Annotated in this window: 43 protein-coding genes and 1 tRNA gene; 14 read left to right on the plus strand and 30 right to left on the minus strand. The window is 68.4% G+C overall.

The features are described 5' to 3' along the window. A partial coding sequence (locus tag AB0367_RS35570; protein ID WP_366230914.1) for a hypothetical protein occupies window positions 1-186 on the minus strand: 186 nt, incomplete at its 3' end. A gap of 208 nt (window positions 187-394) precedes the next feature. On the opposite strand from AB0367_RS35570, the gene AB0367_RS35575 reads away from it, so the two are divergent. From AB0367_RS35575 to AB0367_RS35585, 3 genes are all read left to right on the plus strand, one after another. Then, window positions 395-931: a DUF4240 domain-containing protein gene (locus AB0367_RS35575; RefSeq protein ID WP_366230915.1), complete on the plus strand. Its 537-nt coding sequence runs from the start codon at window positions 395-397 to the stop codon at window positions 929-931. Between the two features lie 153 nt (window positions 932-1,084). Further along, a complete protein-coding gene (locus AB0367_RS35580; RefSeq protein ID WP_366230916.1) occupies window positions 1,085-2,023 on the plus strand; it encodes an AAA family ATPase in 939 nt (312 codons plus the stop codon). A 47-nt stretch (window positions 2,024-2,070) separates the two neighbouring features. After that, a complete protein-coding gene (locus tag AB0367_RS35585; protein ID WP_366230917.1) occupies window positions 2,071-2,358 on the plus strand; it encodes a YiaA/YiaB family inner membrane protein in 288 nt (95 codons plus the stop codon). 22 nt (window positions 2,359-2,380) lie between these two features. Here AB0367_RS35585 and AB0367_RS35590 read toward each other — a convergent pair whose 3' ends face one another. The 3 genes from AB0367_RS35590 to AB0367_RS35600 form a co-directional block, all read right to left on the minus strand. Beyond that, the gene (locus AB0367_RS35590) at window positions 2,381-3,139 is read right to left on the minus strand and encodes a VTT domain-containing protein (protein ID WP_366230918.1); all 759 of its coding nucleotides are present in this window, start codon (window positions 3,137-3,139) and stop codon (window positions 2,381-2,383) included. A 218-nt stretch (window positions 3,140-3,357) separates the two neighbouring features. Further along, complete coding sequence (locus tag AB0367_RS35595; protein WP_366230919.1) at window positions 3,358-3,615, minus strand: UBP-type zinc finger domain-containing protein; 258 nt, start codon at window positions 3,613-3,615, stop codon at window positions 3,358-3,360. Window positions 3,616-3,640: 25 nt separating this feature from the next. Then, the gene (locus AB0367_RS35600) at window positions 3,641-5,212 is read right to left on the minus strand and encodes a Na+/H+ antiporter (RefSeq protein WP_366230920.1); all 1,572 of its coding nucleotides are present in this window, start codon (window positions 5,210-5,212) and stop codon (window positions 3,641-3,643) included. 223 nt (window positions 5,213-5,435) lie between these two features. Here AB0367_RS35600 and AB0367_RS35605 point away from each other — a divergent pair, with 223 nt between their 5' ends. From AB0367_RS35605 to AB0367_RS35615, 3 genes are read left to right on the plus strand one after another with little or no spacing between them, the layout of a single operon-like run. Further along, window positions 5,436-6,656 carry a fused response regulator/phosphatase gene (locus AB0367_RS35605; protein WP_366230921.1) on the plus strand — a complete coding sequence of 407 codons (1,221 nt, stop codon included), beginning with the start codon at window positions 5,436-5,438 and terminating at the stop codon, window positions 6,654-6,656. Continuing rightward, window positions 6,653-8,230: an ATP-binding protein gene (locus AB0367_RS35610; RefSeq protein ID WP_366230922.1), complete on the plus strand. Its 1,578-nt coding sequence runs from the start codon at window positions 6,653-6,655 to the stop codon at window positions 8,228-8,230. The genes AB0367_RS35605 and AB0367_RS35610 overlap by 4 nt, the downstream gene beginning before the upstream one ends. Continuing rightward, window positions 8,227-8,679: a response regulator gene (locus AB0367_RS35615; protein WP_366230923.1), complete on the plus strand. Its 453-nt coding sequence runs from the start codon at window positions 8,227-8,229 to the stop codon at window positions 8,677-8,679. The genes AB0367_RS35610 and AB0367_RS35615 overlap by 4 nt, the downstream gene beginning before the upstream one ends. A 92-nt stretch (window positions 8,680-8,771) precedes the next feature. Here AB0367_RS35615 and AB0367_RS35620 read toward each other — a convergent pair whose 3' ends face one another. The 4 genes from AB0367_RS35620 to AB0367_RS35635 all read right to left on the minus strand — a co-directional run bounded on the left by AB0367_RS35620 (window position 8,772) and on the right by AB0367_RS35635 (window position 13,930). Beyond that, complete coding sequence (locus tag AB0367_RS35620) at window positions 8,772-10,127, minus strand: dipeptidase (RefSeq protein ID WP_366230924.1); 1,356 nt, start codon at window positions 10,125-10,127, stop codon at window positions 8,772-8,774. Between the two features lie 353 nt (window positions 10,128-10,480). After that, entirely contained in the window at window positions 10,481-11,557 is a 1,077-nt protein-coding gene (locus AB0367_RS35625; protein ID WP_366230925.1) for a M48 family metallopeptidase, read from the minus strand. Continuing rightward, on the minus strand, window positions 11,554-12,198 hold the full coding sequence (locus tag AB0367_RS35630) for a hypothetical protein (protein ID WP_366230926.1): 645 nt from the start codon (window positions 12,196-12,198) through the stop codon (window positions 11,554-11,556). Before AB0367_RS35630 ends, AB0367_RS35625 begins: the two co-directional genes overlap by 4 nt. A gap of 184 nt (window positions 12,199-12,382) precedes the next feature. Further along, window positions 12,383-13,930, minus strand: a complete 1,548-nt coding sequence (locus AB0367_RS35635; protein ID WP_366230927.1) for a cobyric acid synthase — start codon at window positions 13,928-13,930, stop codon at window positions 12,383-12,385. Window positions 13,931-14,051: 121 nt separating this feature from the next. Between AB0367_RS35635 and AB0367_RS35640 the strand changes: the two genes are divergently transcribed. Then, window positions 14,052-15,020 carry a cobalamin biosynthesis protein gene (locus tag AB0367_RS35640; RefSeq protein WP_366230928.1) on the plus strand — a complete coding sequence of 323 codons (969 nt, stop codon included), beginning with the start codon at window positions 14,052-14,054 and terminating at the stop codon, window positions 15,018-15,020. Window positions 15,021-15,245: 225 nt separating this feature from the next. Further along, window positions 15,246-15,794 (plus strand): hypothetical protein, encoded by a 549-nt coding sequence (locus AB0367_RS35645; RefSeq protein WP_366230929.1) that lies wholly within the window; start codon window positions 15,246-15,248, stop codon window positions 15,792-15,794. Between the two features lie 419 nt (window positions 15,795-16,213). Here the strand turns inward: AB0367_RS35645 and AB0367_RS35650 are convergent, their stop codons facing one another. Next, the gene (locus AB0367_RS35650; protein WP_366230930.1) at window positions 16,214-16,474 is read right to left on the minus strand and encodes a hypothetical protein; all 261 of its coding nucleotides are present in this window, start codon (window positions 16,472-16,474) and stop codon (window positions 16,214-16,216) included. Window positions 16,475-16,613: 139 nt separating this feature from the next. Here AB0367_RS35650 and AB0367_RS35655 point away from each other — a divergent pair, with 139 nt between their 5' ends. The 3 genes from AB0367_RS35655 (at window position 16,614) to AB0367_RS35665 (ending at window position 18,684) form a co-directional block, all read left to right on the plus strand. Beyond that, window positions 16,614-17,006, plus strand: coding sequence for a hypothetical protein (locus AB0367_RS35655; protein ID WP_366230931.1), 393 nt, complete (start codon window positions 16,614-16,616; stop codon window positions 17,004-17,006). A gap of 649 nt (window positions 17,007-17,655) precedes the next feature. Next, window positions 17,656-18,447, plus strand: coding sequence for a single-stranded DNA-binding protein (locus tag AB0367_RS35660; RefSeq protein ID WP_366230932.1), 792 nt, complete (start codon window positions 17,656-17,658; stop codon window positions 18,445-18,447). A gap of 161 nt (window positions 18,448-18,608) precedes the next feature. After that, window positions 18,609-18,684, plus strand: a tRNA-Arg gene (locus tag AB0367_RS35665). Between the two features lie 42 nt (window positions 18,685-18,726). On the opposite strand, the gene AB0367_RS35670 is transcribed toward AB0367_RS35665, so the two are convergent. The 3 genes from AB0367_RS35670 to AB0367_RS35680 are packed head-to-tail and all read right to left on the minus strand — an operon-like array spanning window position 18,727 to window position 21,760. After that, complete coding sequence (locus AB0367_RS35670) at window positions 18,727-19,866, minus strand: site-specific integrase (protein WP_366230933.1); 1,140 nt, start codon at window positions 19,864-19,866, stop codon at window positions 18,727-18,729. Then, entirely contained in the window at window positions 19,863-20,042 is a 180-nt protein-coding gene (locus tag AB0367_RS35675) for a helix-turn-helix domain-containing protein (protein ID WP_350554582.1), read from the minus strand. The genes AB0367_RS35670 and AB0367_RS35675 overlap by 4 nt, the downstream gene beginning before the upstream one ends. Then, a complete protein-coding gene (locus AB0367_RS35680; RefSeq protein ID WP_366230955.1) occupies window positions 20,042-21,760 on the minus strand; it encodes a replication initiator in 1,719 nt (572 codons plus the stop codon). The genes AB0367_RS35675 and AB0367_RS35680 overlap by 1 nt, the downstream gene beginning before the upstream one ends. Before the next feature lie 50 nt (window positions 21,761-21,810). Between AB0367_RS35680 and AB0367_RS35685 the strand changes: the two genes are divergently transcribed. After that, window positions 21,811-22,086, plus strand: coding sequence for a CPCC family cysteine-rich protein (locus tag AB0367_RS35685; RefSeq protein ID WP_366230934.1), 276 nt, complete (start codon window positions 21,811-21,813; stop codon window positions 22,084-22,086). Window positions 22,087-22,094: 8 nt separating this feature from the next. On the opposite strand, the gene AB0367_RS35690 is transcribed toward AB0367_RS35685, so the two are convergent. The 14 genes from AB0367_RS35690 to AB0367_RS35755 all read right to left on the minus strand — a co-directional run bounded on the left by AB0367_RS35690 (window position 22,095) and on the right by AB0367_RS35755 (window position 32,568). After that, window positions 22,095-22,622: a DUF2637 domain-containing protein gene (locus AB0367_RS35690; RefSeq protein WP_366230935.1), complete on the minus strand. Its 528-nt coding sequence runs from the start codon at window positions 22,620-22,622 to the stop codon at window positions 22,095-22,097. Continuing rightward, window positions 22,619-24,043 (minus strand): cell division protein FtsK, encoded by a 1,425-nt coding sequence (locus tag AB0367_RS35695; protein WP_366230936.1) that lies wholly within the window; start codon window positions 24,041-24,043, stop codon window positions 22,619-22,621. The genes AB0367_RS35690 and AB0367_RS35695 overlap by 4 nt, the downstream gene beginning before the upstream one ends. Next, the gene (locus tag AB0367_RS35700) at window positions 24,043-24,450 is read right to left on the minus strand and encodes a hypothetical protein (protein ID WP_366230937.1); all 408 of its coding nucleotides are present in this window, start codon (window positions 24,448-24,450) and stop codon (window positions 24,043-24,045) included. Before AB0367_RS35700 ends, AB0367_RS35695 begins: the two co-directional genes overlap by 1 nt. 250 nt (window positions 24,451-24,700) lie before the next feature. Beyond that, window positions 24,701-25,150 carry a hypothetical protein gene (locus AB0367_RS35705; RefSeq protein WP_366230938.1) on the minus strand — a complete coding sequence of 150 codons (450 nt, stop codon included), beginning with the start codon at window positions 25,148-25,150 and terminating at the stop codon, window positions 24,701-24,703. Window positions 25,151-25,325: 175 nt separating this feature from the next. Beyond that, window positions 25,326-25,490 carry a hypothetical protein gene (locus AB0367_RS35710; RefSeq protein ID WP_366230939.1) on the minus strand — a complete coding sequence of 55 codons (165 nt, stop codon included), beginning with the start codon at window positions 25,488-25,490 and terminating at the stop codon, window positions 25,326-25,328. A 49-nt stretch (window positions 25,491-25,539) separates the two neighbouring features. Beyond that, window positions 25,540-26,364 (minus strand): hypothetical protein, encoded by an 825-nt coding sequence (locus AB0367_RS35715; RefSeq protein WP_366230940.1) that lies wholly within the window; start codon window positions 26,362-26,364, stop codon window positions 25,540-25,542. A gap of 8 nt (window positions 26,365-26,372) precedes the next feature. Beyond that, the gene (locus AB0367_RS35720; protein ID WP_366230941.1) at window positions 26,373-28,487 is read right to left on the minus strand and encodes an AAA family ATPase; all 2,115 of its coding nucleotides are present in this window, start codon (window positions 28,485-28,487) and stop codon (window positions 26,373-26,375) included. Between the two features lie 156 nt (window positions 28,488-28,643). Continuing rightward, window positions 28,644-29,372, minus strand: coding sequence for a GntR family transcriptional regulator (locus tag AB0367_RS35725; RefSeq protein ID WP_366230942.1), 729 nt, complete (start codon window positions 29,370-29,372; stop codon window positions 28,644-28,646). Window positions 29,373-29,710: 338 nt separating this feature from the next. Then, on the minus strand, window positions 29,711-30,088 hold the full coding sequence (locus AB0367_RS35730; RefSeq protein ID WP_366230943.1) for a hypothetical protein: 378 nt from the start codon (window positions 30,086-30,088) through the stop codon (window positions 29,711-29,713). Further along, entirely contained in the window at window positions 30,085-30,405 is a 321-nt protein-coding gene (locus AB0367_RS35735) for a hypothetical protein (RefSeq protein ID WP_366230944.1), read from the minus strand. Before AB0367_RS35735 ends, AB0367_RS35730 begins: the two co-directional genes overlap by 4 nt. A gap of 16 nt (window positions 30,406-30,421) precedes the next feature. Beyond that, window positions 30,422-30,610: a hypothetical protein gene (locus AB0367_RS35740; protein WP_366230945.1), complete on the minus strand. Its 189-nt coding sequence runs from the start codon at window positions 30,608-30,610 to the stop codon at window positions 30,422-30,424. A gap of 190 nt (window positions 30,611-30,800) precedes the next feature. Continuing rightward, window positions 30,801-31,352, minus strand: coding sequence for a flavoprotein (locus tag AB0367_RS35745; RefSeq protein ID WP_366230946.1), 552 nt, complete (start codon window positions 31,350-31,352; stop codon window positions 30,801-30,803). Window positions 31,353-31,357: 5 nt separating this feature from the next. Then, window positions 31,358-31,567: a hypothetical protein gene (locus tag AB0367_RS35750; protein WP_366230947.1), complete on the minus strand. Its 210-nt coding sequence runs from the start codon at window positions 31,565-31,567 to the stop codon at window positions 31,358-31,360. A 17-nt stretch (window positions 31,568-31,584) separates the two neighbouring features. Continuing rightward, window positions 31,585-32,568: a helix-turn-helix transcriptional regulator gene (locus AB0367_RS35755; protein WP_366230948.1), complete on the minus strand. Its 984-nt coding sequence runs from the start codon at window positions 32,566-32,568 to the stop codon at window positions 31,585-31,587. Window positions 32,569-32,995: 427 nt separating this feature from the next. Between AB0367_RS35755 and AB0367_RS35760 the strand changes: the two genes are divergently transcribed. Continuing rightward, window positions 32,996-34,102 carry a YaaC family protein gene (locus tag AB0367_RS35760; RefSeq protein ID WP_366230949.1) on the plus strand — a complete coding sequence of 369 codons (1,107 nt, stop codon included), beginning with the start codon at window positions 32,996-32,998 and terminating at the stop codon, window positions 34,100-34,102. Between the two features lie 149 nt (window positions 34,103-34,251). Here the strand turns inward: AB0367_RS35760 and AB0367_RS35765 are convergent, their stop codons facing one another. The 4 genes from AB0367_RS35765 to AB0367_RS35780 all read right to left on the minus strand — a co-directional run bounded on the left by AB0367_RS35765 (window position 34,252) and on the right by AB0367_RS35780 (window position 39,259). After that, window positions 34,252-35,007 (minus strand): hypothetical protein, encoded by a 756-nt coding sequence (locus AB0367_RS35765; protein ID WP_366230950.1) that lies wholly within the window; start codon window positions 35,005-35,007, stop codon window positions 34,252-34,254. Then, window positions 35,000-36,982, minus strand: coding sequence for a hypothetical protein (locus tag AB0367_RS35770; RefSeq protein WP_366230951.1), 1,983 nt, complete (start codon window positions 36,980-36,982; stop codon window positions 35,000-35,002). The genes AB0367_RS35765 and AB0367_RS35770 overlap by 8 nt, the downstream gene beginning before the upstream one ends. Continuing rightward, entirely contained in the window at window positions 36,979-37,683 is a 705-nt protein-coding gene (locus tag AB0367_RS35775; protein WP_366230952.1) for a hypothetical protein, read from the minus strand. The genes AB0367_RS35770 and AB0367_RS35775 overlap by 4 nt, the downstream gene beginning before the upstream one ends. A 727-nt stretch (window positions 37,684-38,410) precedes the next feature. Continuing rightward, window positions 38,411-39,259 carry a hypothetical protein gene (locus tag AB0367_RS35780; protein WP_366230953.1) on the minus strand — a complete coding sequence of 283 codons (849 nt, stop codon included), beginning with the start codon at window positions 39,257-39,259 and terminating at the stop codon, window positions 38,411-38,413. Between the two features lie 379 nt (window positions 39,260-39,638). Here AB0367_RS35780 and AB0367_RS35785 point away from each other — a divergent pair, with 379 nt between their 5' ends. Beyond that, window positions 39,639-40,229 (plus strand): hypothetical protein, encoded by a 591-nt coding sequence (locus AB0367_RS35785; protein WP_366230954.1) that lies wholly within the window; start codon window positions 39,639-39,641, stop codon window positions 40,227-40,229. The last annotated feature ends 497 nt before the right edge of the window (window positions 40,230-40,726 follow it).

Here is a 40,726-nt window from a genome sequence, read left to right on the forward strand (position 1 = left end):
CGTCGAGAAGTCGGTCGACTCCGCCGCGTGGTGATCCTGCTCGTACACCCCGAACTGGCTGTTGTAGTCCGCCTCCGAACCCTGCGCCTGGTGCAACTGATCCAGCGCGCCGTGCTCCTGACCGGCCTCGTAGTGGCCGTAGTCCACGTCCTGGCCGCCGTCGTAGCCGGTGTCGATGTCGCTCATGGTGTGCTCCTTCTGGAAAGTGGCTGGTGTGGCCTTGCGATGCATAGAACGTTAGGGCCGCCCGCCTTCCGTCGAATCCCGGAAACGTGCCACCGGGCGGTGTTGCGTCAGGGCCGCCCGAGGACCGCCGGCCGGGGCCGCGCAACCGGTGGATCTCCAGGCGCGAGGGTTGACCGGACTGTGCGCCGGGATGACAGACTTCATTGCCGTGGACAGCGAAACTTTCTGGTCGGTCATCGACGGTGCCCGCTCCGCCGCCGGGGAGCGCGTCACGCCGGGCTTCGCCGAGCGGTTCACCGGCGCGCTGCGCGTGCGCCTGGCCGCCCTCGACAAGAGCGAGCTGCTGGACTTCGACGCCCGCCGCACCGAGTTGCAGGCGCGCGCCAACTCCTCGGCGATGTGGGCGACGGGGCGCGTGGCCGCCCGCTACGCCGACGCGTTCGTCGACGGCCTCATCGCCCGCGGCCGCGAGATCTACGATCGGGCCGTGGCCGACCCGGACGGGCTGGCCGACGACCCGGTGGTCCGGGCCGTGGCCGCGGGCCACCTCGCCGCGCACGAGCTCGCCCCTCGCGAGGTCGAGGACCTCGCCGAGGATCTCTACGGCGAGGTCGACGACTACCCGATGCTGCTGCGCTCCCGCACCGGCCAGGTCGCCCCGCTGGTCGAGGACGACTGGAACGACGAGGACGACGCGGCGGTGCGCGAGCACCTGCCGAGGATCGCCGCCCTCTTCCTGAAGTAGCCGGGGTCACCTCCACCCCGACGTTTCACCCCGATGACGTGCCCGCGCTGCCCATCCGGGTGAATTCCGCTTGTCCTGCCTGGGTAGCACGAGGAAAGGGGGTACAACGAGCGCGTGTTAGGCTCCGGACGCCCACTACCTGGAGAGTTGCGCATGAGCAATCACCGGTCCGTCGTCATCAACGGCGACCTCGGCAGCGGCAAGTCCACGGTCTCCGTCGAGCTCGCCAGCCGGCTCGGGCTGCGCCGGATCAGCGTCGGCGACATGTACCGGGAGATGGCCGAGCGCCGCGGCATGACCGCCCTGCAGCTCAACCTCCACGCGGAGCTCGACGACGCGATCGACAGCGCGGTGGACAACCTGCAGAGCGAGATCGCGAACTCCGGTGAGCAGTTGATCGTCGACAGCCGCCTCGCCTGGTTCTTCTTCAACGAGGCGTTCAAGGTCCACCTCATCACCGAGCCCAACGAGGCCGCCCGTCGGGTGCTGTCCCGCCCGCACAGCGACGTGGAGAACTACGCCTCGCTGGAGGAGGCGAAGCGCAACCTGCACAGCCGCAGCGAGAGCGAGCGGATGCGGTTCCTTACCCGCTACGGTGCGGACAAGTATCGGCTGCGCAACTACGACCTGGTCGCCGACAGCACCCGGGCCACGCCCGACGAGGTCGTGGCGGCGGTGCAGGCCGCGTTCGAGGGGCGGCTCGGCGCCGACGTCCTGCGCGAGCGGCCGCCGCTGCTGCTGCTCGACCCGATGCGGATCTACCCGACCCGCGAGATCGACTTCGCCGACGAGACCCTGGCCCAGGAGCTCGCGGACGCCAAGCCCGAGGACCTCGAGCCGCTCACGATCGGCCACTGCGGCCCCGACTACTATGTGATCGACGGCCACCGGCGGCTCAGCGCGGCCGTGCAGAACGGCCTGCACCTCGTCCCCGGCAGCCTGCTCGCGGAGAGCGAGGAGCCGGTCACCAACCGACTCAGCGCCAACGACTACTTCCGCGCGCACGTGACGCCCGAGGTGATCGAGGCGTGGGAGCGGGTCCACAAGATCGAGCTGCACAGCCCTTCTGAGGTGCGCGCCGGCAAGCAGTGAGTAGACGTACTCAGGCGGCCCGGTCGCGGCCGCCCGAGACTCTTCTCATGAGCGCGAACATCCCGAGGAAGACCACCCCGGCCTTCCTCATCCAGTCCGCCCTGTCGTTCGTCGTCTCGATCGTCGGCGTGAGGATCGGCATCGCCTACCTACCGGTCAACGCCTGGATGCGGGCGTTCCTGGGGCTGGGCCTGCTCTACACGGTCACGTCGGCGTTCACCCTGGCCAAGGTCATCCGCGACCAGCAGGAATCCGTGTCGGTCGTGCAGCGCGTCGACCAGGCCCGCCTCGACCGGATCCTGACCGAGCACGACCCGTTTCGCGCCGCGCCTTGACCTCGCGTCGCCGCCGACGTTACTAAGCGGCCGACTCCAGCCCGTTGACCTGGACCACCACGGACTCCGCAGCGGCGACGGCCTCGGCTGCGACGAGCACCTCGATGGCGGCCAGCGGCTCGGCGGCGGCGAGGGTCTCCATGGCCGTACGCCGGCGACGGATCCGCACCGGGTGCCGCTGCGCCCCGGTCTGCGCCGCCCGCCGGCGCATCTTGTTGACCATGCCCAGCAGCGGCGCCCCGGCCACGAAGAGCAGGGCCGCCGCGGCGACGAGCAGCAGCGGCAGCCAGGACGAGTCCTCGATCGCCTCGCCGCCGAAGTGGCCGAGCAGCGCGCCGTAGGAGGCCCACAGCGTCGCCGCGACCACATCGTAGGTGGCGAACCGGCGCGTCGAGACGCCGTTGCGCCCCGCGTATATCGCGGTGATCATCCGCCCGGCCGGCACGAACCGACAGAACAGCACGGCGAGGAAGATGTGCCGCTGCATGACCTCGTTGAGCCGGGCGGTGATGGCCTGGGCCCGGCGCGGCATCGCCCGGGCGGACCGCTTGCCGCGGCGCCCGAGGCGCCGCCCGACGAGGAAGGCCAGTAAATCTCCGGCCACGACGCCGACGACGCCGGAGAGGACCAGCAGCAGCAACTGGGCGTGCCCGGAGGCGGAGAGGATGCCCCCGCCGATCATGAGTGCCTGCGCGGGTACGACCGGGATGAAGGCGTCGACCGTGAGCAGGACGAGGATCGTGGCATACAGGACGCCCGGCGCGGGAACGAGGTCCAGCACCTCGCTCACCATCTCGGTCTCGCCATGGCCCGCCCCTTACCCCACCGAAGGCCGAACAGTTCCCCCCTTGACCATGGCAACACGGTCACGCCCGCCCCCATGCCCAACTCGTAACGATTGTGTCCCGCATCTCCTTTGAAATGCCTGAGAACACGCGTACTCGCAGGTGGGAACGCTCATCGTCGCGGGGTGAAACCGGCTGGACGAGGCGCGCGGGATCAGCCGACGATCTCGTGGATGAAGCACCAGCGCCAGGACTCGCCCGGTTCGATCGACTGCATTACCGGGTGGTGCACGACGAGGAAGTGCTGCGTGGCGTGGCGGCGCGGAGACGAGTCGCAGCAGGCCACATGGCCGCAGGCCAGGCACTGGCGCAGGTGCACCCAGTCGGTGAAGCCGCCCTCCAGGCACTCCGGGCAGCCATCCACCTCGGGCGGCTCGACCTTCTCGGCCGCTTCCAGATGTACGCAGGTCACGCGCCCTCCGCTCCGCTCCGGACCGTCACATGTTCCCCCGCTCGAGCAGTGACTCTTCCAGGTCCATGTCGCGCTGCGCCTGGCGCAGCGTCTCCTCCGGGATCCTCCCGCTGTCCCGCGCCTTGCGGAAAACCTCCCGCTCCGCGTTCAGCATCTCGCGGCGCAGCCGGGCGTACGCGGCGGACGGTGTTTCCCGATCCGCCCGGCCCAGCCGCTCCCACGCCAGGTTGGAGCGGCTCTGCGCCACCTGGTGCAGCCGCTCGACCACGCCGTCGGGGGCGTCGCCGGCCATCTCCTCCAGACGCGCCTTGCCGGCCCGGGACGCCTCGTGCTGCACCGAGGCCTCGGCCAGCGCGTCCTCCTTCTCGTCGTCCGCTGGGACCTTCAGCCAGCGGGCCACGGTGGGCAGGGTGGCGCCCTGCAACACCAATGTGGCGACGATGACGCCGAACGCCAGGATCACGAACAGGCCGCGCGGGTAGGAGGCGTCGCCGGCGAGCCGTTCCGGCAGCGAGAGCGCGGCGGCCAGGGTGACCGCGCCGCGCATGCCGGCCCACGAGATCACCGCCGGGGCGGCCAGCGGCGGGGCCGGATCGCGGCGGCGGACCCGCGGGATGAGCCGGGCCAGGTAGGTCGTGGGGAACAGCCACGCGATCCGCGTCACGATGACGACCCCGACCACGGCGGCGAGCGCGCCCATGGTGAAGACGAACGAGCGCTCCACGTGCGCCACGAGGCTGCGCAGTTGCAGCCCCACGAGCAGGAACACGGCGCCCTCGAGAAGGAACTTCACCATCCGCCAGAAGGCGTCCATCTGCAGGCGCGACGCGGCCGACATCAGGGTGGGCATCCGATGGCCCAGCGACAGGCCGCAGATCACGACCGCGACGACGCCGGAGGCGTGCACGGCCTCGGCCGGCAGGAACACCACCCAGGGCGTGAGCAGCGACACCGCGTTGTCGATGAGCGGGTTGCGCACCCGCTTGTGCACGAAGCCGATGGCGAGCCCGCCGGCCACACCAAACGCGATGCCGCCGAGCACCGCGACCGAGGCCTGCCCGGCGATCGACCAGCCGTCGACCGCCGTCCCGACCGCCGCCGCCACGGCGACACGCAGCGTGACGAGGGCGCTCGCGTCGTTGATGAGGCTTTCGCCCTCGAGCACGGTGACCACCCGCCGTGGCAGGCCGATGCGCCGGGCGACCGCCGTGGCCGCGACCGCGTCCGGCGGAGCGACGACCGCGCCCAGGGCGAGGCATGCGGCCAGCGGTACGTTCGGAAGCAACGTCTTCAGCGTGAACCCCACGGCCGCCGTGGTGAACAGCACCAGCCCGATGGCGAGCAGCAGGATCGGGCGGAGGTTGAACTTGAACGCCGGAACGGACGTCTCGAGCGCCGCCACGTAGAGGATCGGCGGCAGGATGCCGAGCAGCACGACCTCGGGATCGAGCTCGATCTCCAGTACCCCGGGGACATACGAGATGCCGATGCCGACGACCACCAACAGGATCGGTGACAGCACGCCGATCCGGCGGGCGAGCACCGAGGTGGCGACCACGACCGCGATCAGGAGGACGACGTTCTCGAGCCCGTGCACGCGCGAAGCTTATCCACGGCATGGATCGACAGGGTTACGAGTGACGCCCGCCACGTCCCCCGGGGTGGCCACCCGCCCGATGGCCGTGGGTGACCGGCGGGTGCGCGAGCGGCGCCGACCCTGAGACACTTCATCCGCACATGCAGCCAGCCGTCAGGTAGGGGAGGATCGTCCTCATGTGTGCCGCGCGGCAAACACCTGGGCCCGTCGGGCGGGTGTGAGCATGGCCGACCTCAGCGCGACCGTGGACCCGCGCAGCCGTCGGATCGGCCCCGCCACCGGCGAGCGGATCCGCGTGCTGCTGGTCGAGGACGATCCGGGCGACGCGTTCCTGGTCCGTGAGCTGCTCGCGGAGGCCGGCGCGCCGATCGACGTGGAGATCGCGCAGACCATGCGCGAGGCCCGGCCGCGGTTTCGCGACGTGCACTGCGTCCTGCTCGACCTCGGGCTGCCCGACGCGAGCGGGCTCGACGGGCTGCGCCAGGTGCTGCAGCACTCGGCCCGCGCCGCGGTCTGCGTGCTCACCGGGATGGAGGACGAGCACCTGGGCATCGCCGCGGTCGCCGAGGGCGCGCAGGACTACCTGGTCAAAGGCACCGTCGACGGCGCCGGGCTGTCCCGGGCGGTGCGCTACGCGGTCGAGCGCAAGCGCGCCGACGAGCAGGCCAGGCTGCTGCGCGAGTCGGAGCTGCGCCAGGCCGAGTCGGCCCGCCTCGAGCGTGGGCTGCTCCCCCAGCCCCTGATGCGCGACGTCCCCGCCGAACTGTTCTCCATCTACCGCCCCGGCCGCGACCGCGCGCTGCTGGGCGGCGACTTCTTCGACGCGATCGGCGTCGACGGCGGCAGCCGCCTGCACCTGCTCATCGGCGACGTCTGCGGCCACGGGGTGGACGAGGCGCCGCTGGGCGTGGCGCTACGGGTCGCCTGGCGAGCGCTGGTGCTGGCCGGCGTGCCGGAGGAACACATCCTCGACTCCCTGGAGCAGGTGCTGGTCAGCGAGCGGCGCACCGACGAACTGTTCGCGACCGTCGCGGTGGCCACCGTCGACCTGGTCGCGGGCAAGGCAAGGATCCGTCTCGCCGGACACCCGCCGCCGATCCTGCTGGGCGGCGGCCGAGCCGAGCCCTGCGATGTCGAGCCCGGCCTGGTGCTGGGCGTGATCCCGGGCGTGCCCCGGCCCGCCACCGAGGTCACGCTTGGCCCGGCGGACGGCTGGTCGCTACTGCTGTACACCGACGGGCTGATCGAGGGCGCCGCCGGGCCCGGCGCCCGGGTCGGCGAGCGCCTCGGCGTCGACGGGCTGTGCCGCGTGTTGCGGGGCCCGCACGGCACCGAGCCCCGCGAGCTGCCGGCCTGGCTGGCCCTGCAGGCCGAGACCCACAACGGTGGACCGGTGCCGGACGACATCGCGGTGCTCCTGCTGACCCCATCGAGGGCGTCATGACACCATCCTCCTGGTCGCTGTGGCGGCGCATCACCGCGCTGTGCGCGGTCGTCGCCGGACTCCTCGGCGTGATCGCGATCACCGCCACCGCGACCGCGGCCGCCAACCGGTCCGACACGACCCAGGTGATGGATCGGCTCACGCCCGCCCAGGCCAATGCCGAGCGGTTGTACTCCCAGTTGCTGCGCCAGCAGTCCAGCGCGCGCACGTTCGCGCTGACCGGCAAGGACTCCGACCTCGACGGCTACCGCGACGCCCAGGCGCAGGAGCGGCAGATCCTGGCGGAGACCGAGCGGCTCGTCGCCGGCGAGCCCGCCCTCGTCACCGCGGTGCACGACATCGCGACCGCGACCGCGACGTACCGCGGCCAGATCACCGAACCGCTGATCGCCCGCACGCGCGCCGAGGGCGTGACCCCGGACCTCGCCGCGCCGACGGAGCAGTCGCGGGCCGTGTACAACGCCGCCGCCGGCCGGATCGCGGCACTGTCGCAGCAGCTCGCCACCCGCCGGGACGAGGTCGCCCGGCAGGTGCGGGAGACCAGCACCCTGCTCATCCTCCTGCTGGTCTTCGCCGCGGTCGTCGTGGTCGTGGCCGGCGTCGCGCTCGCCCTGCTGCTGCGGCGTCTCGTCACGCGCCCGGTGACCGACCTCGCCGCCGAGGTGCGGCGCGTGGCCGGGGGCGACTACGAGTACGCCATCGGAAGTTCTGGACCGCCTGAGCTCACGGCGCTGGCCGGTGACGTCGACGCGATGCGCCGGCGGATCAACGCCGATCTCAACGACGTTCAGGAGGCCCGCCGGCTGGTCGAGGAGGCCAACCAAATGCTCGAACAGCAGGCCGCGGAGCTCACCCGCTCCAACCGGGACCTCGAGCAGTTCGCGTACGTGGCCAGCCACGACCTGCAGGAGCCGCTCCGTAAGGTGGCGAGCTTCTGTCAGCTCCTGCAGCGGCGGTACTCCGGGCAGCTCGACGAGCGCGCCGACCAGTACATCGGCTTCGCCGTCGACGGGGCGCAGCGGATGCAGCGGCTCATCAACGACCTGCTCGCCTTCTCCCGCATCGGCCGGCTGACCAGCGGCTTCAAAACCGTCGACCTCAACAAGGTGGTCGTCGACGCCGCCGCCCAGTTCGACGCGCAGCGCGAGGTCACCAAAACCGAGATCATCTTCACCGGCCTGCCCGTTGTGCGCGGCGAGGAGCCCCTGCTCGGCGCGCTCTTCAGCAACCTCATCGGCAACGCCATCAAGTTCCGCCGCCCCGACGTCCCGCCGCGCATCGTCGTCGGCAGCCGCCTGGCCGACGGCGAGTACGAGATCAGCGTCGAGGACAACGGCATCGGCATCGAGCCCGAATTCGCCGACAAGGTCTTCGTGATCTTCCAGCGCCTGCACGCCAAGGAGACGTACCCTGGCACGGGTATCGGCCTGGCGATCGCCAAGAAGATCGTGGAATATCACGGCGGGCGCATCTGGATCGACCCCGCGCACCGCGACGGTACGCTGATCCGGTTCACGCTCCCGGTGCCCGTCGCCGACCCCGCCCCAGCCCTGCCCGAGGAGTCCGCGTTATGACCGTGCCCATCGAAGCATCCCTGCCGATCGAGGTGTTGCTGGTCGAGGACGACCCGGGCGACGTGCTCATGACGCAGGAGGCGTTCGAGGAGCACAAGGTGCGCAACAAGCTCAACGTGGTGCCGGACGGCGAGGAGGCGCTGGCCTACCTACGGCGCGAGGGCCGTTACGCCGAGGCGACCCGCCCGGACCTGATCCTGCTCGACCTCAACCTGCCGCGCGTCGACGGCCGGGAGGTCCTGCAGGTCATCAAGCAGGACCAGGACCTGCGCCGCATCCCGGTGGTCGTGCTGACGACCTCGCAGGCCGACGAGGACATCCTGCGCAGCTACTCCCTGCACGCCAACGCATACGTCACGAAGCCGGTCGACTTCGACAGCTTCATCGCCGTGGTACGCCAGATCGACGAGTTCTTCGTCAGCGTGGTGAAGCTCCCGCCGCGCGGCTGACGGCTCCGCTTTGCGTCTCTTCCGGGTAAATCCGGACATCACCAGTGTCCGGATTTACCCGACTTATCATCATGTTCCGGGATGGTGCGTGATTACACGGTCAGGCGGGACACCTTCGACAGCAGCAGCGCCTCGGCGATGCAGACGCGCTCGAACTCGGCCAGGTGCAAGCTCTCGTTCGGCCCGTGCGCGCCCGTCTGCGGGTCCTCGACGCCGGTGACGAGGATCGCGGCCTTCGGGAACATCTCCTGGAACGTCGCAATGAAGGGGATCGAACCCCCTATTCCCATGTCGACCGGCTGTGCCCCGTCCCAGGCCGCCGCGAACGCCTCGCGCGCGGCGTCGTATGCCGGCCCGGCCGCGTCGATCACGCACGGCTCGCCGAGCTGCTCGAGCTCGACGGTCACCCGGGCACCCCATGGCGCGTGCGCGCGCAGGTGTTCCACGACGCTGTCGTACACCCGCTGGGCCGAGTCGCCCGGCGCGATCCGCACGCTGAACTTGGCTTTGGCCACGGGCACGAGCGCATTGGGCGCGCCCGACGTGGGCGGCGCGTCGATGCCCAGGATCGCGATCGCCGGGCGGGTCCAGAGGCGTTCGACGAGGCGCCCGGTACCGATGAATCGAACTCCCTCGATCATGCCGGCCTCCTCGCGGAGGCGCTCCTCGGGGTAGTCCAGCGGCGCCGAGGGCATGCGGAGCAGCCCCTCGACGGCGACGTCGCCGTTTTCGTCGTGCAGGCTGGCGATGAGCCGGGACAGCGTGATCAGCGCGTCGGGCACGGCCCCGCCGAACATGCCGCTGTGGACGGCCTTTTCCAGCGTCCGTACCTCGACGAAGCCGTTGACGATCCCGCGGAGCCCCGTGGTCAGCGCCGGCTGACCGACGTCCCAGTTGCCGGAGTCGGCGATGACGATGACGTCGGCGGCGATGTCCTCGCGGTACTCACGGAGCAGGTCTTCGAGCGACTCCGAGCCGTACTCCTCCTCGCCCTCGACGAACACGACCACCCCGACGGGCAGGTCGTCTCCGAACGCGCGCAGCGCCGCGATGTGCGCCATGACGCCGGCCTTGTCGTCGGCGACGCCCCGGCCATACAGCCGCCCGTCCCGCTCAACGGGCTCGAACGGGTCGCTGGCCCACTGCGCGAGATCCCCGACCGGCTGAACGTCGTGGTGCGCGTAGAGCAGCACCGTTGGCGCACCGGGAGGCGCGGGCCGACGCCCGATGACGGCGGGCTGCCCACCCTTGCGCACGATCCGCACATCGGGCACCCCGGCCCCGCGCAGCAGCTCCGCAACCGCGTCAGCCGACCGCTCCACGTGACCATGATCGAACCCGGCGAACGCGATGCCGGGAATCCGGACAAGGCGCTCCAGATCGGCGCGCACACCTGGCATCTCCCGCCGGATCGCGGCACGGAGTTCTTCCTCGGTTCGCACTGTCATACGCAGAACTTACTGTGCAAGTCTCCCGACCGTGCCGCCCGCCCCGTTTCCACCTCAGTGCCGCCTGAACCCCAGCGACCCCTGGTCACGGGGCCAGACCATGCCTTTGCTGCGCGGCCCGCGCTGACGCTGCCGCCGCGGCGGCCGACCAGTGAGCTGCCGCCGCGGCAGCGCCCGCTTACCGCGGCAGCACCCGCCTACTCCGACGGCGCCCGCTTCCCCGGCTACGCTGCGTTCCGTCCAGGGCCGGTCTCTGACCGTCGCCGCCGCAGCTACTGCGGCTGCCCGTTACGCCGTGAGTTCCGCTGCCAGCCGTGGGCTCCTCTGCTTCTCAGCTCCGGCGGCGGGCTACTCTAGCCCGCCGGTTGGCCGCTGTCCGTTCCGTTGCCGCGCATCCAGCCGCGCATGCGGCCCGCGCCGGCGCCGACCCAGCCGCCGACGTCCGCGGCGCCGTCGCCGAGCTTGCGCAGCAGCGCCACGAGCGGGTCCTGCGAGCGACTGAACGCCTGACGGTACGAGTCCGCAGCTGCCTTGATCTCCTCCGTCACCGACGCGTTGCCGTCGTCGTCGCGGCGCGGGTAGTCGCCGGACAGGATGCGCTGATACTCACCGCTGTCGATCCAGGCGCGCACCTCGGCCGCCCGCGCGACGGGCATCGGGTGCGAGCGCGCCGTCACCATGCGGATCTTGATCAGGCTGTCGCGCAGATCACCGGCCCGGTCGAACTCGGCCGCCTGCTCCAGGAACGCCGTGGTGTCGACCTCGGAAAGGTCGCCGCCACCGGCGAGCTTCATCGCCAGCCGCAGCGACGCCGCCGGGTCCTGACAGGCCAGCAGCCCGGCACGGTCCGCGGAGAGCTCCGCCTTGCGCCACCACTCCATCAGTGCCGCGACGATGGCACGCAGCACCATCGACCCGACCGGCAGCCAGGCCAGCCGCACAGCCCAGTCGGTGAGGATCATGACCATCGTCCGGTACACCGCATGCCCGCTGATCAGGTGCCCGAGCTCGTGCCCCAGCATGCAGCGCAGCTCTTCGTCGTCGAGCAGCTCGACGGCTCCCGAGTTCACCACGATGAACGGCTTCGACATGCCGATGCACATGCCGTTGATCGACCGGTCCTGCTGGACGAACAGCTCGGGCAGCTCGGCCACGTCAAGCGAGGCGGCAGCCTCGGCCAGCAGGCGGTGGACCCGCGGATACTGCCGGTGATCCACGCGGATCGCGTTGCCGAGGAACTGCAGCCGCCACGCCCGCTCGTTCCACAACGCGTGGAGCGACTTGAGGACGTCGTCGAACCCGCGCAGCTCCCGCAGCGCCACCAGGGCCCCTCGGTCGGCGGGATGCTCCCAGGCTCGCGAACTGATCCCGGTCAGCACCACCCTCCGCCGCGCCGGAGGATTCCCGCCCTGCGCCTCGTCGGTGCTCATCCGCTCTGCTCCTCCCCGTCCAGCCTGCTCTCTGGATCGTCCTCCAGTGTCGCTCCCGCCGTCCACCCGGTCGTGCCGATGATGTACTCAATTTCCGGATCATGCGCTGCATCCGGGGCCCCGTCCACCAGCACATCGACGGCCACAGACGTCGCGTCCTCGGCGAAGTGCGCATCCTCGCCCAGCATCCACCGCTCCCATTCCGGCCGCAGCGCCTCGCCGTCACGCTCGATCCCCCGCCGCAGCCGCAGCTCCCGCGGCGCGTCGACGAGCACGCTGAGCGTCAGATCGGGCCGCATCGCCGCTGAGGCACTCCCCACCCCCTCGACCACGAGCACCTCCGGCGGCTCAATGGGTGTCCATTCGTCGACAAGCCGCTCCAGCCCCCAGTCGTACCGCCGGTAGGCTCCAGCCTCACCCCTGCGAAACGGCTCGAAGACCCATTCGCGCAGCCGCGGCTGCCAGATCAGCATCTTCGACCACCCGTCGAGGAAGTCGTCGGTGTGCAGCACCGTCACCCGCCTGCTCTTCTGCAGCTCTCCCGCGAGCCGCCCCGCGAACGTGGTCTTGCCGGAGCCCGCCCGCCCGTCGACCGCGACCAGCCGCACCGCCCCGATCCGCGCCGGCCGCGCGAGCACCACCTCGGCAAGCTCGCGATATGTCCCCTTCACCGATCCTCGCTCTCCCGCCGCACCCGCCATACGCCTGCCGGGTGCCCAGCCTGATCCGCCCTACCCTCGCCGGTCCGCCGAGCGCATCCGCCGACGCCCCGTCCACGCGACCACCCGGCACCGCACCGGCGCGCGCCGGTCCGGCCGACCGCCCTCATCGCGTCCCCACCGTGATCATCGGCAGGCCCTTCGGCGCGCCGCCCTCGATCAGCCGCCACAGCGCTTCGGTATCGAGATGCTCCTCGACCAGGTCGCCCAGCACGTCCACCGTTCGCTCCCGCAGCGCCGCGAACGACACGTCCGGCGCGACTTCGAACCCGTGCCGCCCGGCCAGCCGCGCCACCTCGGTCAGAAACGCGCGGCGGAACTGGTCGGACTCGAACGCGCCGTGCCAGTGCGTCCCGAACACGTTGCCCGCGACCGCCCCCTCCCCGGTGCCGTCCGGCAGCCTGATGAGCGGCCGTTCCGCGCCGCGGCGCACCTGGCCGTGGTGGATCTCATACCCCCGAACAGGTATTCCGTCGAATGCCGTCCCGCTCGGCAGGGCCAGGGTCTTGCGCTGTGCGAACGCGATGTCGACCGGGAGCAGGCCCAGCCCGGCGACGGTGCCACGCCCGCTCTCCACCTCGTCGTCGATGCGCTCGGCGAGCATCTGAAACCCGCCGCAGATGCCGAGCAGCGGCCGCCCGGACTTGGCATGCCGGACGATCGCATCCGCCAGGCCCTGCTCGCGCAGCCAAGTGAGATCGTCCACAGTGGACTTGCTACCGGGCACCACCACGAGGTCGACATCGGCCAGGTCCGCCGGCTCGACCGTCAACCGCACCTGCACGCCGGGCTCGCACGCCAGTGCCTCCGCGTCCGTCGCATTGGACAGGCGTGGTAACCGGATCACGGCGACGCGCAGCCACTGCGATCCGCGAGCCGGTGCGGGCCGGCCGAGCACCCGCCCGTCATAGGCGAGCGAGTCCTCCGCATCCAGCCACAGGTCGTGGGACCACGGCACCACCCCGAACGTCGGCCGCCCGGTGAGCTGCGTCAGCGACTCCACCCCGGGCCGCAGCAGCCCGGCGTCACCCCGGAACTTATTGATGACGAACCCCGCGATCAGCGCCTGATCCTCGGCGTCGAGCAGCGCGACCGTGCCGAACAGCGCCGCGAAGACCCCACCTCGATCGATGTCGCCAACCACGATGACGGGCAGGTCAGCGGCCCGGGCGAGCCCCATGTTGGCCAGGTCCATGGCCCGTAGGTTGATCTCCGCCGGGCTGCCCGCGCCCTCGCAGATCACTACGTCGTGACGTTGCCGCAGGTCGTCGAGCGTCTCCAGCACCGTGGCCCGCAGCCGGTCCTTGATCTCGGCGTAGTTCGCGGCGCCGATGTGCCCCACCGCCTGTCCCAGCACGATGACCTGGCTACGCCGGTCGGAGCCGGGCTTGAGCAGCACCGGGTTGAACCGCACGCTGGGCGCCAGGCCACAGGCGACCGCTTGGAGCGCCTGCGCGCGCCCGATCTCGCCGCCGGTGCCGTCGGGCTCGATCGCCACGGCCGAGTTGTTGGACATGTTCTGCGCCTTGAACGGCGCGACGTTCACACCTTGCCTGTGCAACCACCGACAGATCCCCGCCGTCAGCAGACTCTTGCCCGCATCCGACGTGGTTCCCGCGACCAGCAGACCACCCTTGCCTTCCACGCCGCCCATTCTGACTCGGCGGTACGACAGGATTTTGACCCGACAACCCTCGGTGATTGAGCGAGTACGAACAGCGATCGCCTGGCGGCCGGTCGCCAAAACTGTCAGGGGGCACCGGTACGTTCGCGGCATGAAACTCTTGGCTGGCTCGCGAGCGGACGCCGCCGGAATCGTGCTGGGCGCGGTGCTCGACGCGGTCCTTGGCGACCCGCGCCGATGGCATCCGGTCGCCGGCTTCGGCCGGTTCGCCGGCACGCTCGAGAAGCACCTCTACGCCGACGACCGCTGGGCAGGGGCCCGATTCGCCGCCGTCGCCGTGGGCGTGCCGGTCGCGGCCGCGGCCGTCGGCGCGCGGCTCACCCGGCATCGGCCCCTGGCCCGTGCCGCGCTGATGGCCGCGGCGACCTGGTCCGCGCTCGGCGGCAGCAGCCTGGCACGCGAGGGCCGGGTCATGGCCGACCGACTCACCGCGGACGACCTGCCGGCCGCCCGCGAACAGCTACCCAACCTGTGCGGCCGCGATCCCGCCGCGCTGGACGCCCCGGAACTGGCCCGCGCGACCGTGGAATCGCTGGCCGAGAACACCTCCGACGCCGTGGTCGCACCGCTGTTCTGGGCCGCGGTGGCCGGCGTGCCCGGCATCGTCGGATACCGCGCCATCAACACGCTGGACGCGATGGTCGGGCACAAATCGCAGCGATACGCGCGATTCGGCACCGCCAGCGCCCGCCTCGACGACGCGGCGAACCTAGCCCCGTCCCGCCTCACGGCGGCGCTCACGGTCGCCGCGGCCCCGCTGGTCGGTGGCAGTCCGTCCCGAGCCCTGCGCGTCTGGCTCCGCGACGGCTCCCACCACCCGAGCCCAAACTCGGGCCAGTGCGAATCCGCCGCGGCCGGCGCACTGGGCGTGCGGCTCGGGGGCCGTAACGTCTACGGCTCGCGGGTCGAGGAGCGCCCGCACCTCGGCGACGGATCACCCCCGGCCCCGGCCGACGTCCGCCGAGCCGCCACCCTCACCGTCGCGGTGGGCACGGCGGCGGTCGCCCTGGCCGCGGCCGCGCGCCTGAGCTTCGCACACCGCCGCCGGCGAAAACCCTGAGCACGCCGCCCGGCCGCCATAGCCAGGGCTGACGACCGCATTCAGGCCGAACTCATCCATCCGGTGGACCGAGGAGGTGAAGGCATAGGCAGAGGCGCAGCCCATGTCTCACGCGGAGGCGGAGAGGCGCGGAAACGGAGGGCGCAGGCGGAGGCCGCATTAGCAAGTAGACGGCGCAAAAACAAGTGCTTGTCTCACATCCGTCACGGTCTTAGTTTCTCAGTCGTGCAGATCGCATTCCTCCCCGTTCTCGCACCGCTTCGTGACGTTCATCGCGATGATGTGCATTCGCCTGTGCTCGACGAGTTCATGGGTGGGCTGGGAGTCGGTTACAGCTACGGCCCACCGTTCGGCCAGCGGCTTGTGACGTGGGCCGACCTGCAACGCATGGAGCTTCCCCGCCGCATACTGCGTCGACAGGCCGCGCATAACCTCGATGCGCGACTCGGTGCCGTTGGCGTACATGGTCAGCCGCCGGCGCTCATGCTTAATTTCGAAGGTATTGCCTCCAGCCTATTGCTTGCGGAAGGTCTGTGGGCGAGCCTCGAACGGTCCGTGCCGGGAGAGCTCGTCGTCGGGGTGCCCGCGCGGGACGTCGTCATCGTCACCGGGTCGCACTCGTCGCCGGGGCTGGCCAAGGTTCGGCGGGCCGTGGATCGGGTGTTCTTCGCCGGGGATCGGCATCTGCTGTCGCGGAAACTGCTGGTTCGGCGGCGAGGAATCTGGGAACCGTTCGTGACCAACCAGGTGCGGGCACCACAGGCCGCTTACTGAGGCCGCCGGCAAGGGCGGAATCGGCCAGAGGAGCGGTGACCTCGGCGGGCGCCAGTGGTGCCAGTGATGGCGGCTGCGGGAGTCGGTGCTCGCGGCGGCGATCGCCACGGCAGTGTCGGTGGTCGCGGCGCCGCCGCGGATGACGGGGCACCTCGACCTGCTCACCGTCGGGCTGCTGCCGTAGGGGCCTGCTGGCTCGCGGCGCCCTGGCCGATCGGACCGGTCGTGCACATGTGGTGCCAGGCGCAGATCGAGAAACAGAAGGAGCTGAGCCGGCGGGCCCTGCCAGAGGAGCGGATCCGCGTGTCACGCGAGGTGCACGACGTGGCCAGGCATGGGTTCACGGTCGCGGCCACGCACGCCGGGGTGGCGCTCGCGTGCTCGACGAGCGGCCCGAGCAGGCGAGAACACCGTGCGCGTCATCGCGCTACGAGCTCGGCGGCGATGCGGCGCAGCACGTCGGCGGCCGGCTCGCCGGTGGACCGGACGTGGTCGAGCAGGATGAGGGCGGCCAGGTTGGTCATGCCGGTGAACGCGCGCCCGACATCGGCGATGGTGTCCTCGTCGCCGATGATCTGCTGCAGGTATCCGCTGCGTGTCTGCGTGTCCTGCGGCGCCTGGAACAGCAGCGTCAGCACGCCGATCGCGTTACGGGTGTCCTCGAGGCGCCGCTCGTCCATGAGCCAACCCTACGTGGCTGACAGCGATCGCCTAAACCGGAGAGAACGCTCTCGCAACCCGCCGATAGACTAATTGGTACATCTACATATCTGTCGGCGAGGCCGTCCAGCGCGCCTTCACTGCGGCGAGCAGCGCGACATGCACGGTTACTACGACCCCGCCGGCCTCGACGACGTCGTCGCGCGGGTGCGGGCGGAGCGCGCCGACCTGGAGTACGACATCGTCGTGAACGACCGGAGGGCCTTCACGGACGCCTGCGCCCCGGACCCGGAGCGGATCGCCGCCGCAGCCGCGCTGACCACGACCTGGTGGAATCGCAAGGTCGACACGCTCGACGCGATGCTGAACATCAGCGTCGACGCCGCGCCGGACGCGGTCAACGTGACGATCTGCGCCGACACGCTCCGTCTGGGCACGGCCGACATCGAGGCACTGGCCCGGGAGATGGAGGCGGTGACGGTCACGGCGGCGCTGGAAGACAGCCCGGCGCATCCTGTCGAAACCGAGGCAGCCAGTCCGACGCAGGGGTGAGGCAAGCCCTGGCGAGGGGGACCGGGATGCCGTTCCAGGCGTACCTCGACGCGATCGAGAACAAGACCGGCGAGACCCCGCGCGAACTGCTCGCGATCGCGGGCTGAAGGGTGAAGTCGGCCGCGGCTCGACGGCAAGGCGTCGCGCCCGAAGCCGAGCATGCAGTCCATTGTGGACAGCCGGAACGGGCATGCGGCGCGCACGGCCACTCGGGTCCCCTCATTGACGGGCGCTCTACGGCGCAGTAGCCCTGTTGCCAGTCGGGATGTCCCGGACCGCCAGACCCCGCAGGCACTCCCGTGGGCCCTCCCCAGGGGGCTGGAACGGCTGGCGATGATCTGACGGCCCAGGCGCTGCCCGGCCATCCAACAACCGGACCACCCCATGGTCACCCAATGAGTAACGGTCCGGACAACGACGGACATCGCGGTAGCTCGGAATTTTTTCGGTACCGCGGCCCGAATCTCCCGTTCAGGCGGTTTCGCGTCGCCGCAGGTGGGGCGGGGGTTCATAACAGATCACCGGCGCTGGCGCGACCCCGTCCACAAGCGGTCGGTTATCCACAGGTTCGGCCCACGCGCCCGGCGGGACAGCCCCGATTTCGCGCAAGCTGCCTCCGACAGAACCCAACAGGGGAAGGAGAGAGACCGTGTTCGAGACCATGGTCACCGTCGTTGGCAACGTTCTCAACGCACCGGACTGCCGGCGGCTCGTGGACAGCCAGTCGCTCGTGACGCACTTCAAGGTGGCCTCCACCTCGCGTCGGTTCGACCGTGCCGACGGGCGCTGGATCGACGGCGACAGCCTGCGGGTGCGGGTGAACTGCTGGCGCCAGCTGGCCGAAAACGTCGCCCGCAGCGTGCAGGTCGGCGATCCGGTGATCGTCACCGGGCGGCTGTACAGCCGGGACTGGGAAACGGAGGATCACGTGCGGCGGGTCAGTTACGAGCTGGACGCGCATTCGGTCGGCCACGACCTGTCCCGGGGCCGGGCGAAGTTCGCCCGGATCAAGGCGCACACGCTGACCAGCGCCATCGACGACGAACTCGCCGAGGCCCGCATCGGCGGTGCCCCGACCGACCCGGCGGACGAGATCAACGGCCTGCCGCGGCGGCGGGCGTATGACGAGAAGCTCGGCGGATTCGTGACGATCGTCGAGGAGCACGACCCGTTCGCCGAGGAGGTCCTGGCCTCCCTGGACTCGGACGAGGCCGCGGCACCCTTCGAGCGCTCGGACGAGGACCTCGCCGCCGAGCTGGAGGCACTGGCCGCCGGTGAGTCCGACGACTCCGACGAGTCGGCCGAGGACGAGATCGAGGAGGTCGAGGAGGAGACCGGGGACTCCTCGGACACCGCGGAGGAGGCCGGCGTCGCGACCGGGACCGGCGCCGCGCCGCGCGGCCGGAGGAGGCCGCGCACCCGCATACCCGCGGGCGTCTGAGGACCGGCGGCGGGCCGGCCGCGCGGATTTTCCCCGTCCGCCGGCCGCCCGCCGCCAACCCGGTTGCCCGCCGAGGGCACGGCGTGCTGTCCTTGAGCCACGGCAATCCGGCTCCCCGCAACCAATCCGGCCCGGGATGGCGGTAGCCTGTGCGACGACATGCGCTCGTAGCTCAGTGGATAGAGCAGGGGACTTCTAATCCCAAGGTCGTAGGTTCGAGTCCTACCGGGCGCACCACTTTCAGCACTGCTCAGGCGGCCGTACAGCCAGCCGTACAGCCTAAGCACCGAACAGGCGCTGGGCGGCGTCATCCACGGCCGTCCGCTCGATCTCGGGCAGGACGTGCGCGTACGTGTTCATGGTCAACCCGATCTGGCTGTGCCCGAGAACCTTCATCACCGTCCGAGGCGAGGCGCCGGACACCAGGAGGAACGTCGCGCAAGCGTGCCGTAGATCGTGCAGCCGGAGCCAGTCGAGGCCGGCCGCCGCCCGCAGCTGGTGCCAAGACCGGTCGAGGTTGTCCGGCTCCATCGGCGTCCCGAGGCGGGCCGGGAAGACCAGATCGTGATCCTGCCACCCCTCCCCCGCCACCTTCCGTGCCGCCCTCTGCGCCTTGCGGTGCTTCTTGAGCAGCTTCAGCGTGGGTGACGGTACCGGCACGGTACGTCGCGACCGGCCGGTCTTCGGCGCCGAGAACTCCAGCCGGCCGTTCGTCCGGAGCAGCGTTTGCCGAACAGTCAGCGTGCCGGCGTCGAAGTCAACATCCGCCCAGCGCAGCCCGAGCAGCTCCCCGCGCCGCAAGCCGACGGTCAGTGCGCAGACGTACAGCGCTTCGAGCCGATGCCCCTTCAGCACAGCCAGCAGGCGCTTCGCCTCCTCGACGGTCAGCGCCCGACGCTCCACCTGGTGCATCGAGGGCGGCCGGACGATCTTCGCCACGTTACGGTGCACCAGCTCCTCCCGCTCGGCGTCGCCGAGGGCGTTGCGGATCAGTCCGTGCACGTGCCGCACCGAGGTTGCCGAAAGACCGGCCTCGGTCTTGTCCGCGAGCAGCCGACGGATCAGCGTCGGCGTCAACTTGTCGAGCTTGACCTTGCCGAGCGCCGGCCGGACGTGGTTCTCGATGATCTTCCGGTACCCCTGAAGCGTCGTCGGCCGGGTGCCGTCGTGCTCCTTGAGCTGCATCCACTCGTCCAGCCAGTCACCGAACGCCTTCGGCCCGGCCGCCAGGTTCTCCCCGCGCTCGTGCCGCCGCCGCAGGTCGTTGAGCTTGCCCGCGACCTGGCGCTCGGTCTTGCCGTACACCCATTTGCGCGTGCGCTTCCCCTGCACCCAGCCGAGGTCGAGGATCGCCGCATACCCGTCGCGATACTTGAAGATCGACCCTTCGCCCTGCGAGCGCCGTCGCTTCTCGGTCATGCGGCTTCCTCTCCACTTGCCGAAAGGAGTTCCTCGATCGCGGCGAGCGGAATCAGCCTGGCGCGATCGAGCTTCACCGACCGCAGCCGACCGCTGCGCATCAGGACGTACACCGTGTCGCGGGAGACGCCGAGCAGTCGTGCCGCTTCGGCGGGCCGCACACTCTTGCGGATGATCAAGCCGCTTCCTTCCCCGTTGACTCGTTGCTGGTGGTTCGTCGTTCCTTCGCCGCGCTGAGTTGCGCGCGTTGCTGAATGCGCGCCGAGATGGCTCTCAGGAGCCGGTGTTGCAGCGGCGGTACGTCCGGGTCGTCGTTGCGGGCCATCTCCCACGCGAACGGCGCCGGCTGTCCCGGTCGGTCGTCGACGGCCGGGACCTGGTCGTGCGGTTCGGTGATGCCGAGCAGGGCCTTGACCCACGCGCGGTTGTCGTACTTGTGGTCGGCGAGGGTCTTGCCGGACCACTGGCGGGAGACGAGCACGCGCCGGCCGCCCATGCCGAGGGTGGTCCGTTGGTGGACCTTGGCCTTGCAGCGGCCGGCGGACTGGTTGGCGCGGGCGTTCTTCGGCTGGACGCCGTAGCGGAGCCAGTTGGCGCAGCGAGGTGAGCAGGGGGTGTACCGCAGTTCGGCCCAGAAGTGTTCGAAGTGCGCGGTCTGCCGGTCGGTGGTCAGTTGGTGGCAGGTGTCGACGGACTTGGTCAGGTACTTGGTGAGGTAGCCGATGAGCTTGTCCGCCTGTGGCGTGCCGCCGAGGACGCCTTCTGCATGGAGCTGCGGGCCGAACCGGGCGACGTGGACCGGTTCGGTGTCGGGATCGGCGTCGACCTGGTCCAGCGCCTCATCCCACGTCGGCAGCGGCTCGCGCGTCTGCGGGTCGAGGTACTGCTTGGTCTCCGGCTCCCAGATCGGCGCATTGTGGTCCGGGTAGCGGATGGCGTCGACCGGTGGCCACCAGACCTGGTGGTAGGTGGCCGCCGCGACCTTACGGAGGAGTTCGCGCGAGACCGTGCCGCGCATGGCGAAGTGGGCGTGCGGCGCCAGACGGCGCTGCGGTTCGACCGCGCCGAAGTACTGGATGTTGCGTCCGCAGGCGCGGCGGAGGTTCTGCCAGAACCGGTCGAGCAGGGCCGGGAAGTGGACGGCGTCCCAGGCGGCGCGGCGGTAGTCGTAGGTCGCCGGGTTGACCGGTGTGCCGTCCTCTCGCACCCGGCCGTAGCTGTCGAGGGTGAGCGTCAGGAAGGTCGAGGGCTGGAACACGCGCCCGTCGCGGCCCTCGAAGGTCCGGCCGACCGTTGTCGGGGCGACCTTGAGCCGGGGCAGGTCCGGAGCGTCCTGCCGGCGGCGGGTCGACCGTACGCGCCGCTTCGCCGGTTGCTCGTCGGCCTGGTCGCTGTCCGAGTTAGGGTTGCCGACCGGGGTGAGCCGGCCGCGCATGCCTGACTCGGTGATGGCCTGGTCGAGTTCGCCGATGGCCGTTTCGAGTTCGGCGACCTGGTCCCACTGGGCGAGCTGTTCGGCGCGGTTGCGTTCGAAGACGAAGTGCGCGCGGAGCTGGAGCATGGCGCGCTGTTCGTCGATGGGGTCGTCCGGGTCGGGCAGGGGTTCGTCGGTGCGGTGCCAGCCCTCCCGGCACTGTTGCTGGCGCAGTCGGCGGGCCCGCTTGGCGCAGGGCTTGCACTTATCTTCGCGGGTGGCGCCGCACGGGAGGTCGATGACTTCGGTCTGTCCGGTGGCGAGGTCGGTGCGGCGCAGCAGGACCGGGCGGGTACAGACGCCGTGTTCTTCGGCCATGGCCTTGAGGGCGTCGACGGCGCTCGGGGTGAGCAGCCGGGCGAGCCGACTGCCCGGCCGTGGCTCGGTCACGGTTGCGGGTTGCAGGTCGGGCGAAGCCATGGTCACCGGCGCGCCTCCCTGCGACGATTGCAGGCGTGGAGGGTCCATTCATGAACGCCGTCCGGAGCGGCGACGGCCCGTACGCGTGCCCGTGCTGCGGTTACCTCACGCTTGATGAGCGGGGCATGGACGAGACCTGCCCCGTGTGTTTCTGGGACGACGACGGGCAGGACACCCACGACGCCGATCGTGTCCGTGGTGGCCCGAACTACGGCCTGAGCCTCACCATGGCCCGCCGTAACTTTGTTGAGATCGGCGCGTCGGCCGCCCGCATGTTGCCGCATGTTCGGCCACCGCGTGATGAGGAGCATCCGTTGGCGCAGTGACACCAGGCTCACGCGCCACCCCCATTGATGGTCGGCCGGACGAGGCCATTCGGCGACAGGACCGGCAGGCGCACCGGCGGCGCGGGTCGCGGTGCGGCAGGCTCGCCCGGGGGCTCGACGTTGACGGGCTTGCCGTCCTCTGCGGCGGCGCGGATTCGGCCGCCCAGCTCTACGAGGCAGATCGAGGCGACCACGATGAGCCCGTCGACGGAGAACGGCAGCAGGTAGGGGCTGGCGCCGGTCTCGCCGTAGCGGGCCGCGACGCCGGCCATGTGCCAGTACGACACCCAGGCCGCGATGCCCGAGATGGCGATCGTGGCCGCCACGCGCAGGACGGCGAGGCTTTGCCGGTGGACCGGTACCCGGGAGACCAGCTCGACGGTGAGCAGCAGCGCCAGGGGTGGCCAGGCGGCGATGGTCTGGGAGATGGGGTTGCCGTTGGCGTGCAGGATGTTCGCGGCGACCGACGCGGCCACGCCGAGGAGGAGGGTGGCGCGGACGGCCCAGCGGATCCGGAGGAGTTGTGTCGTGGTCATGCCCACTCTCCGTCCACGACGCGTGCGCCGTTGAAGGCGTAGGTGTCTGCGAGGTCGGTGATGTCGTGGTCGGTGAGGTAGGAGAAGCGGACGCGGGCCGGGGTGGGGTCGCCGTCGAGGACGACGAAGCCGACGCCGGGTAGGGACATGGGGATGCGGTCGCAGAGGGCGCCGCGGTCGCGCATGCCGTCGCCGAGGACCAGGTCGACCTCGGGCTCTTCGGCGAGGCGCAGGCCGATCCGGGTCGGGAAGAGGTTTCGGAACGGCAGGACCTCTTTGCGGAGGTCCTGGAGGCAGCCGATGACGTGGACGCCGACCGCGCGGCCTTGCGTGAGCAGCAGCCCGAGCGCGGCCTTGATCCGGTCCTTGGTCTGGCGGTCGGTGACGTACGCGGTCAACGCGGCCAGCTCGTCGATGACGAGCACGATGAGCGGGTCGGTGATGCTGGCGACGTGTTGCCGGGTGTGCCACCGCGGCCGCGCGGCCCGGTCCTGTGCGGTCTTGAGGGCCAGTTCGAGAAGGTCGGCCATGGCCTTAAAGTCGGTGCAGGCGAACTTGGCGAACAGTCGCTCCCCTGCGCCCAGTTCCATGCCGCCCTTGGGGTCGAAGGCCCAGAGCTGGACGAGGCCGGCGGAGATGCCGCCGGCCAGGGCGCGGACGATGGACCAGACGACCGAGCCCTTGCCGGCGCCGGTCGCGCCGACGACGAGGATCTGCGTGCCGTACAGGCGCAGCTCGAAGACGCTGCCGTCCTCGCACAGGCCGATCGGCAGCGCGGTGAAGTCCGGGACGTGGGTGACGGGCAGCGGCTCGACCACTGCGGTCAGCGGGTCGCCACGCCGCATGGTGAGCACCACCAGGTCCGGGCGCGTGCCTGCCGTGACGCGGCAGTTGAGCGCGGCGAAGGTGTGGGTGAGGCGCTCGGAGACCTTGGCGAAGTCGTCCGGGATCTGGCCGGTCACCATGCGCACGGTAAGCACGTCGGTGCCGCCGTGGACGCGGACCTTCTTGAGCACAGGCAGGATCGTGTGGCTGTCGAAGGTGACCGACAGGCCAGCGGTGACCATGGCCGGTTGCCAGATGCGGCGGTACCGGAAGCGCCGCCACCGGGCCAGCGTCGGCCACCACGCCCACCGCTGGCAGGAGGGCCAGTCCAGCGCGGCCCAGAGCCCGACAGCGCCGGCGGGGATGCCGAGCGCGAGCACGGGACCCCACCAGCCGAACTGGAGGTAGAGCGCGGTCAGGGCGGTGAGCGGGAGCGTGACGTACCAGAAGCGGACGTAGAGCACGGCCAGGCGCCACAGGCCGCGGATCGTCCAGAGCGCCAGGACGAGCCAGAGCGGGACCTTGAGGTATGGGGTGCGGACGTTGAACGGGGCGGGCTCGATCCGCTCACCCCGGATCACGTTCACGAGCGGCATCAGCGCTCACCGCCGTCCGCAAACAGGGCCAGCTGCGCCGCAGCCTTAGCTTTGCGGCGAGCGATCCGCCGCTGGGTCGAGCGTGTCGGGGCGGTAGCCGGGACCAGGGCGACAAGGTCGACCGGACCGGCCGTGGGCGCGGGGACGTGGCGGACCATCGTCGGCAGCCACTGGCCGCGGCCGAGAACCGCACGCAGGTCGGTGCGGTCGGAGACGTGCGGGGCGATGAGGTCCGGATCGAGGTGACGCAGCTTGACGACGGTACGGGCGAGCGCGGCGGCAGCGGCCGAGATCTCGACCAGCGCGGCGACGCGGACGGTGTCGGAAGGAACGGTCTGGTACAGCTCTCGGGCGGCGTTGACGCCGGTGGCCGCGAGCGCGGCGACGGTACGGCGGTGCGTCCTCATCGCGCATCACCGCCGCCCGGGATGGTCGGGGCCGGACCAAGGCGGCAGGCGTCACAGCGCTCGACGGCCGGCGGGAGCGGGGTCAGGGTCTGGCAGGCGGAGCAGATACGCCACACCGCGCCGTCGGGCGACGTGAGGCGGGCGGCGTCGACTAGCTTGGGCATTCCAGCCTTCTCCTTGAGGGGTTTGGGAAGGCGGGGCGGGCAGGTCTCTTGCCGGAGGAAGGCCCGCCCCGCGCGCAAAGGCGCGGTCAGGCCGCCGAAGCGACCGGGGTGACGCCGAGTTCGGCCGGGGCGACCATGCCCGAGGCGCGGTAGGACCAGGCGAGCCGAGCGCGGCACCGGTGCGGCTGTCGCTCGCCCTTGCACGCCGAGCTGTCGGTGTAGGGCGTGACCGTGAGATCGGTGAACGCGACCGGCGTGATCGACATCCCGGCGACCTGGATCGGCTCCGGCGGAACGGGCTGGTGCGGCGCCGCGATCTTCACCTTGACCTGCGGGGTGCGCCCGAACTTGGACGCCTCCGGGTCCTGGTCCATCACGGTGACGACCCAGAGCCGGACGCCGTGCTCGTCGCGCGCCTGGTTGTCGTCCTCACGCAGCTTGTCGAAGTCGATCTGCTTGTCCACGCCGAGGAACAGCGCCCCGGCCGGGAAGGCGTAGTCGAACGGCATCGGGTACCGCATCGAGTTGGGAACCACGTCTCTGAACCTCCATCGCATCGTGCACTTGAGAGCAACAGTAAGAAAGCTTGTAAACACATGCCAATGAGTAATTCGAGACATGTACATGAGTCAAGTGACCACTTGAGACCTTGAACAGCACAAACAAGCGCCCGGGTCGACGAACCCGGGCGCAAGATTTCTTCGATGCCTGTCAGGACAGCGGGTACGTGTCTTCAATCTCGTGCCGGTTGCCCGGCAGGACGACGTCGACGGCGAGGACCAGGTCGCCGAGGGCGGTGTGTACGGCGATGGTCAGGGCGAGGACGGGCTCATCGGCCGCAAGATCGAAGCAGCTGGGTTCCGGCCGGGACCGCATCCCGATCGCCACCGCTCCCGGCCGCCTGGATCGCCTTGCCAGCCTGAGCTCAGCGACGCACGGCGTCGCGAAACCGGGCGCCCGAGTCGACTAGGACGTCAAGGACGTCGAGTAACGCCTGCCGGCCAGCGGCAGAGTATTCGGCTTGCGCGCCCGCGTGCTTCTCGTGGACGCGCTCCAGGGCTGCCTCCAGCGTCGCGTCGCCGTTGCCCGCCCTCAGGAACGCGAGCGCAACGTCTGTGCGGACCTGCTCCTGGATTCGGGCCCGGTCATCCATCAGGGCCGCCCGGTCCAACCGGCACACTGCAATGGTCTGGCGGCCCTTCGTGCTGCCGTCACGCGGGCCGACCGCCCCAGCCAGACCGAACAGCAGATGCTGCTCGGGATCGTCCGAGTAGGGGTGCAGCAGCAACGGCTGCTCCACGGCGTCGAGCTCGGCCATATCGTCGGGGTCCGCGAGCTCGGCGGGCGCAAGGACCCGCCGGCCAGCGATCGGGAACTGGTCCTGCTTGCCCTCGCCGCTGTTGCACTGGTCGCAGGCCGGCACGATGTTGCGCCAGTCGTACGCCAGCCACGCATAGCCCGGCTCTCGCCCGGCTGGCGTCATAACGCGGCTCTTCGGCCGGTAGTGCTCCGCGGCGCCGTATGACTGAGCGAGCATCCGACCCTCGCAGTAGGCGCACTTGCCATGGAATACATGCTCGAGCAGCCAGGCTTTAAGGCCCGCCCACACGGACTGGCGCCAGTTCGGCGGCTCGCCATCGCCGCGCGCCGTCGCGTCCCGCAGCGCGTCGGCGGCCTGTCGTGCGCGGCCCTGCCACCGCGAGAACCACGCGGCCCGCGACCCCTCCAGCGTGCCGGGATCGAAGTGCACCCGTCGCATCAGCCCTCGCCGCCGCGGACCCGGCGCAGGTACTTCGCCGCCTGCCGGACCAGCGCCGCGCGCCGTTCGTCGGGCAGTTCGGCCAGCCGCTCCCGCAGCCCGGCGTCGACGAGCTCAGCGGCCTCGCGCTCGATGGCTGTCTCGCCGGACCGTGGCAAATTGGCGACCCGCTCGAACAGCTCGGGGTTGACGGGCCGCTCACCCAGGGCCGTTTGGTACTCCTCTAGGTCGCGCTCGGTCTTCGCGTCCCGGCTGGTGTCGAGCCCGAATGCCGGACTGGTGAGGATCTGGTCCGCCCGCCAACCCCGGAACTCCTCCGCCTGTTCGACGCTGCCGTGCCCGGCGTGGTCGCGGTGTAGGGTCAGCACCTCGCCAGGTTCGAGCGCACCAACGATCAGCGGCGAGTGGGTGGTCGCGATGACCTGGACATTTGGTAGTGCCTCACGTAGTCGCGGCACGATGAGCCGCTGCCACTCGGGATGCAAGTGCGCATCGAGCTCGTCGACAATTACCAGTGCAGGCATAGCGGCGAGTTCGTCGGCGCCGCCTCGGTATCGGTCGACGAGCCGCCGCACAAGCGTTCCCACCCAAGAGACCGTCGACAACGCGCCCTGGCTGAATGTGCGCAGTGGAACCGTGGACCCGTTTAAGCTGACGAGCACTTCCCACCGATCGGTATTCAGGCCCGCGTACCGCATTTGCATGCCCGGCATTAGCCGCTCCCATAGTGCGAACACCGAGTCGATGCGCTCGCCAGCCCGATCGGCGTCGCCGAAGAGATCGTCGGCCCGGTGGACCACCGCCAGGTTGATGAGCCACTGTTGCAGTTCGTCGAGCCGGGTGTCGACGGCGCCGGTACGCAACGCCTCGAGGTCCGACGGGTGTCCGACGCCGAGGACGCGCTCCTCGCGGGGGCCGGTCGGCGCCTTCCGCGACACGCCTCGGAAGGCTGGGAATCCCAATGCGAGCATTTCGCCCGTTTCCACGGGCGTCGGCGCAGCAGTCTTAACGCGGACGCCGGTGCGCTCCCGCAGCAGCGACGTAACGTACCTGGTTTCACCGACCGTTACGTCGATGACGCCGCCCTTGCGGCCGGCCATCAGCAGGTGATCGGCCTCCCCGGGGAGCACGGAACCGCCGCAGAGTGCGAACGCCAGCGCGCGCAGCACGGTGGATTTGCCGGCGCCGTTGTCGCCGAGCAGCACGGTCCATTCGTCGGCAAAGCGGACATGTAGGTGCCGGAACGGGCCGATGTTTTCCAGCCGCAGCTCGTGGACCGGGTGGTCGATCCACTGCGGCGTCCGCCGGCGCGGCTGGGCGGCGACGCTGAGCGCGAGAGCTGGCACGAACTGTTCCGGTACGGGGATAGGAAGCCGGTGGACGTTGTGCCGGGCCCGTACAAGGCGGGCGTCGAGGGCTGAGTCGTCGTCCAGGACCGCGAAGTCTGGGTGTTCGCCCTGAGTGCCCGCCACTCCGGCGCTGGAGAGGAGTTCGTTGATCGTCCGCGCGTGGGTGCCGACGAACAGCACAGTGTTCGCCGCCAGAGTCGCGCCGAGCAGGCGCCCGAAGTCCGAGGAGGCACCATAGCGGCGGTTGAAATCGGCCAAAGACAGTAGCAGCGAGCCAGCGTTTCCGGTGTGGCCGAGTGGTTTGAGGATCCGCAGCCGGGCGCGATCGGCGTCGAGACGATCCGGGGGTGGTCGGCCCGGCAGGAGGATCTCCGGTCCGCGGGAGCGTACGAGTCGCTCAAACGAATCGTCCCAGTTCAGCGAGATGACCGCGGCGAAGGGTAACCGAGCCAGGATCTGGACCCACGGCGGCACAGGTAGGCGCGGCTGCTGCTTGAGTCGGTCACGGATGGCGAGCGAGATTCGTTTTGGCCCTAACTCTGCGGCCAGCAGTTCGCCCAGCACCTCGACATCGTCATCGCTCATAGCCAGGACCTGGTCGGATTGGAGCCCAGGGCCATCCAGTGTAGGCGCCAGGTCGGCGATGACCTCGCGCCACGTGGGTGCGCCCACGGCACGGGCCACGCCGGTGCCCACGACCAGAACGCAACGGCCGTTCTGGAGCTGCTCGACGAGGCGATCGGGCAATTCGGACGGCGTGGTCAAGGATGCTCCTGGCATGAGATATGGACGCCCGCCGAGGGTATCAGCCCTATTCTCCGCAGCCCCGACCCGACATTCGGGCATGTACAGGCCCGAGGATCGTGAAGATCGACAGAAGCAGGAGGATCGTCGCGCTGGCGAGGGGAGCGATGAACGAGCTCAGGACAGGGGGTAGGTGTCCTCGATCTCGTGCCGGTTACCCGGCAAGGCGACGTCGACGGCGAGGACCAGGTCGCCACGCGCGGTGTGCACCGCGATGGTCACCGCGAGAACGGGCTCATCGGCCGGGATGTCGAGCAGCTGCGCCTCGTCAGCGGTCGGTCGGCGCGCCGAGGTCCACTCGACGGCATAGTCTCCGCGCACGCCATTTCGCTGCGCCAGGTGGTCGAGCAAGCTCCCGGCGATTGGCTCTGGCTTCATCGCGTCGGAGCCGGCGGCCACGTCGATCGGCAGCCACACCGTGACCAGGTCGACGGCGCCCTCATCCGCGGTCGTCCGCCGTTTCCGCTGGTACACCGGGGTTCCCTCGGGCACGCCGAGGATCGACGCAATGCGCCGATCAGCGAGCACCGGCGCCACGACGAGGAGTTCGGTCTCAGCCGTCTCATCCAGATGCAGCGCCCCATGCGCGTGCGGCGGGACGGTCCGGCGCGCGGTCGGCTTGCCCCGCACGAAGTTGGCCTTGCCCTGCTGCGACTCGACCCAGCCGTCCTGTTTCAGGTAGGCCAGGGCCTTGAGCACGGTCGGCCGCGAGACGTCGAACTCCCCGGCGAGCTGGTTCTCCGAGGGCAGCGCCGCACCCGGCTTGTACGTCCCGTCTTCGATGCGCTGCCGCAACGTGTTGAGGACCCGGACGTACTTCGGAGTCCTCGGTTCGAGGTTCAGCACGCGGAACCGCCCCTCGCCTGATTACTACTTGTTAAGACAAGACCGTAATGAGTTAACGATGAGTGCACAAGTCGCCTCATCGGTCAGGGCCGCCTAGCCAAACCAGCCGGAACCGCTGGCAGGCCGTACTGACAGCCGCTCAGGTCTCGACGCACCGGGCCGGCGGCGCGGTAGCCGGCCGTAGCGCGACAACGTCAGGAGGGCCGCCCGCCGTTGCGGGCAAGGTCCCTCGGTACCGCAAGCGGTGCACACGCTCCCTTTGAGCGTCAGGGCATGGCGGTTGACTTCGTCCTGCGCCGCGTTGACCTGGTCACGCACGTTGGTGGAGAGGTAGACCGTCATGGCGCATCGCCGGCCATCAGCGCGCGGATGCCGTCGCACCGGTACAGCCGCGGGGGAACGCCGGGCAAGGCGACGTGCCGGTCGCTTCCACAGAGGCCGCAGACCAGGTTGCGATGGGTCCACACCGTGAACTGCCGGTAGAGCTTGTGCCCGGAGTGCTCGCCAACCTCGGTGTTCGCCACCCGCAGCTGTCCCGCCGTCGCGACCCGGACCAGGTCGTAGAAGTTCTTCATGCGGTGGCGGATGAGCAGCCGCGCGGTCAGGCATGGCCATGGTCGGCCGCACTGTATGCAGGTCCAGCCGGGCCGGCTTACCCGGTGCTGTTCGGCCTCGCGGTAGAAGCGTTCGGTGTAGAGCACCGGCTCGTCCATCATTCATTCGTCCCTTCCGTCGCGACCGGCCAGAGCCGGTCGGGCTCAACGAGGACGGAGACATCACCGGTCGGCCGGTACGCCGGATCGAGCTCGGCACCGCACAACCGCAGCCGGTCACCAAGGGCGGGATCGCTATCGACGCTGCGGACCCTGATCCGCGCGGCGCGACCGCCGGCGCCGTCTTCGAGCGGCGGGCGAATCCAGGCCCACACGATGTGGCCAGGCTCCGGCACGTACATCACCGGCATCCCGATCCGGTGGAACGGCACCGAGGCGGGCGGGCGCACAACGGCCCACGGGCAGGCCGGGTCCAGCACCCGCCCCGGTGCCAGCTCACGAGGACGCCCCGCCCAGATCGGCGCCCGGGTCACCGCAGACCCGGCACGCCCGCCGGCTACGCCCGGCCCGCGCTCCACGCTCCCCGCCGGTGGCGAGGGAGAGCTTGGCCGTGACGTACACCCACCCGAACCCGGCACACGCACCGCACCGGCCGGCCTGATCGACGCTCTCGGCGCTCCCCATGGGTCGCCGTCCTCCTCACGATCGTGTCCCTGCGCGCTGGGCGACCGACCCGCCGCGTGAGGGCTGCGGATCGAGGGATGCGCAAGGATCGCTGTTGGAAGACAGTGTGCAACCACACAGGGTGACGGCCCCGCACCACGAAACGACCCGCACTTTTGTGCGGGTTAGGGACCGAAGTAAGCGGCCTTGCTCAGCCGGCGGTGAGTGCGTCGAGCTGGGCAACGAGCCAAGCGGGGTCGAACCGCTCAATGACTTCGGCGCCCGTGCCGGACTTGGTCGGCACCTCGCCGAGTTGCCCAGTGTGGATGTCGACCAGGCGCACACCGGCCGTGCGTAGGACCGCCAGGCTGGACGGCCACGCCGGGTGGCCCCAGAGCTTGTCGTTCACCATCGGCACCACGAGCGTCGGCAGCCGCATCCCGATCGCTTCACAGATCTGCCCGAGCGCGTACGTGTCCATCGCCCCGGCCGCGGCCTTGTTGAGCGTGTTGAACGACGCGGGACACACCACGAGCGCGGCCGGCGGACCGCTGCGAGGATCCAACGTCGGTGCCCGGTAGTCGAACTGCGGAGACCGGCCGGTCAGCCGCTCGACGGCGTCAGCGTCCAGCCACTCCCGCGCCGAGGGCGTACCGACCACGCGCGGCTGCCAACCACCGCCTTGGAGGGCCGTCACCAGGTCAGCGGTGCGCAGCGTCAACGGGGCACCGCACACCACGAGCGTCACCGAGCGATCAGCCACGCCTGCTAGTCCAGCACACCCGCCCGAACCGCCAACCGGTGCAGGGCACTGGTCTTCGACTTCTTCTGACGAGCCAGCATCTCCCGAACCAGCTCACGAGCCATCACGTTGTACCGCACCATCTCCGGCGCCACCCGCTCGGCTTCCATCAGGTGCAGCAGCGCATCGGCGTCCCGCTTGCGCTGCACCTGCGCCCACGCCAGATCAAGGTGCACCTGCCCCCGCCGGCTGTTCAGCCCAACCGGCAGCCGATCCGGGTCGACGGCGTCCGCCGCCCGCAGCGCCTCACCCGGGTCGCCGAGCTCGGCCGCGACGGACACCCGGTGGATCGCCACGTTGTCGGCCCGAATGCCGTCCAGGCGAAGTTCCCATCGTGCCCGAGCATCGCCGCCAGGCCGTCAGCCTGATCCAGACGACGCCAGGCTTCAGCCCGATCGGTCCGCCGCCCGGCGATGACGGCGCCAATCAGCCACAGTGCGCCAGCCACCGAGATGACCGATGGCGCGTCCGGCCGGGCCTCGCGCCTTACGACTTCTGCCATGTGCACTGCCAGCTGTTCGGCGTCCTCGGCGCGGTCGGCCCGCAGTAGCGCGCATACCACCTGATAGGCCGCCATCCCACGCGCCTCAACGGAGTCCGCGTCGACCGCAGCGGAGGCCGCTCGGTCCGCCGACAACAGTGCCAGATCCGCAGCGCCCATCTTGGTCAGCAGCTTCGCGGCCATGGCATAGGCGTTCACGTAGCTGGCCAACGCCTCACGCCGGCCACCGCCGGACCCGAACGACCGCAGCGGATCGGCCGATGACAGCAACGCTGGCAACTCCTCCACGACACGCTCGTAGTCGGCGGCCTGATACGCCCGGTGCCCACCATCAACGCGCCGCCGGACGTCGGCGACGTCGACCTGGTCGCCAGCTTCGACGCCGAGGAGGTTGTCGTAGCGGGCGAAGAACCGCCGCACGCCGTCGAGGCCGCCAACGACCGGATTCCCGCTCGGCGCGTACTGCCACGGCTGCCCCGTCAGCGCCTCAACCTCGACGTGCAGGACCTTCGCCAGGTCCAGCAGTACCGACAGCCGATCGACGGAGCGAACACCCCGTTCCACCTGCGACAACCATGACTCTGACCGTCCAACCAGACCCGCCAATGCAGCCTGACTCAGCCCACGCCGACGCCGATACGCTGCGATTCGCTCCCCAACCGAACCCGACACCATCTACCAACTATCTCAGACATCGGTGGTCATCACCGGGCGAAATCGGGCTCCGCATGCTCTGACAGCGGTTAGCTACCAATGACGTTGCCAGACGAGTTTCTGTGCATCTTCAAGTGCGGCCCGAAACGGGCCGCACGCGCCGCCGCTTGGGCGCCTGGCCGCCAGCTCGCTCAGCCGCTCGCCAGCGACCAGACCAACGCCCATCGGCTGGCGCGGAGTGCGGGGTCGGGCCGCCGGCTTAAGGTCGCGACACGGTGGACGGAGCAGCGCGCAGTGTGCCGGGCCGTGGGCGCGGGCAGGCCGGTGGCCTGCCCTCATTAGTACGCGCGCCACTCCGCCCGCGTCGCATGCTTTAGCGAATCGACTGTCAAGACTGCATTGACATTGCACGTCGCCAGCGCCTTGACCGATATGAGACTATGCTTCAATGCAGCATTCCCGCCCGATCCAGCGCTACACCATTGCCCCAATGATTCGTACGATCGTGCCACACTCGGAGATGCACATCAAGAATGTCGCGTGGGAGCCACTAATTACTCTTGCACGTTCTCCTGCGGCAAGCGCAAAGCTATTTGGCCCGGCTGGACAGGCGAATCCACTCCTAATCGACGAATTTAGCGGGTACATACGCCAAGCATACGACTATTTTATCGGCGCATCTCACGTTCCCGGGACTTCTGGCGCACTGCTGCACTATTACTGTGCGCTGCAACTTGCGAAAGCTGAGTTACTCTTGAGTAACTCAGCAAGCATCTTAGGGGTGGCGATTCGGCACGGACTTAGCCATAGCGTCACAAACGCCGCCGACCCGGCTCTCGACTACCTGACGGTCAAAGATGGCGTATTCCCGCTGCTTTATCAACGACGGATTGGGTCTCCAATTCCTATCGGAACCAGGATCCCCATCAAAGACCTTCTCGCTTACATTCCAGAAATTGGCTCAGAGGCGTCGGCGACTCTATCCATATCGTCCACCTACCTGCCCCTCTACCATGCCTTACTGTTCTCGGATCCCGAAGTTTGGTCGGGCATCGTAGCACTTGGCCACAATATCAACACCTCCACAATCTCCGAATTCGAGAGCCTGGCAGCAACCACCTATGAAGAGGTACAGCCACCGTCCGAGTGGAAGCGGATATTTGGAATCAGCTATCGCGCACTTACTCCTAACGTAAGAATGTTTCAGGCTAAGAGGAGCTATCCGGATCAGACCACAATCGACAAGGTTATTGGGGAGCAGACGGCACCATTTGGCCCCTCGCTGGACAACTGTATCGACGACCACGCGGACGCGTTCTTTTGGCCGAAGTGCAACGGAATCTTGATGACACCGTCAATAGCGCGCTACGTGCTCATGTACTACTTGTCGTCCGTTGTTCGCTATAAGCCCAGCATTTTGACTCCAGCCCGGTTTCCAGAATATGCCTGGGTGTTTGAATCCTTTATAAATTCATCCGCATTGAACATTGTCACGAATAGTGTTGATGGCATCACTGGCCAATGGCATATGTATGGAGTGAAGTTCCGATGGTGACGGGATGACACATCGCCGCCAACCTCGACGACGGCTCACAACAACATTGCCGCTACAGGGATTCACGCCCTCCGGAGGCGGGAGCGCGGGTTCGAATCCTGCCGGGGGCAGGGACTCGCATCCTGAACCTGACAGCATCCGTCGCGACGTCAGACCTCGCGCGCCTCGGTTGCTTGCCTTGCGCGCAAGCGGCCGAGTTTCTCCTGCTCGGCCTCGAGGCCGAAACTGGACAGCAGCCTGGACAACACGTCCAAACCCAATTCCAAACGTCGTTCGTCGGATCTGATCGTGTGCATCACCTCAACAACCAGCGCAGTTACCTCATCCGGCTTCTGAGTCGCCGCAGAATTAGCTGCCTTGGCGGCCGCCATCGAATCGAGGAAGGCCGCGAAGTCGATCGCTTTGAGAAACTCCGGGCTCTGTAGCAGCCACCACATCCTTGCGCGATTGGCTTCCGAGAACACCTCGCCGTGCAGGAATCGGACCGACTCGCGGACATGGTCGTGCTGCAGCATCAGCTCGAACTTGCGCCGCAACTGAGTGCCAGCCAAGGCGACACTTTGATCATCGGTACGCAGTTCCACGGTCGACGCGACGTCGACCGAGCCAAGCTCATCGGACAACCTTATCTGCGTGATCCGCAGACGCAAAGCGTCTAGGGCCGCCCCGCAGTCCAAGACCGAATATCCTCGTGCCACTTCCGAGGCGCACAACCTTAGATGGTGCCCGACGAATGGCTCGACGAGATGGTCCGGAACCGTAGCCTTGCTCGCGAACCACTCCGCATAAATGCGTGCCGTGAAGGTGGAGCCGGGCAGAATCGAGGGAAGGCGGGCAGTAAGTATTGTCCCCCTTGCGTCTCGGCGCAGGGCCAATCTGTCACGAAACCGGAACCAGCTAACCATCGAGATCTCCTGACGCTGGGCCGGGAGGCAAGATTCGGTCGAGCATCATGATCCGAGTCGGAGACGTGCGACCGCCGGAAAGAAGATTGACAGCCAGCGACCTCATGATTCCACCACGCATTGAGGGTTCGAGGATGTCTACCACTGTCGCCCGATCCAACCAATTCGAGTCTGCACCGTCGCGCCAGCTGCGAACGAGGTCAATGACTTCCCGATTTGTTTCCGCAATGCGTGAAAGCACCTGCCAGGCCCGCTGCAGAGCCGCTCGAGTCTCGCGGTCCGTGAACGAGTCCTGTATGAGAAGCCGACCGGGCGAGTCGTCGTCACGAACCGACATGACAGCCAGGAGAATGCGAACCGCGCTGCTCTTGCCGTCATCCTGCACCCACTGGACCGACTTTCGCAGGGCGGTCAAGCGCGACCGTCTCGCCGAGCACATCGCCCTGATCGAACGATCGACGGTCGTGGTCACTTGACTCCCGAATCGCTCGTTGTCCAGCAGCAGCCGCAGACGTACCAGAGCAACGGACGGCGCTTGCCGGCCGAGCTCCCCCCTGCAGACCGCCGCAACCGCGTAACCCTCCGATTCACGCGAGCCCTCCCGGGCCCATCGATAGAGCGACCTGCGCACGACCGCGCCCATGTCCTGGCTGACCGCCAATCGTTCGAGGAGCATCACAGCCAGATGACGACTGTTCGCCCCGTGTCGCAGCAGCCCGCGAATCACATCGACAACTTCGAGAGCGCGATGGCGATTGGCCAGCCTCAGGAGCGTCTCCGCGCACTTCGACGCCTCGGTCGACGCCGGGTGACCTTCGGCGGTAATTGCGGCCAGCCAGGACAGCAGAGGCTTGCGGATGGCTGGCCGCTGCTCCCAGAGTCTGTCGACAATGGCGAGTCCAACACCCGGCCGGTCTCTCGATATCGAGATTCTGTCGTCCTGAATGGATGCGCCGATCGCCGCTATGTTGTCGGAGATCTCCGGGCTCGCGAGCGGGTTCTGGACGGCCGATTGAAGCTTCAGCTTCTCCAGCAAGGTGTTCACCGCGGCGTTGATCGCCTCGCTCTTGGCTCCGTCCAGCACTGCCACCGCTATGAGCAGGGCTCTCTGTTCGAGTTGCGCTAAGTTCTGCGTGTGGCCGGTCAAGTGCTGCGAAATGTAGCCCTGCCAGCCGAGCAACTCCTGCCGTAGCTGCTCGACGTCCTTTCCAGCCCGAACCGGGTCCTCCATAAGCATCAGCCGTCGCGCGACATCGACGGCGTCCGCCGGTACGACCGCCCGCGCGTCCAGATCGCGCATGACGCTCTTGACCTGGTGGTACTGGAGAAGCACCTGCCGATCCGAGAAATGCAGCCTTCGTTCGACGATCCAGGTAGCCCGCGGAATGCCGAGCCGCACCGCGAAGTCCGCACATTCGGCAGCGCACAGTCGCCATATCTCCGGCGTGACCAGAATGACGAGTCGGCTACCGGTGGTGCGCGTCCGCGCGTTCAGTGCACGTAGCTGCCGCCCGAAGGCTTCGGTAAGCTCGTCCCGCTCGAACGATAGATCGACGACTCGTCGTTCGTCGGCTCCGGGCGCAAAGTACTCCACCTTCGGCGAATCCCACTCGGGAAATACCTCGAACGCCGTCGCTGGGTCGTCCGATATCGCCCGATCTTCCCAGCCGAGCAGATGCAGAGCCGCCGCGCGCCTTCCCGTCCCGGGATAGCCGACGATGACGAGGGTTGGCGATCGCAGAAAGATCTCCTGGGCCCGGGCAAAGTCGGACGGCTTAACAAAATAGTTGTGGTTTTCGACGAGCGCCGATTTGGGCACCGGTTCGATGGAGGCGGCCTGACGGGCGTAGTAGTGCAGGTCTCCGGCCACCTGGTTGGCAACGCCGCCGGCAGCAACCTCGGCCCGCATGGTGACATCTTTCGCCGGCCGATACTCGAGGATACTGTCCGCCTCAACGCCGCCAGCGCCGGTCAACGCACCTCACCGTGGTTGTGATAGTCGCCAGCGATCTGGAATAGCGTTCCACCGGACTGAGCCGTTCCACTTTGGTGCACTATTCGTTGAGACGAAGCCGTCTCGGCGGCCGTCGCTAAACCTTCGCTGAGACAGAAGGCGCGCGCCACCATCGCGCCGAAAGCTTCTTCGACGAGTTTCGGGTGGCTGAGGAGCCTCCGCGAGAGCTCAGCGCCATCTACGAGGTCCAACACAAAGGCGGAATTTTGGTGTCGTAACTCGAGTAGAGCATCCGTGATGTGCCTCGACTCCGCCGAACACGCGACCACCACGACGAGGTGTTGTATCTGCAGCGGGGGCTTGCGAACGAACTCGCCGACGGCGGACCGCAGGTCGTCCGCCGTGAATGCTCGGTAGCGCTTACATTGGTAACCGGTGAAACACAGCCCGTCATTGGTCGCTGCCACGTCGATGCCGAACTGGCGTTCCCCGGGCACCCCGTAGAGCCGCACTTCCCGGTATCCCTCGACAACCTTGGCCATTCGAGCGACGAGGACCTCGAACTGACGAGGATCGAGCTCGCAGAACGGAAGCAGCGCTGGCCGATGGGTGACCAGTGGCACTTCGATCCTTGGCTCGGGCCAGGCGACTCCCTCGGCTTCCAGCATCGCGATGAAGGCGTCTTCCCAGACGCTGTCCGGGCGGAGGTCAGGATTCGCCATGTGATCGATTGTGTCCCATCCTTGAATCTCGCAGGTACTCCTCTGGCGGTATGCCCCAAATATCACTTCTTCTGTCCGGACGCTCGGTGAGGTCGGCGCTCGATCGAGCGTTACGCCGGCGCGTTAGCCTACGGTTCCTGTAACCGAGTGGCGCATGATCCCCGACGGAACAGCGCCGGACTTGCTAGACGGCTTCCATCCAACCGTGGCTCGGCACAGACTGGTACACCCGGACAGCCATGGCGGCATCAACTCATCGGCAGAAGCGATGCCTGAGATGCCCAGCATCGTGGACGGCCGGCGCCGCCTCCCTATTCGGCATGCTCAAGGCCCGTGCAATCCGTCAACCGGAGTCACCGTGTAACACATCAAACGGAGTACGACAACCCTCGCGGCGCGTGTGTGTGCAGACTTTCTGTACGTCTTCAAGGCGGCCCGAAACGGGCCGCACGCGCCGCCGCCCGGGCACCTAGCCGCCAGCTCCCTCAGCCGCTCGCCGGCGACCAGGCCCACGCCCGGCGGCTGGCGCGGATCGCGGTTCATCAGGCCGCCGACCACGACGTGGCGGGCGGGGTGGCGCGCGAGTATGCCGGGCAGGCGGGGCGGGCAGGCCGGTGGCCTGCCCTCACACAAGGTCGCGCGCCACCACGCTCCACGCTTCGGCGTCAAGGCCGCCTTGACTGTCACCGCCCGGAGCAGGTAGACCGCAGGCCCCTCGTCAAGTTCACTATTCTGCAGAGCCGTTGGGCAAAGGATCAGGCTCACGCGCGATCCTTTTGACCTCATATGCAATATAGATAAAAAACAAAATCAGGCTTATGACGAACAGGATCACGAATAAGATTCGCTGCCCACGATCCAACTCCGATCCCCAGATCGCCATTTGCCCTAGCGGAATTATCACAGCGAAAAGGGTAATTACCTGCAATACTGCGATAGAGGTACCCACCCTCGGCTTCCGCACGTTGTGCAGCGCTGTCAATGCGTGTTTAAGTTCCAGCTCCACAACCTCGACTTCATTCCTCGCCTGGCTCTTTGCGCGCCGCAAATCATTGTATGCAGTGGATCTGATTGTCATCCTAGCCGCCGTAAGTGGCGCAGGAGTCACGATCGGAACGCGTAGGATATCAACGTAGGGAGAATTCCTTCGGGGTCGACTGTCCCGCCAATACTCCTCAATTTGCTTCAGCCATTTCTCGGCTACCTCGCGCGAAAGCCGATCATCGAACGACTCTACAATCTCTGACCTTTCATCGGCCGTCTCCCACTCAAACGAGGTCCGCTCGAGCAGATTGCGGCGAAACAAGACGTTTTCCACGGAAAACACCGACCGGCGCAATCTGTCAAGATAAGGCGCAAAGTCTTGTAATGTCCAGTCGTCATCGCCATACTCGCGCCACAGAAGGTCCAAGTCCGGATTGGGCCAGCCCTCGAGATAGTCGTCCAGAACGAGGTCGATAAATTGGCTAGCGTCATGATCGAGGAGGGCCTCTACTGCTTGATCGAGATTCCGTAGCTTCGCCTCTCGCGTTTGGGCAAGCTCGCGAACCCTGGCCGTGCTCGTCGAGGAGATCATCGATCCCAAGCTTGGCGCTCAGAACCTAGACTAGCGATACGCGCCACTAGCAGACCTGCCACTATAGCGACAATGGCCGCCCCACCTTGCACTAATGTTCCAAGCAACGCACTGCTATCGGTTGACATCGGTTCCCCTCTCCAACCGAGCAAGGTAGACGGCAAGTCTCAGTCCGAGCAAGCGGAACGGTACCGCCCCCTTGCCCCGGGGATACTCGATGGCACGCGGCCATGCAAGGCTGGAGACGTTGGAGAGATATTCCCTAACAGCGTGGGTTTCCCAGAGAGCAACTCCCGCCCACACCACGCCGAATGGGCGCCGAAGTTCCCGCCCGACTGAGCCCACCACCTACGTAGGCGCTGCTCATGGCGTCCCACCGATGAAGAGCCGCACTGTTGCCACTCCCGGCTACCGTCAGCAGCAACCGACACGGCGTAGCGATGTACGTGAGAGAGGCGGCAGCGTGGCTTGGGAGTGGGTTTCGCCCGTCGTTACTGGGGTGCTCGGTGTTGCCGGCATCGGAGGCACGGTCTGGGCGGCATCGCTGGCTCGCCGGGCGCATATTGACGTCGCCCGCGCACAAGCTGAGGCCGAGGCGCGTCGCCTCCTCCGTGCAGAGAAACGGGAGGTCTATGGAAGGGCACTGCAGCGGCTAAACGAGCTTGCAGCAAATTGCATTGCCGTCGCCAGCCTCACTGACAAGGTTGAAGTGAAGCCAGGCCCGCAGTCGATAGAAGACGACCTGGGCGAAGCAAGCCGGCGCCATTCAGCACTTTTGTCCGAGGTTCACCAGATGCAAGGCGAGCTTGCGGTGATCGCCAGCACCTCTATCACATCGGCATTCGCTGCGGCGGTCTACGCAACAAACAAGCTTGAGATGGGCGGCAGTCACGACCTGTATCTCGTCGCATTGGAGGAGCTAACTTCGACCATGCGCGGTGATCTATACGTCCTGAACACCATCCCATGACGGGGCTTGCTACCGGCGCAGTAGTAGTACCGCCTGGAGAGGCATCCCGTCGCGCGGAGCCTCGTGGACTCGATTCCCGTCTCTGTCCGTCAACCACTCACTATGGCGAGCGCCAGTGCCGCGCCGAATGGGCGCCGAAGCTCGCGCATAACTGAGCCCCACGTCCGCGTTTGCGCTGCTCAGAGCGTCACGTCCGGTCGGAAGCTGCTCGCCCTCCGGAGGCGGGAGCGGTCTTTCGCTAGGACTCACACGTGACCCAGGTTGGCGCCGACTCTTTGTCGACTTGCACTGCCGAATCTGGCTGTAGTGGATCAAGGCGGCCCGCTACGCGGGCCGCGCCGCTCGCGCTCGGCCTGCTGGCGGCGCAAGCGCCGGCATCGGCCGGCGCGGCGGCATGTCCTGCCTAGGGCCTGTCTGATGGATCATGGTTGACGGCGGTCGGGTTTCGCGCGGAGCCAGATGATGATCGAGGCGATCCCGACCGTTGCCTCGTAACG

Origin of the sequence: Dactylosporangium sp. NPDC051484 (genome assembly GCF_040689395.1) — a bacterium.
In the GTDB taxonomy this organism is placed as follows: Bacteria; Actinomycetota; Actinomycetes; order Mycobacteriales; family Micromonosporaceae; genus Dactylosporangium.

Coding starts and splice junctions, on each gene's coding strand:
- AB0367_RS35580 (WP_366230916.1), top strand. CDS start 1,085: ATGAGCAATCACCGGTCCGTCGTCATCAACGGCGACCTCGGCAGCGGC.
- AB0367_RS35585 (WP_366230917.1), top strand. CDS start 2,071: ATGAGCGCGAACATCCCGAGGAAGACCACCCCGGCCTTCCTCATCCAG.
- AB0367_RS35605 (WP_366230921.1), top strand. CDS start 5,436: ATGGCCGACCTCAGCGCGACCGTGGACCCGCGCAGCCGTCGGATCGGC.
- AB0367_RS35610 (WP_366230922.1), top strand. CDS start 6,653: ATGACACCATCCTCCTGGTCGCTGTGGCGGCGCATCACCGCGCTGTGC.
- AB0367_RS35615 (WP_366230923.1), top strand. CDS start 8,227: ATGACCGTGCCCATCGAAGCATCCCTGCCGATCGAGGTGTTGCTGGTC.
- AB0367_RS35620 (WP_366230924.1), bottom strand. CDS start 10,127: ATGACAGTGCGAACCGAGGAAGAACTCCGTGCCGCGATCCGGCGGGAG.
- AB0367_RS35625 (WP_366230925.1), bottom strand. CDS start 11,557: ATGAGCACCGACGAGGCGCAGGGCGGGAATCCTCCGGCGCGGCGGAGG.
- AB0367_RS35635 (WP_366230927.1), bottom strand. CDS start 13,930: ATGGGCGGCGTGGAAGGCAAGGGTGGTCTGCTGGTCGCGGGAACCACG.
- AB0367_RS35640 (WP_366230928.1), top strand. CDS start 14,052: ATGAAACTCTTGGCTGGCTCGCGAGCGGACGCCGCCGGAATCGTGCTG.
- AB0367_RS35650 (WP_366230930.1), bottom strand. CDS start 16,474: ATGGACGAGCGGCGCCTCGAGGACACCCGTAACGCGATCGGCGTGCTG.
- AB0367_RS35655 (WP_366230931.1), top strand. CDS start 16,614: ATGCACGGTTACTACGACCCCGCCGGCCTCGACGACGTCGTCGCGCGG.
- AB0367_RS35670 (WP_366230933.1), bottom strand. CDS start 19,866: ATGACCGAGAAGCGACGGCGCTCGCAGGGCGAAGGGTCGATCTTCAAG.
- AB0367_RS35680 (WP_366230955.1), bottom strand. CDS start 21,760: ATGGCTTCGCCCGACCTGCAACCCGCAACCGTGACCGAGCCACGGCCG.
- AB0367_RS35685 (WP_366230934.1), top strand. CDS start 21,811: ATGAACGCCGTCCGGAGCGGCGACGGCCCGTACGCGTGCCCGTGCTGC.
- AB0367_RS35690 (WP_366230935.1), bottom strand. CDS start 22,622: ATGACCACGACACAACTCCTCCGGATCCGCTGGGCCGTCCGCGCCACC.
- AB0367_RS35695 (WP_366230936.1), bottom strand. CDS start 24,043: ATGCCGCTCGTGAACGTGATCCGGGGTGAGCGGATCGAGCCCGCCCCG.
- AB0367_RS35700 (WP_366230937.1), bottom strand. CDS start 24,450: ATGAGGACGCACCGCCGTACCGTCGCCGCGCTCGCGGCCACCGGCGTC.
- AB0367_RS35710 (WP_366230939.1), bottom strand. CDS start 25,490: ATGCGGTCCCGGCCGGAACCCAGCTGCTTCGATCTTGCGGCCGATGAG.
- AB0367_RS35730 (WP_366230943.1), bottom strand. CDS start 30,088: ATGATGGACGAGCCGGTGCTCTACACCGAACGCTTCTACCGCGAGGCC.
- AB0367_RS35740 (WP_366230945.1), bottom strand. CDS start 30,610: ATGGGGAGCGCCGAGAGCGTCGATCAGGCCGGCCGGTGCGGTGCGTGT.
- AB0367_RS35755 (WP_366230948.1), bottom strand. CDS start 32,568: ATGGTGTCGGGTTCGGTTGGGGAGCGAATCGCAGCGTATCGGCGTCGG.
- AB0367_RS35760 (WP_366230949.1), top strand. CDS start 32,996: ATGCAGCATTCCCGCCCGATCCAGCGCTACACCATTGCCCCAATGATT.
- AB0367_RS35765 (WP_366230950.1), bottom strand. CDS start 35,007: ATGGTTAGCTGGTTCCGGTTTCGTGACAGATTGGCCCTGCGCCGAGAC.
- AB0367_RS35775 (WP_366230952.1), bottom strand. CDS start 37,683: ATGGCGAATCCTGACCTCCGCCCGGACAGCGTCTGGGAAGACGCCTTC.
- AB0367_RS35780 (WP_366230953.1), bottom strand. CDS start 39,259: ATGATCTCCTCGACGAGCACGGCCAGGGTTCGCGAGCTTGCCCAAACG.
- AB0367_RS35785 (WP_366230954.1), top strand. CDS start 39,639: ATGAAGAGCCGCACTGTTGCCACTCCCGGCTACCGTCAGCAGCAACCG.